The following is a 57671-nucleotide window of genomic DNA, read 5'->3' on the forward strand; positions in this document are numbered from 1 at the left end:
GTCCCCCCGAAGCACGGCAAGATCCGGGTCCACCTGACCATGATCAAGTGCATGCACCGGGACGACGCCTGGCCGGGCGGGGCCCTCAACGAGCATGTCGGGGCGAAGGCTCTGGTCCTGCCCTACGACCGGAACATCCTCGAGATCGAGGAGGAGCTCGAGCGGCTCGGGATCGAGGACGCCGTCACGATCCCGAACGACCCCGAGGACGAGACCGGGTCGCGGGTCTTCGACCTCGAGGACGCCCGGCTCGCGCTCACGATCGAGTACCTGGTCGACGACGACCCGAGCTACAAGCTGCTGGTCGTGGACACGCTGACCTACGCGTCGAACCTCAGCCTCAACAAGCCCGACGAAAAGAAGCGGATGCTCGCCCCCCTCATGGACGTCGCGACCAGGAAGGGGCACTCCGCCCTGGTCCTCATCCACCAGAACGCCCAGGGCGGGGCCCTCGGCCGCATCCGCGAGCGGGCCCGGATCCTCTGGTCGCTCGAGCGGCTCAACGAGGGCGACAGCGACCGCCTCCGGCTGAAGGTCGACGAGACGAACCTCTCCCGCAGGCCGTCCCTGCTGGTCACCCACGCCGAGGCCGGCGTCGAGTTCGCCCCGACCTTCGACGACGGCTCCAAGCCCGCCGAGGCCGAGGACGCGTTCGCCCGGTGGCTCGTCGGGTACCTCCGGGGTCGCGACGAGGCGGTCGACTACTACAAGGTCCTGAAGGACGCCGGCCCCGAGCGCGTCGGCGAAGCCGACGCGCTCGGGGCCGGCCGACGAACCGGAAGATCCTCGACCGCGCCGTCAAGCGGATCAACCGGGGGCCTCCAGCCTCGCGGACCTGGGCCGGATCCGGATCGTCGAGGACCCCCGCAAGCTGCCCGGCCGGACGAAGCCGCTGACCCACTACACGGTCCGCAGCCTCGACGCCGACGAGGCCGTCGCCGAGTTCGCCAGGGCCGCCCTGCTCCCGGGCCCCTCGACGACCTGGGAGGCCGTGGCCGAGGCGTACGACCGCTGGGCGGCCGCGGAGGGCCGGCCCGCGGTCGCATGGACCGAAGTCCGCGCCGGGGTGGTCGCCGCCCGTCCCGAGGCCGCGGGCCGCTTTTGCCGGCTGTCCCTGGTCGAGTCCGGCCCGACCCCCGCCCCGGCGCCGCAGCCCCCCGGCGACCAGGACGCCGAGGGCCGTATTGCCGCCGCCCGCGCCCTGATCGCGGCCCGCCCGGCCGCCGCGCGTTCAGCGGCAGAACAGGCCGCCGCGCCGGAGCCCGCAGCCGCGAGTTCAGCCGCCGAACAGTCCCTCCCCTCCGTCGACGCCGTGACCGCCGACCTGGTCGAGGCGGCCCGCCGCGACCACCCCGACCTGGGCATCTCGATCGAGGCCGCCTCGACGCCGGCCGCCGCCGCCGTCCGGGTCGTTGGGCCCGGCGGCGACGTCGGGATCGCCGTCCCCTCGTGCGTCTCGCCCTCGCAGTAGGCCAGGACGATCGATGCCGCCTGCCGTCGAGCCGCCCAGGCCTCCCAGGAGGCCCCCCAGGTCGCCCCCGAGCCCACCCTCGACCCCGAGGCCGAGATCGTCGCCGCCGCCGCGGCCGAGGCCGCCGCCGAGGCCGCCGAGGCCGCCCGCGCCGACGCCGCCGCGATCTTCGAGCTGATCCGCGCGGCCGCCGCCTCCGCCACAGACCTCGAGCTCGAGGCCGCGCCGGGCTGCATCCCCTCCAGCGTGTCGGTCCGGGCCCGCAAGCCCGACTCCGACGCCTGGGCCGAGGTGAGCCTGGTCGTCGGCGCGTCCGCCGCGTCGACGCGCAAGGCCCTCGCCGCGCTCGTCGCTCGGGCCCGCAAGGCCTGACCACCTCCCTCCCCCTCGCCCCGCCCCCCCCGGGCGGGGCCTCCCTCCCCCCCTCGCCGAGGACCCGACCCATGCCCGCCGACCCCGCCCCCGCGATCGACCTCGACCGGGTGATCGCCGCCGCCGTAGCCGCCGACCTGCTGCCCTCCTGGACTCGCCCCCGCCTGGTGATCCCCACCGCCGCGGACCGCGCCGTCGGGGCCCCCGACTTGTACGTCCTGACCAGCGACCCCAAGCTCTCCCAGCCGGTCCGGACGTGGGTCTGGGGCGGCGCCACGTCCGCCCAGATCCTCTCCTACGTCGACTGCGAACACGGCATCGAGCTGCGATACGCCGCCGCCATCGCCGGGATGGGTGTCGCGCGCAACTGCCCCTCCCGCTCGCTCCGCCCGACCCCCGGGCGGGGCCTCCCCCTCCAGAACATCGAGGAGCCCGCCATGAACGTCACCTCCCCCGAACTCGCCCCCCGCCACCTCCTTAACGCCCTGCCGCGACGCGGCGAGCTGGGCGTGCTGGGCCTCCCGTCCGACCGCCCGCTCGCCCGCCGTCTCCGAACGGCCGTCCAGGCCGCCTGGCGTCGATTCGCCCCCGACTCGCCGCGCGGCATCCTGGAGTACTGGGACGACGACTTCTACGTCGACTGGCGCAATCCCGACGGGTCGCCGTACGACCTCGAGGGGCCGCTCCCGTACATCTCCCTGGTTGACCCCGTCGACCTGAGGCACAACATCACGGGGGTCCATTGCTGGGGCGTGTGCAGCTGCGAGGGCCACGTTCTGCGGTTCGCGAGGGACGCGGCCGAGATGCCCGACCGGATCTTCGAGCAGATCGTCGCCCACGAGTTGCTCCACGTCGCGCAGTACGCCGAGGGGGTCGGCGCGAGGACGCCCGAGGAGCTGGCTGGCGCCGAGTGCGACGTCCACCTGCGGATGCTCGACCACGACTACGACATCGAGGAGTACGCCGAATGGTGCGAGGACAACTGGTCGCTGGCCGCCCGGTTCGACCGCTCGGCCCCCTAAGCCTGACTTCCCGCTTCGCACCCGACGACAGCCCCCCCGAACGAGCGAGGAAGCTCGCCATGAACACCACCGACGCCATCGCCCCCGCCCGCCGCGCCGTCGTCCGCATCTCCCCCTCGGCGCCCCCGCCGGCATGCCCGGCGACTCCGAGACCTGGCGGGGCGTCCCCGCCGAGCCCGCGCTGCAGGCCTCCGACCTGGGCCGGATCCGCCGGGCCCGAGACGGCCGGGTCTACCGGGCCTGCCGGTCGTCGTCCGGCTACCTGCAGGTCGGCTCGCTCGGCCGCGGCCGCACGGCCCACGAGCTGGTGGCCGCGGCCTGGCGCGGCTCCCGCCCGGTCGGGAGGCCCGCCGACGGGTCCGCCCGGTTCGAGGTCGACCACGTGGACGGTGACAAGTCGAATAACCGCGCGATCAATCTTTAATATGTCTCCAGCGCGGAGAACCTCCGCCGGACCTCGCGGCTCGGGCTGATCGCCAGGGGCGACCGCCACAAGTCGTCCAATTTGAGCGAGGAGGACGTCCTGGCGATCCGGGCCCGCCTCTCGCCGCGGCGCTAGACCTACGCCACGATCGCCGCCGACTTCGGCGTCCGCCACCCGGCGAACCGGCAGATCGACCTCGGCCTGACCTACGCCTGGGTCCGCTGACGCTGCAAGTAGTGTACATCAGTTTGAAGCATATAAATCAAACCGCCGTCCAATTCACGCCGGGCGGCGGCTTTGCGTCGGGTTGGTATAGGGCCCTTTTCGGGCGCCGTGCGAGGATCTGGAGGTCGAGACCATTGACCCCCAGGAGGATTTGACGTGACGGATGAACTCGTCGCGATCGAGGCCAAGTTGGACCGCTTGGAAGAGCTGCTGGAGGGCCTGCTATCGGCGAAGCGGGTCGAGGAGCGGGAGTTTTTGTCGGTCGAGGAGGTCGCCGCCCTGGTCGGCCCAAGTCCCTTCCAGGTCCGGGCGTGGGCCAGGGACGGCCGGATCAGGGCGGAAAAGGCGGCCGAGGGCAGGGGGCCCCATCAGGCCTGGCGGATCCCGCGCGCGGCCCTGGTCGAGTACAGGAACCGCGGGCTGCGGACGGCCGCCGGGGGCCGCTAGAAAAGGCGGTCGATCGCCGACCGCTTGTCGGCGGGGAGCAAGTGCCTGTACCGGCGGCTCATCTGGTCGGTCGAGTGGCCGAGCACCCCATCGATCAGCCGCTGGTCGGTCTCCGCCGCCGCCAGGTTCGACGCGATCGAGTGCCTGAAGACGTGGAAACCGTGGAGCACCGACCAGGGCCCGCCGACGACCAGCCGCCGGAAGTGCCAGCTGGCCCCGTCGGGCTTGACCGGTGAGCCGTCGTCCCCGCAGAACACCAACCGACCCCGAGGGCCGACGGCGAGCCAGGCGGCCATGACGGCCGCCAGGTCGCGGTGGACGGGCACCGACCGGCGGGTGAAGTTCCGCGACCGGTCGGGCTTCATCTGCCTTATCTGGACCACGCCCGCCCCGAGGTCCCAGTCCTCCGGCTCGCTTCGGAGCATCTCCGACCGCCGCGCCCTGGTGTAGGCCGCGAACGCGAGCAGCGGGTACTGGAACGGCGGCCGGGAGTTCGCCCTCGCCGAGGCCAGGAATTCGAGGGTCTGGTCCCTGTCCAGCCAGAGGCTCTCCCAGAGCTGGGCCTCTGCTTCGGGGGAGAGCCCGCCCCGCGCGATCCGGGCCTCGATCTGCGCCCGTATTTGGAACGGCGGCTTCTCGGTCCCCTTGGGCAGGGTGAGTTCCCCGGGGGACCAGTCCGGGGGCCCCGGAACGAGCCCCCGCTTCGCGGCCCAGGTCAGGACGAGCCGGAGCGTCTTCAGCTCCTTCTTGGTGGTGTCCCTCGCGACCCCCTCGCCGGCCCTCGCGCCGACATACCGCTGCAGCCCGGCGACGTCCAGCCGGTCGAGCTTCCGCGCGTCGCCGAGCAGCCGCCGGAGGTGCCGGCCGTGGATCCGCTCGGTCGCGATCGAGTTCTCGGCCTTGGAGCCGGCAGTCAGCGCCCCGAAGTAGATCTCGAAGAGCGACTTGAGGGTGGTCGGGTTCTCGGGCCCTGGGGCGGCGGCGAGGCTGCGGACGGCCTTCCCGCCGCTCAGGACGAACAGCTTGACGTCACACCCCGGAGGCACGGTGAGGCGACCCGCCTCGATCTGGACGACCGCGTCCTCGGCGACGGCGGCCATCCGCTGGGCGGAACGCTCGTCGGCCGCGCGTTCGACCTTGTTGTACTGCCGGCTGCCCAACCTGAAGAAGATGCGGGCGCGTTTCCGGTCGCGATCGTACGTGTAGGACGCCATCGTCGGGCCGCGCGGAGGTGGCGTGGAGAAGTTCCCACGCCACCTTAAGGCGAAGGCGACATAGTTTCAAAACCGTTGCAGGTTTCACCGCTTCGGATCTGAAACCGCGTCGCAAGTAATGCCGGAGACAGGACTTGAACCTGCACGGGCATGGTTAGCCCACTAGCCCCTCAAGCTAGCGTGTCTGCCAATTCCACCACTCCGGCTTTGGAGTGTTTCACTCGTCTGAGTGAGGTATCATTGTGCTTCGGGGCGGGATCCTTGTCAAGGACCGGCCGCAAGAGAATGCCGCAGATCGACTTGCGACCCCGGACCGGGTCGAGATCGCGGGTCCCGAGGTCTTGCGGGAGGGGGCTCATTCATGCCGACGTTGTGGGACAAGCTCGTGGATCGAAATGCTCGGATGGCCCCCGTGACCTTCACGGTCTATTCGCGGCCCGGGTGCACCTGCTGCGTCAAGGCGGTGGCGGTGTTGAAGTCGTTCCAGGATCGCTACCCGATGGAGATCGAGGTCGTCGACGTGGACGGCTCCGAGGAGCTTAAAGCGCGGTTCGGGATGGAGGTCCCGGTCGTCGCCGTGGACGGCCGGGTCCGGTTCCGAGGCTCCGTCAACCCCGCGATGCTCGAACGTCTGCTCGCCGCCGAGGCGGGCGGGGGGAATCGAGAGGGAAGCTGAGGCCTGGGGTCAGGCCACCGGACGGGCAGGGGAGGGGGCCACGACGACGTTCAGCGCCTCGGCCTTCCAGCCATCCTGGACCCTCGCGAGTTCGTTGATCGAGGCGAAGTCGATGGCGATCCGATCGAAGTCGGCGGGCGTGTGATCGGCCAGCAGTCCCAGGAGGGCGACGCGGATCACGATGCCGTGCGCGACCACCACGAACCGTCCTCCGGGATGTCGCTCGCGGAGGTCGTCGAAGATCGGCAGGACGCGACGACCGATCGCGGCATAGGACTCGCCGCCGGGGTGCGTGAACTCCAGGTCACCGGCGATCCACGCGCGCTTCGACGCCTCGTACACCCCCCAGCCTTCCTCGCGCCCCCGGCCGCTCAGGGAGCCGATGCGCCGCTCGTGCAGTTCGGGGACGACGATGGGGGCCAGGCCGAGGGCCTCGGCGATAGGCGTGGCGGTGGCGATCGCCCGCCGCATCCCGGAGCAGTAGACGGCCTCGGCGCCACTCGTCGCGAGATGATCGGCCAGCAGACGGGCCTGTCGTTCGCCCCAGGGGCTCAGCCCCACGTCGGACTCGGCCCCGTGAAAGACGTCGGGCGTGGAGGTCTCGGCGTGCCGAATGAGGAACATGCCCGTTTCCTGCAATGTCTTGCTCCCAGACGGACCGGAGAGAAACAATGTGAAGGGGCCTCGGCCCCTGCGCCGCGCGTCGGGCTCGATGGAGAGCCGGCCGCGTCGGGCGACGTCTGCAACGACGCCGGTCGGCCCCGCCCGCCGGCCATCAGGCTCTCAATCAAGGTAACGCCATGACCGCCGACGGGAAAACCCTCGACCTCGCCGACCGCCCGAGCAAGTACCGCACGATCCTGTTGTTCGGCATGCCCGGCAGCGGCAAGGGGACGCAGGGGTCGGTCCTGGGTCAGATCCCGGACCTCCTGCACATCTCGATGGGCGACGTCTTCCGCAAGATCCCCCGGCTGGGGAAGATCGGCGCGGAGATCGAGAGCTTCACCTCGGTCGGCAAAATGGTCCCGGACGACCTCACGGTCCGCATCTTCGAGCGGCACGTGAAGATCCTGGAGCTCCAGGAGTTCTTCCTGCCCGATCAGCACACGCTGATCCTGGACGGCCTCCCTCGCAGTTACGCCCAGGCCGAGCGGCTGGACTTCCTGCTCGACGTGGTCCAGATCTTCCACCTGAAGATCACCGACAAGAAGCTCGCGATGAAACGACTGCGGGCCCGGGCGATGCTGGAGAACCGCCTCGACGACATGAACGAGGAGGTCATCAACCGACGGCTCAACACCTACTACGAAGAGACCATCCAGACCCTCAGCTTCTACCCCCCGGAGCTGGTCTACGACGTGGAGGCCGGCCAGGACATGATCGACGTCCTCAAGGACATCGTGAATCGCCTCTCCGAGATCAAGCGGTCGCCTGCGCCGCAGCCGGTCGCGGCGGGATGAGCCCCCGCCGCCGGACCTGATCGCCCCCGACCCGCCCAACGGCCGCCGCGCCCTCCGCCGTCGGCGCCTCGTCCCGTCCCCCGACCCGAAGCCCTCGCAGGAGAGCCGCAGCCCATGGCGCACGCCCCATCCCCGCCGGCCGCCGGAGCGTCGAAGTCCTTCCGCCCCTACGTCCCCGCCGACCAGGAGCCCGCCGAGCTGACGTTCCGCGCGGTGGCTCTCGGGTCGCTCCTGGGGATCGTCTTCGGCGCGTCTTCGCTCTACCTGTTCCTCAAGGTGGGGATGACGGTCTCGGCCTCGATCCCGGTCGCCGTGCTGGCGATCACGATCTTCCGGGGGCTCTCCTACGCCTTCGGGCTGCGCCGGGCGACGATCCTGGAGAACAACGTCGTCCAGACGGCGGGCTCGGCCGGCGAGTCGATCGCCTTCGGCGTCGGTGCGACGATGCCGGCGCTGATGCTTCTCGGCTACGACCTGGAATGGTCGCGGGTGATGCTGGTCTCGATCCTCGGCGGGCTGCTGGGAATCCTCATGATGATCCCCTTGCGGCGGGCGTTCATCGTCAAGCAGCATGGCACGTTGCCCTATCCCGAGGGGACCGCCTGCGCCAAGGTCCTGATCGTCGGCGAGCACGGCGGGTCGAACGCGCGCACGGTCTTCCTGGGGTTCGGGCTGGGGGCGATCTACAAGGTCTTAATGCAAGGCCTGAAGCTCTGGCCGGCGGAGTGGGACCAGGCGCTGACCGGGATCAAGGGCTACAACAAGGCCGTGGTGGCGCTCGAGCCCGACCCGACGCTGCTGGGAGTCGGTTACATCATCGGCCCTCGGATCGCCGCGGTGATGGTGGGCGGCGGCCTGCTGACCTCCCTGATGCTCGTGCCGATGATCGCGTATTTCGGAGAAGGCGTGCCGGGCGTCCTGCCCCCCGGACAGTCGCCGATCGGTTCGATGAGCCCGGGGGCCATCGCCGGCCAGTACGTCCGCTACATCGGGGCGGGGGCCGTGGCCACCGGCGGCATCCTGAGCATGCTGAACGCCCTGCCGCTGATCTTCTCGTCGATTGCCGGCAGCCTGCGGGCGTTGAAGTCCGCCGAGGGCTCCACCGAGGCCGGGTCCGGGTCGCTCCCCCGGACCGATCGCGACATCCCCATGCCCCTGGTCCTCCTGGGGACGCTCGGCCTCGTCGGCCTGATCGCCTCCTCGAACCTGATCCCGGCCGATACGGCGGGGCGTATCGCCGGGGCCTTCCTCATCGTGCTTTTCGGTTTCCTGTTCGTCACGGTCAGCTCGCGGATCACGGGCGTCATCGGCTCGTCGTCGAACCCTATCTCCGGCATGACCATCGCCACGCTGCTGCTGACCTGCCTCATCTTCGTGATGCTCGGCTGGGTCGGTGGCGAGTACCGGCTCATCGCCCTCTCGATCGCGGCCATCGTTTGCATCGCCTCTTCGAACGGAGGCACGATCTCGCAGGACCTCAAGACGGGGTATCTCGTCGGGGCGACCCCCTGGCGCCAGCAGGTGGCGATCCTCGTCGGCGCGCTGCTCTCGGCGGTCGTCATGGGCGGGACCTTGCTCTGGCTCAACGACGCCTACACGACCGTCTCGAACCGCCCCGCGGACCTGCCCTCCGCGGTCTTCGACGTCTCGAAGCTCGCAGAGACCGAGACCCGCGACGGCCGCGAGTTCAAGGTCCTGCGGCTGACCGCCCCCATCGAAGGCGCTCTGCCGGGCACCTACCTGGTCGACGAAGCCGGCAAGGCCCAATGGATCAAGGACGCCGGCATCGGCGGCCGGCTGGACCACACGACGAGCGGGGCGCCCATCAAGAAGTTCAACCCGCCCCAGCCGAGGCTCTTCGCGACGATCATCGACGGCATCATGTCCGGAGACCTCCCGTGGGGCCTCGTGATCCTGGGTGCCGTGCTAGCGATCGTGGTGCAACTCGCGGGGGTCTCGGCGCTGGCCTTCGCGGTGGGCGTGTACCTGCCGCTGTCGACCACGCTGCCGATCTTCATCGGGGGCCTGGTCCGACTGCTGGTCGACCGCGCCCGCAAGTTCTCGGCCGAGGATTCCGAGACCAGCCCCGGCACGATGATGGCCACCGGCCTGATCGCCGGCGGCTCGCTGGCCGGCATCCTGATCGCGCTCCTCGTCGTCTTCGAGAACCTGGGCAAGGCCGTCGACTTCTCAACCACGGCCCCTGACGGCGAGCCCCAGTATCTCCTCCCCGCCCTGGGAGCATTCTCCGTCCTCACCACCGTCCTGCTCATCGTCGCGATGACCGGCAAGCGGCAGGTTATGCAGGAAGACGACGCCAAGGACATCTCCGAGGGCGAGTTGACCTGAGCCCCTGTCGACGCCGGGCTCGATTGGTCTCCAGCCTCGGAGACCGATGCAAGCCCGCGTGTTCGCCCCACGTATACCCACCGCAGGGGACGGAGCGGGGCGGGATCAGTCGGATTCGGTCGCGACGACGGGATCGGATCAGCGACCGAGCTTAACGCCGAAAGCCACGGGGGGGACGGGACTTGGCGGTTCCCGTCGGTTTGAGTCGGGGGGAAGCGGGAAGTGGGCAGAGGCGGGATCGAACCGCCGACACACGGATTTTCAGTCCGTTGCTCTACCAGCTGAGCTATCTGCCCGCACGCGTTGGCGAGAGAAGTACAATAGGCCTTCGACCGGGGTATTGTCAACACCAGGCGGTCGGAAGGGTGTGCCTTCGGAAGTTGGCAGCGGCTATGCGGCCCAGAGGTCGTGCCACTCGGGCTGATCGGCGAGGGCGACGAGCTCGACCAGCGGGCCGACGTGCTCGACGCGCCAGCGGGCCCCGGTCCGCTTCATCCGGCGGTTCACCAGCTGCTTGATGGCCCCCTCGACCATCCCGCTGCCGATCCAGCGGCCTCGGGCGAGCCGGTCGGCGTGGCCCAGGCGGGTCGGGTGGGACGCCAGGTAGGCCGACAGGGCCCGCAGCGATACGCCGTCGCAGCCCGCCGGGAGCTCGGCGAACAGGCCGGCGATCCAGCGGTCGACGCCCGGCTTGCCTTCGGCCAGCAGCGCGGCGACGCCGGCCTCGCGGCGGGGCCCGGCCGCGACGGGGGCGGGCCAGGCCGCCTTGACCGCGTCGCCTATGTGCTCCACGGCGTGGAAGACGTCGAGCACGCCTTCGGCCTGGGGGAGGACCTCGGCGGCGAGGTTCCAGATCCATTCGGCGCCGTCGCCCAGGACGGTCGCGTCGGCCGCCGTCGTCGCCCTCAGGCGGTCGGCCTCGCGGCGGACCCGGCCTGCGAAGTCGCCGGCCCCCTCGACCGCGGCGACCGCCGAGCGGATCGACGGCGGCGGCAGGCGTCGATCGGCCCACTCGTCGACCGGCGTCGGGTCGCCGGGCTCGCGGCGGGCGAAGACCGCGACCTTGACGTCGCGCCAGCCGCCGGTCGTCGGGACCTTGCCGGCGTCGACCTCCAGCTCGACCGCGCCGGAGGCGACGGCGAATCGGCCGGCGTCGCGCCGCCCGGGGCGTTCGGCGGCGGCGCGACGGGCCGCGGCGTGGGTCTCCCGGCGGATCACGTCGTCGGGGGGGGCCCAGCCGAGCATCTCGCCCATCAGCCGCTGCGCCCGCGCGAACGAGTCGTGGACGCCGGCCAGGACGGCCAGCCGCTCGCCGCCGGGGCTCAGCAGGCCGTCCGCGCCCAAGGCCTCGTCGGCCGGGAACGAGCCGGCCCCGTCGGCGACGACGTAGGCGCGCTCCAGGCGGATCGGCCCGGCGGCCGTCAGGAGCCGACGCGATCGCCGCCCCTTCGGCCTCGCCCCGGCCGGCCGTTTTTGGGGGCGTCGACCTCGGCCACGCGACGCCGCGGGGCGTCCTCCAGGGCCGAGACGGTCAGCTTCCGCCCCTTCTCGACCGCCTCCGCCTCGCAGGCGGCCAGGACCGTCCCGTGCGGGGCCTCCAGGGCCGTCCGCCGCAGGTCGGCGACCATCGCAAGCGCCTGCTCGATCAGCAGCCGTTCGGAATCGTCCTCGTACTCGATCGTGAGCGAAGGCATGGCGGCCCCTCCTTGATGCGACGGCGTCGCGGCGACCCCGAACGCCCCCCCATCGTGAGCCATCCATGCCAATTTCTAAAGGCACACCCGGTCGGAAAGCTCCGTGTGAGACGATAAAGGCAAAGCGCGTCGCGATCGCGGCCGCTGCCTCAGGGCGCGATACGAAGCCGGCCCGGCGACGCCGCGGCAGGAAGTGCACTTCGCCGTCGAGGCGGACGACCGGCGGAGGGGCGAGCGGCCGCGCGAGAATCAGGAGGGGTGCGGCCAAGTCGGCCGGCTACGGCCAAGGTCAGGCCTCCCGCGAGCGCGAGGGCCAGCGAGGAGGGCTCGGGAACGACGACACCCGCGAGGTGGACCCCAGTGAGCTGGAAAGTCACCTTGCCCGTCGTCGGATCGCGCGACCGGAAGACTAGGGAGTAGACGTCGGTGTGAGGCGTATCGCCCAGGATCGTGGGGTGGGTGATGGATTTGGAGTCCAGGATCCTCGGTCCCGGGTTCTCCAGATTGGTCAGGCCGGGGGCGAAGGTCTCGTGATACTCCGCCTGGCCGGGGCTCAGCAGGATGTCGATGAGTCGGCCTGAGAGGCGTGCTGGGCCCGGATCTGGAAGCGGAAAAAGCTGTTGGGGGGCTGGCGGATGGCCGTGATCTGCACCCTCCATAAGGCTCCCGGCTCATCGTACTGGCTGCGGCCATGAGGGAAGAGGTCGGCAAAGAACACCTCCCCGAACGGCGGCTCCTCTCCGTTCCACTCCCAGAACCAGGTGAAGGTCTCGTTGCTCTCGGCATACCCAGTCGGCGACTGCGGCGGATTGGGCGTGGAACCGAACATGAAATCGCCGCGAGCCGGCGTGGGGGCGGTCAACAGCACGCTGGCGCAAATCAGGAGAGAAAATGCGGCGGCCCTGCGATGCGTCGTCATCGTCGCCCCCCTAGTAATGAAAACGATTCACCGAGTGAGATCTGGATCCTACGATTCCGCCGCGAGCGGAAAAGGTCGCGATCCGACCGAATTCCTTTCCTTTCTTCCGCGAGTCCCTGAATCGGTTCAACCGCCACGGACCATCAGAGGCATAAGAAGCCCGCCTCCCCTGCGGAAAGTCCGACGGCCTTCGGGCCAATTTCTCCGCCGATCTCGCGAACGGCCTCGGGGGATCCGGCTCGTGACGATTCCTTGCCGCGGCAAGCTAAGGCCCGGCGCCACACCGAGGGTCTGTCGTTCGGCCAAGGTTCGTGGCGTGGGCTCAGGGTGTCGGTGAAGGGGCCGATTCGGATTCGATAAGAATCCCGATCTCAAGGATGCGAACGCTCCCGGCCTTCTCCGGCGGCGGGTCGAATCTGGACGAGATTGTCGAAAAAGGTCGCGCCGCCGCCCATGTCGCTGAGGGCCGACGAGGTGGTCGCGTTGGCGTTGGAGCGACCGGGGGAGTGCTTGTTCCAGTAGATCCCCGGGGCGACGGCGACGCCGGGGCGGACCCCGCCGGTGAGGGCGACGCGGGCGCGAAAGGCGCCCCGAGAGTTGAAGACCTCGACCCAATCGCCCTCGGCGACGCCTCGCGCCTCGGCGTCCTCGACGGCCATCTCGAGGGTCGGCTCTCCGGCGCCGGCGCGATGATGGGGCGAGCCGGCGAAGGTCGAGTTGAGGAATTGCGCCCGAGGTGGGCTCAGGAGCTGGATCGGGAACCGGCCGGCCAGGTCGGGCCGCGAGTGCGGATCTTCGAGCGGCGGGATGTACGACGGCAGCGGGTCGAGGCCGTCGCGGGCCATGCGCTCGGAGTACAGCTCGCACTTGCCGGAAGGCGTGGGGAAGACGCCGTCGGCGAACGGGGCGTACGCATCGGGGAGATTCAGCCGGACCGAGCCCTCCGCCTTCAAGCGTTCGAGCGTCAGGCCCCGGAGCGCCGGGCCGCCGTCGAGGGCCTCGCGCATCAGGGTCTCGTCGTCCGGGAACAGATCGGGCTCGAAGCCCAGCCGCGCGGCCAGGGCGCGGAAGACGTCGTTGTTCGACCGGCACTCGCCGCGGGGCTCGATGGAGCGAGGGTTGTGCATCACTTCATGGTGCCCGTACGAGCCGTGGAGGTCGACGTGTTCGAGCTGCGACGTGGCCGGCAGGACGACGTCGGCGTAGTCGACGGTGTCGGTGGCGAACAGTTCGTGGACGACGGTGAACAGGTCCTCGCGTTCGAGCCCCCGGAGCACCCTGGCCTGGTTGGGCGCGACGGCGGCGGGGTTGCTGTTGTAGACGTAGAGCGCCCGCACCGGGGGGCCGGGAAGCTCGCCGGCGAGGGCCTCGCCGAGCTGGTTCATGTTGACGGTGCGCGTGCCGGCGGGGGAGAGGTCGGGCCGCGTCAGGCGAGCGTCGTCGAAGCCGTAGGCCCCGCTGGTCGAGAGCATGGCGCCGCCGCCGGGATGTCGCCACGAGCCGATCACGGCCGGGAGGCACGCGATTGTTCGCACGGCCATGCCGCCGCCGTGATGGCGCTGCATGCCGTAGTTCAGGCGGATGAGCGACGGCTGCTCCTTCGCGAGACGGTGCGCGAACGTCTCGATCGTCCCCACGTCCACGCCGGTGATCGCGGCGGTGCGGTCGGGCGGGTAGTCGTGGAGCACACGATCGCGGAGTCGGTCGGCACCGACGGTCCCTCGGGCCAGGTAATCCTCGTCTGCGAGGCCGTCCCGCCAGAGGACGTGCATCAGGCCGAGGGCCAGGGCGGCGTCGGTGCCGGGGCGGGGCTGAATGTGCCAGTCGGAGCGTGCGGCGGTCGGGCTGCGGTAGGGGTCGACGGTGACGATCGTCGCCCCGTTCTTCTTGCGAGCCTCGATCATGAGGCTCCAAAGGTGCGAGTTCGTGTTGACGGTGTTCGACCCCCAGTTGACCACGAACTTGCAGCCCGACACGGCCAGCGGATCGGCGCCCAGGCGTCCCCGGCCCAGGGTGTACTCGTAGCCGATCGTCCCGGCCGAGGCGCAGATCGTCCGGTCGAGTTTCGAGGCGCCCAGGCGGTGGAAGAACCGCCGGTCCAGGCTGCTCGCCTGAAGCTTGCCCATCGTCCCGTAGTAGCTGTAGGGGAGGATCGCCTGCGGGCCGTCGGTCGATTCGGCCACGGAGCGGAACCGCTCGGCGATCGTCGACAGGGCCTCGTCCCACGAGATGCGCTCGAACCGCCCCTCGCCCTTGCGACCGACCCGCCGCATGGGATGCATCAGCCGATCATCGCTATAGACGCGGTCGAGGTAGCGGGCCATCTTCTGGCAGAGGAACCCGCGCGTGAAGGGGTGGTGGGGGTCCCCCTTGAGCGCGACGGCGACCCCGTCTCGAACCGTCACCAGCATGCTGCAGGTGTCCGGGCAGTCCAGCGGGCAGACGTTCTTCCGGACGATGGGGTCGGATGCCACGCGCGAGCTCCTTCGGGATCACGGCTGTCGCTCCCGCGATTCTACCGGAGGATAGCAGCCACGCTCGCCATCCCCACGGCGGTTTCCGGCATTTCTTCCGACCGGGACCGGGAAGATCGGGACCTGTCCAGGCCGTCTTTCCGATCGAACCGAGAGCCGGGGGTTGATGGGGCGACGGGTCGGCAGGGGAGGGGCGCTGTCGAACCTGGAGACTCGGCCGGAGGCGGCGCGGACGATGAAGCGTGTCAGGTCCGAAGCCCCCGTGGGGTGGCCGGCGAAACTCCAGGATCGAGAGCTATACCCGTCGGCAGGTGGCGGGTCCTCGGCTAAGCTGGCTGTCATGACTCCGCCTCTCGACACTTTCGGGGCGACCGCCATGCAGCGACTCAACGTGTCCTGGCTCATCAGCTTCGCGATCCTGATCGGGTTCGGCCCGCCCTCCCTGGTCGCGGGTGAAGACGAGAAGTCCCCCACCTCGAAAGCGGACCGACCGCCCCGCAAGGTCGTCGTCGGGACGGCGATCCTCGGCTCTCACGGCGACTATCCCGGCCTGGCGGCTCGCCTGGACTCGCTGGGCGTCATGATCGACGAGATGGCCCGACGCGCGTCGAAGCTGCGTCCGGGCCGCGGACTCGACCTGGCGATACTCCCCGAGACGGCGGTGACCGCGACGGGAGGGCTGGCCCGCGATCGGGCCGTCGAGCTCGACGGACCCATCAAAAAGGCCTTCGGCGACCTGGCGCGCAAGCACGGGACGTATATCATCGCGACGATGGATCTGGCCGAAACCGGTCCCGAGGGAACGACCTTTTCCAACGCGGCCGTCCTGTTCGATCGCGAGGGGGAGGTCGCCGGCATCTATCGCAAACGCCACCCCGTCGCCTACGTCGGCAGCGACGTGCTGGAAGGCGGGATCACGCCGGGGCGGGACTGCCCCGTGTTCGACTGCGACTTCGGCAAGCTCGGCATCCAAATCTGCTGGGACGTTCAATACGCCGACGGCTGGGATCTCCTGGCCGAAGGCGGCGCCGAGATCGTCGCCTGGCCGACGGCCTCCCCGGCCACGGCGACGCCCGCCGCTCGCGCCGCCCGGGGTCGCTTCTACGTCGTTTCCAGCACCTGGCGAAACAACGCCGCGATCTACGAGCCGACCGGGCTCGTCGCAGCCCGTATCGAACAGCCGGAGACCATCCTCGTCCATGAGCTGGACCTGAGCTACGCCATCCTCGGCTGGTCGGGCTTCCTCCGGGACGGAGAGGCCCTCCAAGAGAAGTACGGCGAGCGGGTCGGCTTCCATTACGACCCCCGAGAGGACCTGGGGCTGTTCTGGTCCAACGATCCGGGAACGACCATCGGCGGCATGGTCCGCTCGATCGGCGGCGAGGAACTCGACGTCCAGGTTGCCCGGAATCGTCGGCTGCAGGACGCGTCTCGCAACGTCAGCCCCTAATTCCTAGCCGAGCGGGGGCCCGAGCTCTCGACCTGGAAGGTGGAGACCCTCTCCGCGATCTCCGTGATGCGGAGAGGGGGCGACCGCGGATCGACCGCTTCGTGCATCGTCGCGGCGGACGTCAGGGCGAGTCCGAATCGGCGTCGAAATCGATCACATCTCGGGCCCGGAGGGTCTGCGCCGCGAGTCGCTTTGAAGGGCGATCCGGGCCGTCAGGCTCGCCGATCGCTGGGACTGCTGAAGCGTCCGAACTGGCCGATCGCCGACGGTCCCATTGCAGAGGCGCGGTTGCTGAGGCCGGCGGAGGAAACGGGCCTCAACCCCGCCCACGCCCAGGGCCGTCGACCTGGCCAAAGCTGCCGGGACAGTAACGCGGCTGAGCGGGATGACGGTCGTGCAATCTCGGAGAAATGCCGTCGTTGATCGAGGGTTCGGGAACAGAGTCAACCTGGGAAGCCGCGCCAACCGGGCCTTCGCCGAACCGACGACCACGCAAGTTCCGAGGCTTCGACAGTCGGGGGACTTCGCCGTCATCACGCCGAAGATCCTGACGATCCCGGGGGCGGATAGCCCTCGAATGTCTCGGGCCTGGTGCTTTCGTGGACCGCCGCGAGACCGATCCTCAGGTTCGCCGCTCCCCGGGAATCCGGATCAACCCTGCTCGCCGCCGAGTCGCTGGGTTGGAGAGAAAAGTCTCGCAAAGCGCGCCGAACGAAGCCAATCCTGAGAGCGTTTTTTCGAGTCCAAAACATTGACCTATAGACACTTGCATCAAATGGCTTCGTTTCGAGGGCGGCGCGAACGAAGCCAATCCGGGTCACTCGTCCTCGCCGAGGACGCGCTTCTTGCGGAGCATGTGGTGGTAGTGCTGGGCGAAGCGGTGGGCCTCATCGCGGACGTACTGGAGGAGACGGAGGGCGAACGCGCGGCGACGGAGGACAATCGGGTCGGAGCGGCCGGGGACGTAGATCTCCTCCTCGCGCTTGGCCAGGGAGATGAGGGTCGGCGGCTGCACGCCCTTGGCCTCGAAGGCGTCCAGCGCCGCGCCGAGCTGGCCCTTGCCGCCGTCGATCAGGAAGATGTCCGGGAAGGGCTCGTCGCGCTCGCGGAGGCCGTCGATCCGGCGGCCGACGACCTCGCGGATCGAGGCGAAGTCGTCGATGCCCGCGACGCTCTTGATGCGATAGCGGCGGTACCCGGGCTTGAAGGGGAGGCCGTCGACGAAGGTCACGAGCGATCCCACCGTCTCGGTCCCGCCGAGGTGGGCGATGTCGACGCCGTCGATCGTCCGCGGCGTGGACTCCAGGTGGAGGACTCGCTGGAGCCCCTTGAGTCCCTTGCGGGGATCGATGTAGAAGGCCTCGGGCTGGGCGTGCTTGGCGAGGTCGCCCCGCAGGTTGATGTTCTCCAGCGCCTTGATCTCGTCGCGGATCCGGGCGGCCTTCTCGAACTGGAGGGCCCTACCGGCCTCGCGCATCTCCTCGTTCATCTCCTTGAGCAGGACGTCCTTCTTGCCGTCGAGGAACAGCTTCAGCCGGTGGATGTCGCGCCGGTAGGTCTCGCGGTCGATCCGCTGGTTGCAGGGGGCGGTGCACTGGTCGATCGAGGCCAGCAGGCAAGGGCGGAACCATCGCCAGCGGGGGTCGTCCGCGTCGATGTCGAGGGAGCAGGTGCGGAATTTGAAGATCCGCTGGAGCACTTGGATGGCGCCGCGGAGGCTCTTGGCCCGGGGGAAAGGGCCGTAGAGCTTCACGCCGGAGTCCAGCGGCTCGCGGGTGAAGTTGACGCGGGGGAAGTCCTCGCCGGTGGTGATTTGGAGGTACGGGAAGCTCTTGTCGTCCTTCAGGTCCCGGTTGTGCCGGGGTTGGATGTCCTTGATGAGGCGCGCCTCCATCAGGAGGGCGTCGACCTCGCTGTCGGCCGGGAGATGGTCGACGTCGGCGACCTCGCCGATCCAGCCGACGATCCGCTTGTCATGCTCGGCCGCCTTGAGGAAATACGACCCGGCGCGGGCCCGGAGGTTCTTGGCCTTGCCGATGTAGATGACCCGGCCGAGGGCGTCCTTCATCAGGTAGACGCCCGGCGTGTTGGGGAACTTCCGGACCTTCTCGGCGGGAGAGAGGGCGTCCTCGGCGGTGGGGTCGGGCATGCGCGCTCCGCGATGGCGCGGGCCGCCCGTCTCGGGCGGCCCTGGCGCGTGGGTCTGATCCTAGGCGACTTCCTCCAGGTATTTTTCGATGTCACTGGTCATTTGGTCAAGCACCGCCTTGGTCTGGGCCTTGGAGGCGGGAAGGGAATCGGGGCCGTCCACGGCGGTCCGTGCGAACAGGTAGAACTTGATCTTGGGCTCGGTGCCCGAGGGGCGGGCGGCGAACCGGACCCCCTCGCGCTCGGTGTGGAAGATCAGGAGGTCTCCGGAGGGCTGGGGCAGGGGGAGGACCTTGCCCGACCCGCTGAGGTCGCGGACCTCGTGGGACCTGTAGTCGTAGACCTCGGTCACGGGGAGGCCGGCGACGTATTTCGGCGGGCTTTCGCGGAACGCCTTCATGATCGAGCGGATCTTGTCGAGCCCCTCGCGGCCGGTGTAGGTCTTGTTGATGAGCCGCTCGCCATAGTGGCCGACGTCGATGTAGAGGTCGTCCAGGTATTCGAGGACGGACTGCTTGCGGTCCTTGCAGGTCGCGACCAGCTCGGCGAAGAGCATCGAGGCGACGGACGCATCCTTGTCGCGGGCGTATGTCCCCTTGAGGTAGCCGTGCGACTCCTCGAAGCCGAAGAGGAAGCCGGCGTGACCGGCGGCGTCGATGCGCTCGCCGATCCACTTGAAGCCGACGAGGAGGTCGTCCTCGGTCCGCAGGCCTTCGCGACGGGCCAGGGCCTTGGTCATCTGGGTGGAGACCAGGGTGGTGACGAGGTAGTGGTCGGAGCGGAGCCTCTTGAGATCGGCGTACTGCTTCATGACGAAGGCGGCGAGCAGGACGCCGATCTGGTTGCCGTCGAGGGTCGTCCACTCGCCCGAACGGTCGGCCGTGAGCGGCAGGCCGACGCCGATCCGGTCGGCGTCCGGGTCGCTGGCGAGGACCAGGTCGGCCTTGCAAGCGCGGGCCTCGGCGATGGCCGCCTGGAGGGCCGAGGGATTCTCGGGGTTGGCGACGTGGTTCGGCACGTTCGGGAAGTCGCCGTCCTGGGTGCGTTGGGAGGCAAGGATGTTGACGTCCAGGAAGCCGTCGGCCTTCAGGGCGGCGGCGACCGAGGTCTCGCCGACGCCGTGGAGCGGGGTGTAGACGATCGAGAGGCCCCGGGCGTGGCTGACGGACTCGGCCACGACGGACTGGATGTAGGCGACGTCGACCTCGGGACCGGCGTGGACGATCGAGCCGTCGGCCAGGGCCGTTTCGAGGGGCTTCTCGGGGATGTCGCGCTCGGAGGCCTCGGCGACGCAGGCGATGATGCCGGAGTCGTCCGGCGGGATGACCTGGCCGCCGGTCGCGGCGTAGCACTTGAATCCATTGTCGGCCGGGGGATTGTGCGAGGCCGTGATCATGATCCCGGCGTCGCATCCCAGGTGGCGGACCGCGAAGGAGAGCAGGGGGGTGGACCGGGCCTCGGGGAACAGGTGGACCTTCACCCCCGCCGCCGCCATGACCCGGGCGCACAACTCGGCGAACTCGGGCGAGTTGTGGCGGGTGTCGCGGGCGATCACGCACGAGCAGGCCGCGTCGGGGCCCTTCTTCCGGCGGATGTAGTCCGCCAGGCCGCGCGCGCTCTCGGCCATCGTCCGGGCGTTCAGGACGTTGGTGCCGACCGGGTACATGACGCCGCGGCGGCCTCCGGTGCCGAACTCCAGGACGGCGAAGAAGGCGTCATCCAGCGGCTTCCAGCTCCCGGCTTCGATGTCGCTCAGCAGCTTCTCGCGGTAGGCGACGAACGGGGCCTCGTCGAGCCATCGCTTGATCCCTGCGGCGGCCGTCGCCGACAGCGCGCCTCCCCGTTCGGCCTCTTGGATCTTCGTCAGCGCGGCTTCCACGGTGATCATCGCGAGGGGGCTCCAGCGGGGGGCGAGGGCCGGCTCCGGCCGGCGGATCGTGCGAACTCCTCCAAGGCTAATCGCAAAGGCCGGGACCGACAAGCAAACGGCGGGACCGCGCGACTCACCGCAGGCGACCTTGCGGATGATGTAACTCGAATCTTTAGCGAAACTTTCGACGAACCCCAGCGTCCGCCAGGGCTTGTAAAAAGGGCCGGTTTGTAATTTCCTCTTGACACGGCAACGCGAGATCGGGGAATCGCCGGCGGTCCGTGTCGTGTCCCTTGCTGCGGCGGCGGTCGGATCGGCTCAACTCAACATTAGCTGACCAAATGGTTTACGGCAGAAGCAAGGGAACTGCGCAACCTTTTTCCCGGTCGTGGCACGCCCGTTGCTCAATGGGTAGCTCGCTGAGATGAAGATGACGACCATCGTATCAGGCAGTTTCATTAAAGTCGTCATAGTCATCCGGCACGATGTATAGGGCGGACACGGAAGATCGCCGACACCGGCCGGGCCATCGGGACCGGACGCTTGCCGATAGACAGGGAGGTCAGTATGGCTCGACCGACGTCACGACGATCGCTGCGTTTCGAGAACCTCGAGGATCGCCAGCTCCTCTCGTCGGCCGCCCCCAGCAACGACCAGCAGCTCGCCCTGCAGCTGATCAACATGGCCCGCACGACCCCACAGGCCGCGTCCGAGTGGCTGACGAAGAACAACAGCGTCGAGGTCAAGAACACGCTCAAGCACTTCAGCGTCGACGTCGACGCCGTCAAGTCCACGATCGCGTCCAACCGCTCGCTGCCCCCGGTCGCCTGGAACGGCGACCTGGCCGAGGCCGCCCAGAATCACAGCCAGGACATGGTCGACAACCAGTACCAGTCGCACACCGGATCGGACGGCTCCTCGGCCGACGACCGGATCAAGGCGGCCGGCTACATGCGGGCGGAGTCCTCGGCCGAGAACGCCTTCGCCTACGCCAGCAGCGTCGAGAACTCGATGCAGGCCTTCCTCTACGACTGGGGCGTCGCCGACGCCGGCCACCGTCGCAACCTGCTCCAGCCGGGCGTGGCACCCGCCGACGCCTTCACCGAGGTCGGCGTGGGAGTGGTCAAGACCGGCGGCATGCGGACCTCCGGCGGCAAGATCGGCCCGGTCGTGGTGACCCAGAACTTCGCCAGCCGCACCGACGCCCCCGCCCAGCTCGTCGGCGTCGTCTACAGCGACGACGACGGCAACGACTTCTACACCCCCGGGGAAGGGAAGGGGGGGGTCGAGATCGACGCCACCAACATCGACACCGGAAAGACCGACTCCACCAAGACCTGGGAGTCCGGCGGCTACCAGATCCCGCTCGCCAAGGGTCGCTACAAGGTGACCGCCAGCGAGAACGACGTGGTCATCAAGCAGGTCGACGTGTCGGTCTCCGACGTGAACGTCGCCCAGAACTTCCTCACCAGCGAGAAGTGGGACGGCCGCTCGCTCCGCTCCGCGACCCCTCAGGCCCCGAGCGACTCCAAGCCGGCACCCCTCGCCGCCGCCCCGGTGGTGAAGGCGTCGACCCCGGCGACGGCGCCGGCCCCGGTCTCGATCACGACCTCGGCCTCCACGCCGAAGCCGACCCCGGTCGTCGTCCCCGTCACGACCTCGACCTCGACGAACGACAAGGTCGCCTTCTTCGCCCCGGCCGACTGGAAGGGCCCGACGATCGACCCGTCCTCCAATAACCCGCTCGCCGACTGGACGACCTGGAAGGCCAACGCCAAGTAGCCCCCGATCACGCTCCGCCGTGAATTCCCGGCCCGCCTCGGCGAGCCGGTCGAAACCCGCCCCTCCGACGATCTGGGGATCGTCGGAGGGGCGGGTCCGTTTCGAAGACCGCCCCACCTGATTGCATGCACCCCCGGAGAAGGGGGGGGGTCAGGCTTCGCCCATCACCGTCACCACGACGGACCGTCGATGGGGATGCGTCCGGTGCTCCCAGACGAAGACGCCCTGCCAGGTCCCGAATGCCGGCGAGCCGTCGGCGATCGGGATCGTGATCGCTGTCTGGGTCAGGATCGACCGGACGTGCGCCGGCATGTCGTCGGGGCCTTCCATCGTGTGCCGAAAGAGCGGATCGCCGTCCGGGGCCAGCCGGGCCGCGAACCGTTCCAGATCCTGGCGGACGCTCGGGTCGGCGTTCTCGCAGACGATCAGCGAGGCGCTCGTATGGCGGATGAAGACGTTGCAGAGCCCCGTCCGGACGCCCGACGCGGCCACGATCCGCTCGACCTCGGCGGTGATCTCGATGGTCCCTCGGCCTTTGGTCTGGAGCGTCAAAGTCTGCTGGTGGATCACGAAACTCTCCGTGCAGCGATCGGGGCGATTCCTCGTCCTGGAGAGGCCGAGACGCTCGCGAAAACGAGCCGGCCTCCCGAAACAAACATAAGGTCCATTATCGGACGCAGGCCCGGAGATCGAAAGGTCGACCCTGACGACGCCGTCCCCTCTCCCGATCGACCGGCTTGAGGGGCCGCGATGAGAGGACCCGAACAACCCGACCGGCCGATTGCTCCGGGGCGCGGGTCGGGATACGATCCGGCGCTCCCTCCGCGATCCTCTACGACGCGCAACTGCGAGGCGACCCCACCATGAAACTCCCCACGGCGACCCTCATCTGGCTGGCCCTCGCGGTCCCCCTCGCGGCGGCCGAGCCTCCCGCGATCCAGGCGACGCTTCAGGTCGAAACGCCGCATCCGTGGCGGCCGCCGTTCCACCTCGATCGCGTCGGCCGGCCCATCACGGTCGTCGTCGAGACAGACCAGCCCCAGCCTCCCGGTCGGCTCGAACTGGCCGAGGTCCACGACGGTCGCGAGACCGGCCGCCGCGTCGTCGTCCTCCCGACTCAGGCACCGTTCCGAGCCCGCCTGGAGCTAAACGCCGGGACGACTGCCGCAATCCTCCTAGCCGACCGGACCGTCGAGGTCGCCCGCATGGCCGTCGCACGCCCCGAGATCGAGGCCGAGGTCGTCGCGCGCCCCGAGACGGTCGTCAATCCCGTAGACCTGGGGACCATCCTCCCGCCGGCCGACTGGCTCCTGCTCGGCCCCGGCCAACCGGCCGTCGTCGAGGTCGCCGCAATCCTTCGGGGTCGTGACGAGCCCGAGGCCCGCATCGAAGCCTGGTTCACCTCCGGCACCGATCGGTCCACTTCACCCCTCGCCCTGATCGGCGGGCGTCGGGTTACGGGGCGCGTGAACCTTCCCAATCCCACGACCTCGTCCGACCGCGAAACCCTGCACGTCGCCCTGCGGACCAGTGACGGCACCCAACTCTGGAGTCGCGAGATCCCCGTCATGCTCGTCCGCGAAGTGCCCGCCCGGCCGAAGTTCGGGGCCTACGAGACGAAGCTGCGGTACGACGCCCCGATCTCGGTGCGCGACCCTGTGACCGGGGCTTTCACCTCGCTCGACTATGCGAAGGGCTGGGACCCCGCCCTCAAGGACGTCGTCGTCGCCTTCCCGAACGGCGCCCGGTTCGTCTTCTGGCGGGGGTCGAGCTACATCCCCTTCTGGGCCGGGCGCTTCAACTCCGGGGCCTGCTATGAGTGGGCCGAGGTGATGACCCGCCAGCCGGAGGCGGTCGACTGCGTGGAACCGCTCATGGACAAGGAGCTGCGCTACGGTCGGGTGGAGATCCTGGAATCGACCCCGGCCCGGGTCCGCGTGCGCTGGACGTATCAGTCGACCGACCTGAACTACAAGGTCTGGGGGGATCAGGCCGTCGAGGAATACACCTTTTACCCCGACGGCTTCGGCACCCGCGTGGTCGACCTCAAGACGGATGCGGCGACCGAGTACGAACTCTGCGAGTTGATCCTGCTGACGCCCCAGGGCGCCTACCCCTTCGACGTGCTGCCGGAGAACCTGGTCGACGCGATCGCGCTGGATGGTGACAGGCGCTCCTACCGTTTCCCGATCCGCGGCGAGGCCGATCAGCCCACTGGGGGCGAGCCACCGGCGATCTATCGGCTGCGATTGAACCGCAACGAGGAGCAGGCGGCGATCTGCTTCAACCCCGGCGATCGGGCCTTCCCGCCGGTCGTCTTCGGGCCGTTCGAGGACCAGGGGCAGACGGTCACCCCCTGCTACTGGGGAAGTCACTGGCCGCTGGCGCGAGGAAACGCCACGGGGTCGAAGATCGACGACCGGATCGCGATCAGCCCCTGCCACAACAGCGTGATGAGCTGGGCCGCGGCTCGTCCCGAGCCGATCGCTGAGGGTCGGGGCATGGCGATCGACGCGGCCGGCAAGGCCCGGCCGATGGTGCATCGACGTTGGGCCTGGCTGGTCGGCATGACCGACGCGGACGACGCGCGGCTCGTCCAGTGGGCTCGCAGCTACGCCCGACCGCCCTCGCTGACTGCCAAGGGGGCCCAGGTCGCGTTCCAGGGCTGGTCGGCCGAGCGTCGCAGCATCGCGCTCACGGCCGACGGCCCGACGATTGAGATCGCCGTCCGGCCCGAGACCCCCTGGGTGAATCCGGTCTTCGAGCTGGCCGCCGCGCCGGAGGGCGTCCCGACCGTCTCGCTCGACGGCGTCCCGCTGGCCTCGGAGGCGTTCGCCTGGGACGGTCGTACGCTCTGGATCGACGCCACCCTCGCCGCGCCGGCGACGATCCGAGCGGAGTTCGCCGCCCCGAAGCGGTGAAAAGGACTGAATCGCATCCTAGGTTATCAGGAGGCCGCGCCGGGCCGATGAGGCCCGGCCGGCTCCGGCGGAGGACGGCTGGCCCCATTCCGGAGGATGTACCGTGGCGTGGTTGAGCGCAGTGCGTGGGCTCGTTCTGGCGACGACGCCCCTGATCGGGGTCCTGACGGCCGGCCCGGAAGCCGCGGCCCAGCCCGCGTCCGGGCCGCCGATCGGGGAGGCGGAGATCCGGGCGTTCGACGACTCCTACGTCCGCCTGTTCGACGGCGGGGACGCCAAGGGGCTGGCCTCCCTGTTCACCGAGGACGCCGAGGTCTTCGAGGCCGACGGCGCCCGCTATCGGGGGCGCGACCTGATCGAGCGAAGCTTCGCGGAGTCGATGGCCGCCCAGAAGGGGGCCAGGCTTTCCCTGGAGATCGAGTCGATCCGGCTCCTGACCCCGGACGTCGCCAAGGAGGAGGGCCGCTCCGTGACGACCCTCGCGTCGGGCGCCGTGGACACGCGCTACTACACCGCCCTCCTGGTGAAGCGAGAGGGCGGGTGGCTGCTCGCCAGCGTGCGGGAGGAGGCCGACGAGCGGGTCCGGCCGCACGACCGGCTGAAGGAGCTGGAGTGGATGCTCGGCGAGTGGGTTGACTCGGGGACGGAGTCCGAGACCCGGGTCGACTGCCGGTGGTCGCCCGACGGCAACTTCCTGATCCGCGAATTCACCGCCAGACGCCTCGGCAAGCCCGTGCTGAACGTGACCCAGCGCGTGGGCTGGGATCCCGTCGCCGGGGAGTTCCGATCCTGGGAATTCGACTCCGAGGGGGGCTTCGGCGAGGGTCGATGGAGCCGCGACGGCGACCGCTGGGTCGTCAAGCAGACCGGGACGCGGCCCGAGGGGGTGAACGCCTCGTCGACCCGCGTCCTGGAGCGGATTCGCTCCGATCAGGTGCGTTGGAGCCTCCTCGATCGGGTGATCGCCGGCGCGGCGATCCCGGGCGAGGAGACGTCGCTGCTCACCCGCATCCCGCCGGCCCCGAACACCCCCAAAACCCGGAAGTGAGGTCGCGATGAACCGCAAGAGAACGAGCATCGCTTTCGTGATCCTGCTGGCGACCGTCGGGAGCGCGGTCGCCTATGGCCGAGGCTTCGGCGGGGGCGGCGGATTCCGGGGCGGCGGGGGCGGAGGCTTCCGCGGGGGCGGCGGGTACGGGGGCGGAGGCTTCCGCGGCGGGTACGGCGGTGGGGGCGGATATCGGGGAGGCTATGGCGGCTTCGAGGGCTACCGCGGGGGCTATGGTGGATCCTCGTTCGGGAGGACTCCGTCGTTCAGCTCGTCGGGGACGTTCGACCGCGCCGGGGGCGAGTTCCGGGGCTACAACCCCTACTCAGGCGTTCGCTCCGAGGGCGGCTTTGCGGCCGGTTCGTACACGGGATCTCGGGGCGGCAGCGTCGACTACGCCGGCGCTGGGAGGGCCGCCTCGGGCCCGTTCGGCGGCGAGGCGGCGCGGGGCGAGGGCGCCGTCCGGGTGACGACGCCGGGGGGCCGGACCTTCACCGACGCCGGCCGAGCCGGCGCGGCCGTCGGGCCGGGCGGGAACGCCGTGGCGGGTCGATCGAACTTCGCGGCGGCTTCCGGCCCGCGCGGCACCGCCGTCGAGGGCTCGCGCAGCTTCGCCGCGGCCGGCGCCGGCGGGTATCGCGGCTACGGCGCGGCGGGTTATCGCGGCTACGGCGCATCGGCCTTTCGACCGTACGGCTACAACGCGTACGGGGCCTATCACAACGGCTGGGTCCACGGCTACTGGTGCGGCCACAACGACGCCGCCTGGGGATGGGGGGGTGCCTGGGGGTTCGCCACGGGCGTCGGACTGGGCTGGGGCCTCGCGAATTGGGGCTTCGGCTCGTCCCTCTACGACATGGGCTACAGTGCCTACGTCAATCCGTACTACGCCGCGAACCTCGTCGATCCCGGGGCCGTCGCCTACGACTACGCCCAGCCGATCGACACGGCCCTCCCGCCGGTCGCGGACGACGTCGCGAGCCAGGGCGTTTCGAGCTTCGACGCCGCGCGGGCGTCGTTCCTGGCGGGGAACTACGACCAGGCCCTGCAGCAGGCCGACGCCGCCCTGAAGCAGACGCCCAACGACACCGCCCTGCACGAGTTCCGGGCGCTCTGCCTGTTCGCCCTCGGCCGCTACGACGAGGCGGCCGGCGTGCTCTACGCCGTGCTCTCCGTCGGGCCCGGATGGGACTGGGCCACGATGATCGGCCTGTACCCGGACGCCGCGACCTACACCGCCCAGCTCCGGGCGCTGGAGGCCGCCGAACAGGCCGACCCGCAGTCGGCCTCCGATCGGTTCGTGCTGGCGTACCACTACCTGACGCAGGGCCACAACGAGGCGGCCGTCACGGTGCTGAAGCGGCTGGTGGCGTTGAAGCCGGACGACGCGCTCTCGGCGAAGCTGCTGGCGAAGCTGGCCCCCCCCGCCGCGCCGGCCGTGAATTCCCCCGCCCCCGTCGCGACGCCCTCGCAACCCCCGGCGGGTGCCGAGCTGGCGGGGAGTTGGACGGCCCAGCCTCGCGCCGGAGACTCCATCAACCTGACGGTCCAGCCGGACGGCAAGTTCACCTGGACCGCAACCCAGGCGGGCCGGTCCAGGACGTTCGGCGGCTCGTCGACCTACGGCGGCGGCCTCCTGACGCTGGCCCAGGATCAGGGCCCGGCGCTGGTCGGCCGGGTGGACTGGACCGACGCCGACCACATGACGTTCCGGATCGCCGGCGGCGGCCCCGAGGACCCCGGGCTCGCCTTCTCCCGGTGAGCCGAGGTCCCCGCGCCGGCGGTCGTCATTCGTCCGGCGACAGATAACCGTGGTGGACCCCCAGCCAGTAGCCCAGGGTCCAGGCGACGCCGTCGTCCTCGCGACGGCCGTCGCTCCCCCAGTCGGCCCGCCAGGGGTTGGCGTTCCAGCGAGCCTGGGTGCGCTCGGCCGGCGAGAGCACGCGGTCCAGCTCGACGTTGATCCGCCGCAGGCCGGGCTCGTGCTTGAGCCGGACGTCGTGGCGATGGGCGTTCTTCGTCGTCCACGCGATCAGGTCCCAGGGCCAGTCCTGGAGCGTCTCGCGCGCGTCCTCCACGTCGCAGCGGCGGCCGGTGGTCGCGCCGTAGACGAAGTTGTAGAGCGGGCTCCGCTCGGCCCGGATCGACTGCTCGCCCTCGATCGGCTCCCACGTCCGGGCGATGCTCTGCGTCAGGATCCGACGCTTGGCCGGGTCCTTCTCCAGCATCAAGAGCGGGTAGTACGACAGGTAGAGCAATTCGTCGTCCGAGTGGTTGATGTCGGCCCAGCGGCCCCCGTCGTAGCGACGCATGAGCAGGCTGTTGAGCAGGTAATGGTGGTCCTTGATCAGCTTGTCGGCCGCCTCGGCGTACTTGGCGTCGCCGGTGATGTGCTCGGCGACCTTCAGGAACATCAGGATCTCGATCGAGTTGAGCGCCCGCAGGTCGTAGTAGAGCGGATGTTTGTTGATGAGGGCGGGCGTCCAGACGCCCCATCGCGTCTTGCGGCCGGTGTGGTCGACCAGCGTGTAGTCGTTCTTGAGGATCCAGTCGGTCACGCGGCGGACGACCCCGGCGATCTCGGCCTTCTCGGCGTCGTCGGCGACCAGGTCGTGGTACAGGTACCAGGCGAAGTAGTGGCCGTCCAGCTCGTCGCTGCTGGTGTCCCCCTTGCACCAGAGGCCGGGGGTGGTGGGCGAGCGATACCAGACCTTGGCCGTCTCGCCGATCGCGTGGACCTTGGCCTCGGTGCTGTAGCCCTGCACGCCGGCGGCGATCTCCTCGTCGGTCACCACCGCGCGGGCGGGGAACCCGGGGATGCCGGAGAGCCGCTCCAGGTCCAGGAGCGCGTTCATCGACTTCCGGCCCGCCTCGCGGGCGGCGGGGTCCTTGGTCGCACCGTAGCGGAGGGCCTGGGCGGCGACGTACATCGCGGTCCAGAGGCCGTCGTTGTCGCTGACGTCGAAGATCACCTCGCCGTCCACGTCGCCCGGCGTCTTGAGGTCGATCCCGGCGATGTAACCCCGGCGGTCGTGGCGGGCCCGAAGGATGCGCTCGTAGTGCGCGGCCTTGTCGGCGAGGGTCGTGGGGACGTCCTCGATGCACGCGACGCCGGTCTTGGTCTCCAGCCAGGCCCGTCCCTCGTCGTCGGTCCAGACGGCCTCGACGGCGTTGTCGGGGAGCCAGCGTCGGCCCCAGAAGTAGCGGAAGACGCCGTCGCGGAGCCGCCAGGCCCCCTCGGGGGTGCCGGCCCAGACGTCGCCGTTGGCGGCGAGGTGGAGGCAGTCCACGTCCTCGTAAGGCACGCCGTCGTGCCGGCCGAGCTTCTGCCACCACTGCTCGCCGTCGGACAGGAAGATTCCCCGGTCGGTGCCGATCCAGATCTGGCCCAGCGGGTCGGCGACCAGCGTCTTGAGCTTGGTGTTCCAGTGGACCTCGCCCTGGCCGGGCTCGGGATGGTGCGGGCCCACGTCGAGGCGCTCGTAGCCCTCCGCCGTCGAGCGGAACGGCCCGTCGTCGGTCAGGACCCAGACGCGGCCGTTCGCGGCCTTCGCGGAGGCCAGGACGGTCACCCCCTCGGGGAGCTTCGATCGGTCGACCTCGTCGAAGGACGGGACGGGGCGCGCGACCCCCTCGGGCAAGGCCTCGCCCTTGGCGTACTTCCGTGCGACGAGTTGGGGATAGGTCGCCGCATCGGCGAGGCCTGGCGCAAGGGCCAGCAAGAGCCCGGCGAGCGCCGGGGCGAAGGTGTTCCTGAGCATCAAAGCCTGGGCTCCCGTGGAGTGGAAGGATCGCGGGAAGGAAGGCAGAGAGGGGGCCGACGTCGCCGCCAGGCTCGTATGCTAAGGCCCTGGAAGGATGGATGCAACGGCCTGATCGACTTGAAGCCCGCCGTCGCCTTCGTCATGCTTGGCGATTATCCCCGAGGGCCCGAAGGACGCGACCCGATCATGAGACAGCCTCGACGCCCCGCCGATCCGAGGACGCTCCTCCCCTGGGCCTGGATGCTCCTGACGCTGCTCGGCGCGTCCGGGAAGTCCGACCGCCGCGTCGAGGTGGCCGTCGACTCCCAGGGGGGCGTGGCCGTCTCGCGCGTCGTGCACGCGCTGGCGGAGGCGACCGGCCAGGACGTGAGGCCCCCCGCCGCCGACCTGACCCTCCCCGTGCGGGGCCTGGCCGGGGCCCTGGGCCGGAACCTGCTGCGGGAATGCCTGGGCGACTCCGTGGAGATCGACTTCACCCGCGACGCCGTCGTCCTGCTCCTGCCCGAATCGCTCGGTCGCGACGGCTCGCGCGCGGCCTGGAGGGAGCGGCTGGAGTCGCTCGCCATCCGTACCGAGGAGGCCGCCGGCCGTCGCGCCCGCCACGCCATGCGGGCCCGCGCCTCGTATCGCCCCAACGACCCCTCGCGGCCGACGGTCTGCCTGGTCCACGGGCTCAACTCGTCGTCGGGCGGGTTCGTGCACATGATCCCGCTGCTGGAGGAGGCCGGATACGGGATCGTGACCTTCGACTACCCGGACAATCAGAAGCTCGACGATTCGTGCGAGGAGTTCCGGGCCGACTGGAAGGCGTTTCGCGAGGCGGCCGGCGAGCGTCGGGCCTGGTCCGTCCTGACCCACTCGATGGGGGCCCTGGTGGCCCGGGCCTATATTGAAGGGCCGGGTCGGGGGGCGGGGGACGTGGACTCGTTCATCATGATCGCGCCGGTGAACCAGGGGGCCCACATCGCCCGGCTCCAGCCGGTGCTCCAGATGATCTCGCGGATGTCGGCGGTCAAGGGCAAGCGGACGACGCAGGCGCTAGCCGAGCTTTCGGAGGGCCCCGGCCTCTCGGCCGACGACATGCTCCCCGGCAGCGCGTTCCTGAAACGAATCAACGCCGAGCCCTCCAACGAAGCGGTCCCGTACCACATCATCGCAGGCAACCTGGGCGTCTTGACGGCCGAAGCTCGCAAGCGGTTCGAGGACCAGGTTACGCTCCTGAGCCGCAACGCGGGCCCGTTCGCCGTGCTGACGCAGGCCGCCGTGGGCGAGGTCGCGCCGATCCTCGACGAGCTGACCGACGGCACGGGCGACGGCGCCGTCACGGTGGCCTCGACCCGCCTGCCGGGCGTCCCCGAGCCGGTCGTCCTGGCGGCGAACCACGCCGAGCTGATCCGCGCCCCCCTGCTCTTCGCCGACCCCGGACCGGTCGTCAGCATGCCCTGGATCCTCCGCTGGCTGAAGGAAGACCACGGCGGAGCGCCCGCCCCGGCTCCGAGGGGCGACTGACGCGGTTCCGGTCGACCGTCTTGGGTTCGCGGGCGGCTTCGTTTAATCTGGTCGGGCCCAGGGAGAGGCCGCGTCGCGCACGGCCGTCCGCATCACCTCCGCGCCGAGGAACCGCCCATGTCGCTGACCGTGGACCCCGCCCCGCTCGCCCCGGTACCCCCGCCGAAGGCCGAGTCCCACCCCCCCGGCCTGTACGCCCTCTTCACCACCGAGATGTGGGAGCGGTTCAGCTACTACGGCATGCGGGCGCTTCTGGTCCTGTACCTGACCAAAGCCCTCGGCTACAACCGCGCCGACGCCCTGAGCGTCTACGCGATCTACACGGGGCTCGTCTATCTGACGCCGCTGATCGGCGGCCGGTTGGCGGACCTCTACCTGGGCCAGCGCAAGGCGGTCTTCATCGGCGGCATCCTGATGGCGCTCGGCCAGTTCACCCTGATGCGGCCCGAGACGCTCCACCTGGGCCTCGGCCTGATGATCGTAGGCAACGGCTTCTTCAAGCCGAACATCTCGGTCATGGTGGGCTCGCTCTACCCCCAGGGCGACGCCCGCCGCGACGGTGCCTACACGCTCTTCTACATGGGCATCAACCTGGGCGCCTTCCTGTCCCCCCTGGTCGCCGGCACGCTCGGCGAGCGTTGGGGCTGGGGATACGGGTTCGCCAGCGCGGGGATCGGAATGATCCTGGGCCTGCTGACGTTCATCGTCACCCAGCGGATGCTCCAGGGGGCGGGCCTGCCGCCGGGACGGGAAGTCGTCGCCGACGCCACGCTCCAGCCGCGCGACTGGGCCGGGATCGTGCTGATCTCGGCCGCCCTCGCGGCGCTCGTCTACGGCCTGATCGCCGCGTGGCCTTCGCTCCAGCCGCTCTGGTCGCCGGCGTGGCTGGCCACGTCGGGCGAGGGGGACCTGCTCAAGTCGACCCTCGGCTTCCTGTACAAGGGGGGCCTGATCGTCGGCGGGCTCGTCCTGTTCCTCTGGCTGACCGAGCCGAGGGCGAAGGCCGAGGAGGCCGAGCTTCGCGAGCCGTTCACCTTCGAGGACTGGCAGCGAGTCGGCGTGATCGTGATCATCAGCCTCTTCTCGATCCTCTTCTGGATGGGCTTCGAGCAGTCCGGCGGCACGCTCAACCTGTTCGCCGACGAGAAGACGGATCGCCACATCTTCGGCTATGACGTCCCGGCCTCGCTCTTCCAGTCGATCAACCCGGTCTTCATCATCGCGCTCGCGCCGCTGTTCGCCATGCTCTGGACGAACCTCGCCGAACGGAAGTTCCCGCTGCCTTCGGTGGCGAAGCAGGGGCTCGGGCTGGTTCTGCTGAGCCTGGGTTTCGCGGTGATGTACTTCGCCGAGCAGAACTCCAAGCTCGGGCTAATCTCGCCGCTCTGGCTGGTGTCGGTCTACCTGATCTTCACGGTCGCCGAGCTGTTCATCTCGCCGATCGGGCTGTCGCTGGTGAACAAGCTGTCGCACCCGCGGATCGCCTCGCTGATGATGGCCTTCTGGTTCCTCTGCACGGCCGCGGCGAACTTCCTCGCCGGCATCATGGAGAACCTGATCGAGCCGTATCACATCAACCTCTGGGTCTTCCTCGGTGCCATGGCGCTGATCCCCGGCCTGCTGATGCTGGCCCTCACGCCGGTCCTGGTGAAGATGTCGCACGGGCGGGTCTGATCGACGTTCGAGCAACGGGAGGAATCGCATCGTGACACGCTGGATGACGGGAGCGCTCGTGGCCCTATCGCTCGCCACACCGACCTCGGGGGCCGACAAGCGGCCCATCAACATCGACGACCTGCTGGCCGTGAAGTCGGTCGGCGATCCCCAGATTTCGCCCGACGGCGCGTCGGTAGTCTACGTCGTCTCGGAGCTGGACAAGGACGTTGGCAAGACCAACAGCAGCCTCTGGCTCGTGCCGACGGACGGCGGCGAGCCGAAGAAGCTGACCTCCGCCCCCGGGGCGAACAACCATCCGCGCTGGAGCCCGGACGGGAAGACCATCGCGTTCGTGTCGTCGCGCGGCGGCTCGTCGCAGGTCTGGCTCCTGCCGATCGACGGCGGCGAGGCCCGGCAGCTCACGAAGCTCCCCATCGACGTCGACGGCCCGATCTGGTCGCCGAAGGGGGACAGGATCGCCTTCGCGGCCCAGGTCTACCCGGGCAAGTCGCCCGAGGAGACGGCCGCGAAGGACAAGGAGAAGGAGGAGTCCAAGAGCAAGGTCCGGACCTATGACCACCTGATGGTCCGACACTGGAACGCCTGGGACGAGGGGAAGAAGAGCCACCTGTTCGTCGCCGACGCCAAGACCGGCGAGGCCGTCGACCTCACGCCCAAGCTGGAGGCGAACACCCCCCCCGCCCCGTTCGGCGGCTCGAACGACTACGCCTGGTCGCCCGACGGCGAGACCCTCGCCTTCACGGCCGAGCCGCTGAAGGATCACGCCTGGTCGACGAACACCGACGTCTGGCTCGTCCCGGCCAAGGGCGGAGAGGCGAAGAACCTCACCGAGTCGAACCCCGCGGCCGACGCCTCGCCGGCGTTCTCGCCGGACGGCAAGCACCTGGCGTTCATCGCGCAGGGCAGGCCTGGCTTCGAGTCGGACCTATGGGTCCTCCGCGTCCGCAATCTCGAATCCGGCGAGACGCTCGACGCCAGTTCCTACCTTGATCGGCCGATCCAGGGGTTCGGATGGAAGTCTGCGACCGAGCTGATCGCCTCGATCGACGACAACGGGACCGTCCCGATCGTCGTGCTGCCGATCTCGGCCAAGCCCGCGAAGCTCGATCGGTTGGCCGAAGGGGGCGTGAACGCCTCCGCGTCGGTCGGGCGGCCCGAGGGCGCGTCTTTCGCCTACATCCATCACGAGGCCGACAAGCCCGGCGAAGTCTACTTCAAGAAGGGTGACGCCCAGCCCAGGCAACTCACCTCGCACAACGCCCCCCTGCTCTCCCAGCTCGACCTGGCTCCGATGGAGTCGTTCACCTTCAAGGGCGCCGAGGGGGACGACGTCCAGGGCTGGCTGATGAAGCCGCCGGGGTTCGACCCGAACAAGAAGTACCCGGTGCTCTTCCTGATCCACGGCGGGCCCCAGGGGGCGTGGCACGACGAGTGGCACGGCCGCTGGAACTACCCGCTGTTCGCCGCGCCGGGGTACGCGCTGGTGGCGATCAACCCGCGCGGGTCGACGGGCTTCGGCCAGAAGTTCACCGACCAGATCAGCCTCGACTGGACGGGCAAGGTCTACGAGGACCTCATGAAGGGCCTCGACCACGCCCTGGGCAAGTACGCATTCCTCGATAAAGACAAGGTCGCGGCGGCCGGCGGCTCCTACGGCGGGTTCATGGTCAACTGGATCTGCGGCCACACCGACCGCTTCAAGGCCCTGATCAGCCACGCGGGGGTCTTCGATCTGGTGAGCATGTACGGCTCGACCGAGGAGCTGTGGTTCCCCGACTGGGAGTACGGCGGGCCCCCCTGGGAGAAGCTCCAGCACTACCTGGACCGCTCCCCCAGCCTCTTCGCCGGCAATTTCAAGACGCCCACCCTGGTCATCCACGGCGCGCTCGACTTCCGCGTCCCCGACGTCCAGGGGCTGGGCATGTTCACCAGCCTCCAGCGAGTCGGCGTCCCCAGCCGCTACGTCTGGTTCCCCGACGAGGGCCACTGGATCGCCAAGCCCACCAACCGCATCGTCTGGTGGCGTGAGGTCCACGACTGGCTCGCCAAGTACCTGAAGTGACGGCGCGGGGGGAGGTTCCCGTCGGGCCTCCCCACCCCTCCGCCCCGTTGAGGAGTCCCGGGTGATCGAGCTGCGCGACGTGACCCAGCACTACGGCGTGCGGCCGGTGATCCGCTCCGTCAGCCTGCGCATCGAACGCGGGGAGCTGGCGGTGATTCTCGGGCCCAACGGCATGGGGAAGTCCACGCTCCTCGGCGTCATGGCCGGCGTGCTGTCGCCCCAGCGCGGCAGCGTCCACGTCGACGGGATGCTCCGCAAGGGGGACCCGGACGAGGAGATGGCGATCCGCCGCCGCTGCGTCTACCTCCCCGACGACCTCTGGATGCCCACAAAGCTGACCGGCCGCGAATACCTGCTGGCCGTCGGCCGGCTCTATCAGGTCGACCCCGAGCGCGTGATCGAGCACGCGGACCAGCTCCTGGACCTCTTCGACCTCAAGGAGAAGGGGAACAGCCCGATCTCGGGCTACTCGGCGGGCCAGAATAAGAAGATCGGCCTCTGCTCGGCCCTGATCACCGAGGCCCCGATCCTGCTGCTGGACGAGCCCTTCTCCGGCGGCCTCGACCCGGCTGGCCTGCTGACGCTCAGGAAGGTCTTCCAGCACCACGCCCGTCGCAAGAACCTGACCATCGTGATGACGAGCCCCGTCCCCGAGCTGGTCGAGGAGATCGCGACCCGCATCATCATCCTCCAGGACGGCCAAATCCTCGCCCAGGGCTCGCTCGACGACCTCCAGCGCCTGACCCAGTGCCGCGGCTCGCTGGGCGACGTCCTCGAACGCCTGATCTTCCCCGAGACGACCCGGAAGCTCGCCGAGTACTTCGAGGACTTCCCGCGATGAGGGCCCCGCTCCGCCTCGTCGCACCCTGGCCGATCCTGATCCCGACAGGCGTTTTGTTTATCGCGTTCGCCGGGCTCTTCCACCTCGGGCAAGCATGGGACGACCCGCGGGCCAGGACCTTCGCCGGCTTCATCCTGATCGCCGCGGCATTGCTGGGTCTCTATCGAGCCTGGGCCTTCCACCCCGAGTATCGGTCCGGTTACGCCAGATGGCTGGCTACGACGCCCTGGGACGTCTCCCGCCCGCTGCCGTTCGGCCCCATCGACCTCGACTGGCCCGACGCCCTGCCGCTGGGGGGGCTGATCCTGGCCTACGCGTTCGTCCCCGGCCACGAGTCGGCGAGGGTGCTCGGGGTCTTCCTGGCCGCCCATTGCCTGGCCCTGATCCCCGCCGTCTGGCGGGCCGCGAAACACGTCCCGGCCTACGCGACATTGTTCGGGCTGGGGTTGATGGTGCGGCTGTGGCCCCACGCCTGGGCCTTCGCGGGGACCGGGGTGGTGGTATACCTCATCGTCTACGACGGCCTTCGGATCGCTCTACGCGACTTCCCGCGTGGTTCGAAGGCCGAGAACCTCGCCGCCGGCCGCGGGGCCTTCGACCCCGCGAAGGCCCGCTGCGGCTGGCCCTACGACCGACTTCTCAAGGATCCCGAGAAGGTCCCCGAGGGAGTTCGCGAGCCAGCCGACGATCCCGGCGTCCGACCGGCCGCATGGGTCCTTCCCTCCCGGAGCAGTCCGTCGCAGTCGCTCCTCGACGACCTCATGGCGTCCCTCCTCCTCGGCTGGTGGCTCTCCTGTCTCGGGTCGAACATGGATCGCCTCGAGTTCGGGAGCCTTCTGGTCACCTTGACGGTCTCCACGCCGCTCATCGCCGTCCTGATCCGCCTCGCCGTCTACGGGCTGGGGTATGCCTCGCCCATGAGCGTCTGGGGACGCATCCGAACCGGGCTCTGGGTCATCCCCGGCTACGACGTCATGTTCGTGGGCTTGGCGCTGATCATCGTCGCGCCGGTCGTGGTTGTGGCGGCGGGCCGGGCCTGGGGCGTCCCCTGGAGCATCACGGGCTCGATCGCGCCGGCCGCAACCCTATTCGTGGCGCTGGCGACGCCGCCGGGCCTGCGGCGGTGGCGGCTGGTGGGTCGCCACCGGATGACCCGGAGGGGCGAGGAGACGACGGGCGACTTCTCCTGAAGACAGGCCCAAACCCGGCCGCGAGGATTCGCGGCTTGCCGACGCGGCCCCCGATCTGGCAAGATTTCGGTGCCCCGCGACCCTTGATGAAGGACCCGAAGACGATGCCCGGAACGACTCCCGCCGGATTGCGCCCGATCACCGACGTGGCCCGCGACCTCGACATCGCGCCCGACCACCTGGAGCCCTACGGGCGCGACAAGGCGAAGGTCCACCTGGACGTCCTGAAGTCCTCGGGCCGCAAGCCGGGCAAGCTGATCCTGGTCTCGGCGATCACGCCGACGCCCGCCGGGGAGGGGAAGACGACGACGTCGATCGGCCTGGCGCAGGGGATGCACCGGATCGGCAAGCGGGCCGCGCTGGCGCTCCGGCAGCCGTCGATGGGGCCGGTCTTCGGCCGCAAGGGGGGGGCGACCGGCGGCGGTCTCAGCAAGGTCGAGCCGTCGAACAAGATCAACCTCCAGTTCACCGGCGACTTCCACGCCATCACCGCCGCGCACAACCTGCTGGCGGCCGCCCTCGACAACCGGCTCTACTTCCGCGACCTCGACCTCGACCCCACCCGCATCCTCTGGAAGCGGGCGCTCGACATGAACGACCGCTCGCTGCGGCGGATCGTCATCGGCCTAGGGGGCCATTCCCAGGGCGTCCCGCGCGAGAGCGGGTTCGACATCACCGCGGCCAGCGAGATCATGGCGATCCTCAGCCTCTCGGAGTCGCTCGCCGACCTCCGCGACCGGATGGATCGCATCCTCGTCGGCTATGCGAGCGACGGCTCCGCCGTGCTGGCGAAGCAGCTCGGCGTGACGGGCTCGATGACGGCGATCCTCAAGGAGGCCATCCTCCCGAACCTCGTGCAGACCACGGAGTCCACCCCCGCGTTCATCCACGGCGGGCCGTTCGCGAACATCGCCCATGGCTGCAACTCGGTCCTCGCCACCCGAATGGCCCTGGCGACCGCGGATTACGCCGTGACCGAGGCCGGCTTCGCCTTCGACCTCGGCGGCGAGAAGTTCCTGGACCTCAAGTGCCGGTCGGCCGGGCTGAACCCTGCGGTCATCGTGCTGGTCGCGACGATCCGGGCCCTCAAGATGCACGGCGGCGTCCCCCTCACCGACATCACCCAGCCCGACGCGGCGGCCGTCGAGCGCGGGCTGGTCAATCTCGCGGCGCACCTGGACGCGGCCGAGCATTTCGGCAAGCCGGTCGTCGTGGCGATCAATCAGTTCGGGACCGACACCGAGGAGGAGATGGGGGTCGTCCAGGCCTTCTGCCAGGGGCGGAACATCCCCTGCTCCGCCGCCAACGTCTTCGGCGCCGGCGGCGCGGGGGCGGTCGACCTGGCCGAGAAGGTCGTCGCCGCGGCGGCCTATCCCGAGACGCCGTACAAGCCCCTCTATCCGCTGGACTGGCCGGCCGAGAAGAAGATTGAGCAGATCGCCAAGGTCGTCTACGGCGCGGGGGGCGTGAACATCCAGCAGACGGCCGAGACCAAGCTCCGCAAGGCCGAGAAGCTCGGCTACGGCCGGCTGCCGATCTGCATGGCCAAGACCCAGGACTCGCTCTCGGACGATCCCAAGCTCCGGGGCCGCCCCCAGGGCTTCACGCTTCACGTCCGGGACATCGAGATCGCCGCCGGCGCGGGGTTCCTCGTGGCGTTGACCGGCGAGATCCGACGCATGCCGGGCCTGCCGCTCCGCCCCGCCGCCGAGCGGATCGACGTCGACGCCGACGGCGAGATCATCAACCTGACCTGACCCCCGCCCGGACCGCCTCAGCGGGTGGTGCGGCCGATGGGCTGGCGGCGGGCGTACCCCTTGCCGCCCTCCAGGTTCTCGGCGATCGCGCGGTCGATCCGGGCGAGCGTCGCCTCGGTGGCCCCCTGCTCGCGTCGCAGGACGTTGCCCTCGCGGTCCAGCAGGATCAGGGTCGGGAAGAACTGGAGCTGGAACGCCTCGAAGATCGGGCATTCCTCCTGGAAGCCCCGGACCAGCACCGGGTAGTTGATCTTGAGGGCCTCGGCGACCTCCTTGAGCTTGGCGTTCCGCTCCGGCCCGTCGGTCTTCTCGTAGGCGAGGCTGACGACCTGGAGCTTCTTGCCCCCGAGCCGAGCCTGAAGCTCCTTCAGGTGTTCGATCGAGGTGCGGCACTCGACGCACCAGGTCCCCCAGAAATCGAGCAAAATCAGGTCGGCGTCGAAGTCGCGGATCGAGACCAGCTTGCCGTCCATGTCGTACAGGGCGAAGTCGACCATCCGGTTCTCGACCGGGTCGAACTCGCAGTAGGGCCCCGTCCGCTCCTCGGGCGCCGGCGCGGCCGGCTTCGCGGCGGCCGGCGAGCGGGCCGCGAGCAGAGCGGGCCCGGCGGATCGACTCACGGCCGGGGCCAGCTTCGGCTTCGCCGCGGCGAGGGCGGGCGTCGCCTCCGTCGCGACGGTCGCCTTGGCCTTCGCCAGCGATTCGTCGATCGGGATGGCGTCGTTCTGCGAGACCACGTCGGACCAGGTCGGGCGCGAGCGTTCCAGGGTGGTCGGGGCAGGCCGTCGCGACGGCCGCTCTTCGGCGGCGGGCTCCGACGCCGGCTCGGGCTCGGCGAAGGGGTCGGCCTCGTCGAGGATCACCGGGCCGTAACGGCTCCGGGTCCGGCCCCCTTCAATCAGGCCGTCGGGGAGGCTCCGGGGGGCCGACCCTCCGCCCATCTCCTCGTCGTCCCGGGCGCTGACCTGGCTGATCTCGCGCGCCGGGGGGAGCGGATTCTCGCCGTCGTCGAGGTCGTCGGGCGGGTAGGCCGGCTCTTCGTCCTGCACGGGGTCGCTCGGGCGCGGCCGGGTAGTCCCCTCGGACGACCAGCCCCGCACCGGCTCCTCGAAATCCTCCTCGGGAGCGGTGTCGAGCCGGGGGCGGACCGACCTGGACCGGCTGGCGCGAGGGGCCGCGATCTTGGGATCGAGATCCGAATCGTCCGCTTCCCGTTCGTCCGCCCGCGAGATCGGCTTGACGTCGGCCCGCTTGGGCGCCGCCGCGATCGCCCGCGAGTCGTCGCCCATCCCGGCGTCGCGGCGGTGGAGGCTGATGCGGACGTCGGTGTCGGGGGCGTCAGCGTCGGCCCGGCCGGTCATCATCCCCTGCTCGCCCTGGTACTCGGCGATCACCGTGTACGAGGAGCCCGGGCGCACGCCTCGCAGCGTGAAAGCGCCGGAGTTGTCGGTCGTGGCGTGCACCGCCTTTCCCCCCGCCGCGCCGTCGAGGGCCAACCGGACCACGGCGTTGCGCACCGGGTTGCCTTCCTCGTCGTACACGCGGCCGGAGAGACGGCCGGTGGAGGATCGCGGCGAGGGGGGCGCGTTGGACGCGACCCGATCCTCGCCCGGCAGCCCGGCGACGACGGAGACCGACCTGTCCCCCACGGTGGCCGTGGTCTTGACGTCGGAGGGGGTGACGGCGCGGAAGCCGCCGGTCTGCGAACATCCAGCGAGACCCGATCCCAGCAGGAGCAGGCCTAGCATTCCTGGGGGGATGCGCATGATAGGGAGCCCTCCTCCTGGGCGGATCGGCATGGCGGCTCGGGCGGGCTAGGGCTCGCCCGTCGCGATCGTGCTGACCGGTCGGGAAGCCGTCCCGCCTCGCCGCCGTCGCTCAATAGGTGCATCTCTCGGCGCGTTCACCCTCGGCGCTTGGCCGAAAGGTCTTTTCCTCGTTTCGGCCCCCCGCAGCCCAGGACTTTAGAGGATTCCGGGATTTTGTCGAGGACAAGCCGGGACGGGCTCGCCTCGGTTCCGGTCAGTTCCAGCGGGCGACGGCGGACCTCGCACCCGAGAGCAGAGCCCCGACCTCCTCGGCGTCTTCCGGCTTGGGGCGGGCCTTGAGGTAGGCGGTCAGGGGGTCGATGGCCTGGCCGGGCTCGTCGAGCCTCAGGCACAACATCCCCAGGTCGCGCAGTTCGGTCGCGTCGTCGGAGACGGCCGCCAGCCGGCGCTGGACGAGGAGGGCGGACGGGAAGTCGTCCTCGCCGAGATGGATCGCCTTGAGGTTCCGGAGCAGCCGGGCCGCCACCGCCGCATCCGAGCAGGGCGCGAGCTGGGCGTCGGACAAGGGCGTCAGCAGGCCGGTCAGCTTCGCGATCCGACGTTGGCAACCGGCCCGGTCCAGCAGCTCGCCGCCGTGGAAGGCGTCGAGGAACGCGGGCTCGCCGTCGTCCAGCCTGAGCATGAAGTGGGCCGGCAGGTTGGCCGGGGAGAGTTCCAGGCCAAGCCGTCCCGCGATCGCCCGATACAGGATGGAGAGGGTGATCGGGATGCCGGTCCTGCGATCGAGCACGTCGTCCAGGTAGCTGTTGCGGGCCTCGAAATAGTCCTCGACGTTCCCCTTGTAGCCCTCCTCGACGAACAGCACCCAGTTGATCTGGCCGATCAGCTTCCGCGCCGGCGCGCCTTCGCGGATGCGGACGCGGACCCGATCGGCGAGGGCGTCGATTCGCCCGAGCTGGGCTTCCACGTCCAGGCCGGGCCGGAAGTCTCGGGCGATCTCCAGGGCGACGCGCGCCAGGTCCGCGCCGGCCTCGCCGCGGACGACGCGTTCGAACTCCGGGCTCGTCGGATAAGAAGCTCGCATACCTTCCCTCCCCTTCCCCTCGCTTCGCTCAGGTCGTCACACGCGGCTTGGGGACGACGTCCGCCGCGATCGGCCGGGGCGGCGTCGGCGCGGCTTCCGGCTCGGGCCGAGGTCGTCGCGCGGCCCGAGTCGTGACCCAGGCCGTCGGCCCCAGGACCATGACGAAGCCCACAAGGCTCGGCAAGGTCAATTGCCGACCGTGCAGGGCGACGTCGAACACCAGGCCGAACACGACCTGCGTCAGGCTCAGCACGGCGATCTTGGCCGGCGGCCCGGAAGCGTACGCCTTGGTCAGCAAGACCTGGCCGAGTGTCCCGGAAAGCCCCACGCCCAGCAGCAGGGCCATCGCCCCTGGCTCTCGCGGGATGTCGGCCGAGGTCAGCGGGTGGGCGAACATCAGCCACAGGCCCAGCGAGAGGCTGGCGAGCCCCGAGAAATGGGCGACGACCGCGCGGGCGTCGACGGCCTTCAGCCGGTGCAGCCCCAGCATGGCGACGGCCGTGGTGACCGAGGCCACCAGCGCGATCGCCACCGCGCCGACGTCGCCCTTCTCCGCCCCGTGCGGCTGCTGGATCATGACGACGCCGAGCACCCCGCAGACCACGCACGCCAGGTCCGTCAGTCGCCCCCCCCGCCCGCGATGCAGAAACGAGGTCAGGACGATCCAGAGCGGGTAGGTGTTGGTCAGGGTCAGGACGTCGGCCGTCGGCAGCCGGGTGAGCGCGTAGAAGGTGCACGCCACGCTGATCGTCCCGGCGATGCTGCGCCACCAGAGCGTGGGGGGCTTCCAGAGGACGAGCCTCGCCCCGCCGGCGATCGCCAGCATCAAGGAGAACACGAAGGTGCTGAAGATCCGGATGAACGCGATCAGCAACCAGTCGCAGCGCGAGCCGACGGCGTGAGTCATCGACCCCATCGTCGCGAAGCACAACGCCGCCGAGATCATCCACGCCGCCGGGAGCAGGCTGTTCGTACGCTGACTCATCGAAATCCAAAGGGAGGCCGGGCGCTCCGAGTTCTTTAAACGACTTCCATTTTAGCAGGGCTCCCTCGCCTTGTGACGGCCAATGATCAGCGCGACGAGGCACGCGAGATCGAGACCGCGAACCGCCACGCGGCGGCACCCGGACGGCCGATCGCCACCAGTCGATTCGGGCCCTTGACGAGTGGGACGGCCACATAGTCTCTCGCGTCCTGGGGGTCGGGGCCCGAGAGCTCGACGGGCGATCCGTTCAGGAAGACCTCGATCGGGCCGTCGGCCTCGACGACCACGATCGCGCGGCGAGTCTCGTCCGAGGCGAACTCGGCGAAGGCCGCCGCCGAGGCGCCGGCGGCGGTCGGGGAAGCCGCGGCATCCCCCCTCAGCGGGGCCAGGTCGACCACGCCGTCCTCGGCCTCGGTCGCACGGGTCCATCGGACGGCGGCCCCGCCCGCCCCGGGGTAGGATCGCGAGACGTCGACGGCCCCTTCGCGCGTCATCAGCACGGGGGGCTGGGGTCCCAGCGGGCCAAGGACGCTCCAGCCGCGGACCGGTTCGAGCCGGGCGAGCACCCGTTCGAGCGCCAGCTTCACGCCGTCCGAGCGTCCCTCGTCGGCCAGGAGCCGCCGAAGCTCGGGCTCGACCCGGTCGCGGATCGCCAGCAAGGCGCGGACGGCCCCGAGTCGCAGCGACGGGTCCGGGTCGTCGGCCGCCGCGACGTAGACCGACAGGGCCCGCGGGTCGGGGATCGCGCACAACGCGTTCAGGACGGCCGCGCGGTCGCCGTCCTGGACCAGATGGGCCTTCTCCAGCAGCCTCGGGACGGCTTCCCGGAGCTGGAGCGGGCCGGCGGCCAGGAACGCGGCGCGTCGGACGTCGGCGTCCTCGTCGTCGAGCCTCGCCAGGACCACGTCCTTCACGTCGGGCGGCAGCGGACGCGAGGGATTCAGGCTCATCACCGCCGCCGCCCGCACCAGCGGCGAGGCGTGGTGGAGGAAGCCCGTCAGGTCGTTCGGCGGCAGGAAGCCGTCGCGAGCCAGCGCGGGGAGGGCCTTCGCCACGAGCGTCTCGGGGGCGTCCTCCTCGTAGAGCACCGTCAGCCGGGCGCGGACCACGTCGCGTCCCTTGAGCTTGTTCAGCGAATCGAGGGCCGCAGAGCGCACCGCCTCGGGCCGCTTCGGATCGACCACGATCGGCAGGAGCAGCCGGGTGGACGTCGCGTCGTTGAGGGCCCCCAGCGCCTCCACGAGCGCGGCCTGGGCGTCGACGTCGGTCTCCGTCGGCAAAGCCGCGCGGAGCATCGGGGCGGCCGGAGCCCCGACCGACTGGAGCCCGAACACCGCTTGATAGCGGACCGAGGCGTCGGCGTCCTTGAGCCCGATCTCAAGCCCTCGCAGGACGGCGGCCATCCCCTCGGGATCCCAGGCTTCGGTCTTGCCGGACGAGCCGGCTCCCTCGGGGTAGCGGCGGTACTGGGCGGCCAGGCACGAGAGAATGCGGCCGCGCACGACGGGCTCGGGCGTCTTCCCCAGGGCCGCGACGAGAGACTCGACCAGCGGGACCGACCAGGATTCATCGGCGAGCAGCAGGGCGGCCTCGCGGCGCGAGGGGTCGAGGAGGGCCGCCGCGAGGGCCTCGCGGTCGTCGTACTTCAGATCGATGAGCGCCCGGCGGATCGACCAGGCGGCGAAGCGGTCGGCGTCGCCGAGGCTCGCCAGCAGGGCCGGGGCGGCCGACCGGTCGCCGATCCTCCCCAGCGCGATCGCGGCCTCGCGACGGACGGCGGGGTCGCGGTTGGCGAGGAGCTTCGTCAGGGCCGCCCCTGCCCGTCCGTCCTTCCGGATCCCCGCGCTCCGGGCCGCCTGGAGCCGGACCTGCGGATTCCCGTCGCCAAGCTGCTCGCGAATCGCCGCGCGCGCCGAGTCGCCGCCGATCGCATCCAAAGCCCATAAGGCGTGCAGCCGTCCGATCGCCGGCTCTTCGACGCCCAGCCTCGCGATCAGCGGGGGGACCGCGGCTTGCCCGCTCGCGATCAGCCGATCCTGCGATCCCAGGCGGACCGAGCGGCTCGGGTGATCCAGGGCCCCGACGGCCGACGTGACCAGGTCTCCCGTCGGCCGAGCCGAGGCCGGCCTGAGGCCGTAGCCGACATAAGCCAGTCGGTACACCCGCGCCGCCCTCCCGCCGGCCTCGTCGACGATCCAGAAGCCGTCGCCAGCCGACGCGATCGCGCGGGGATGGAAGTCGGCGAGCGTCCCGCGCGTCAGGAGGTTCGTCCTTCGGGCCAGCGCGAAGCCGCCGCCGGCCTTGCGAAGCTCGTTGCGGAAGACGGCCTGGGCGTCGGGCTCGCAGGTGACCAGATTGCCCCGATATTCGTCGGGCAAGCGGTCTTCCTCATAAACCACCCCCTGCCCCGCCGACCGACCTTCCAGCTTCGCGATCGCCGGCAGGGCGCGAAACTCGGCCGCGACGAAATGGCGCGGGTAGCCGTAACGCCCCCCCGCGACGTGCTGCATCAGGCGCAGGCCCCAGCGCGGGTCGTCGGAGGTGCTGAGGGTGAAGAGGTCGTCGGTCGCGGAAATCGCCAGGCCGGCGGGCCGCGCGTCGCCCATGGAGAGGATCTGCAGGTCCTTGCCGTCGGGACGTATTCGGAGGACTCCTCCCCCCTGCCCCGAGGCCCCGGCGAGCCGCAAGTCCTCGACGGCGAGGTAGAGGAATCCGTCCATCCCTCGGCGGATCGCGCCGGACTCCCGGCCCGACGTCGGTGCGCCCAGGCCGCCGACGAGGTCCCGGCGGGCCTCGGCGCGGCCGTCGCCGTCGGCGTCGCGGATCGCGGAGAGCAGCGGCGGGTGGAAGACCAGGAGCGAGTCGCCGACCCGCTCCATTCCGGCGACGGGGTTGAGCCCGTCCGCGAACGGGACGGTCCCGGAGTCGGTGAGGGCGAGGAGGGAGCCGGCCTCCGTCGCCTCGCCGATCGACCGCCCCCCCACGAGCACGCGTCCGTCCGGACCGACCGCCAGGCACGAAGGCGCGAAGCCTTCGGGCGTCCGCCCGGCAAGCTCGACGGCCCAGCCCTCCGCGGCGGCGGGCATCGGTGGCGGCTCGTCGGCGAAGGCCGAGGCCGAGACGAGGGCCGAAATCAAGACCGCGAACCCGACCGGCTTGCTCATCGCGACCGCCCTTCCTGGATGGGGCCGCCCGGGACGAGGGTCGATCGCTCTGGCGAGAGTCGGCCTCGTCGATCAGAATAGGCGGACCGGATCGCGGCGGATGTTACCGCGTTTCCGCAATCGCCTCAACGCAAAGAAGCAAGCCCGGGCGGGTGGCGCGAGGTCGTCGCGAACCGCCTCGGAGCCCGGTCCGACGAGGAGCCCCCCCGTGTCTTCGAGCCCCGCCATCGCCGCGACGTCTCGCGACGGCGCCGTCGCGCCCGCCCGCCGCTTCCAGAACCCGAGCTACCCGGAGCGCACCCACTTCCCCGAACGGCCCGCGCTTGAGGCCAAGCTCAAGTCCTGCGACGAGAAGCTGGGGGCGGTCCGACGCAAGCTGGCCTTGCTGTCGAACCACGCCAGGCGGGCCGAGTATGAGAAGGTCTTCCACCAGCTCCAGGGCGCCCGCGACCAGCTTGCCGACTCGTCCTACCGCATGCCGCGCGAGGCGGGCGGCCTCTATCACGAGGATCGCGAGCGGCTGGAGGCGGCCGAGCGCTCCTTCGCATGGCTCCTCCGCCGCTGGGAGACGATCGTCTCCTGATCGCAAGCGGCGTCCCCCCCGCCCGGCGCGACCGGCGCGGGGGGGACTTTCGTCCATCTCTCAATCGATAAAGAGGCCGTTGAGGACGGCGTTGTGGCCGGAGAGCCGCGTGAAGCGGAACTGCACCCGGCCGCTCACCGTCCACGACAGGTACGCCCCGCCGTTGAACGACGACACCTCCTGCACGTCCAGCACCTCACCCGTCGCCGGGTCGATCAGCTCGATCCGCTGCGAACGCTGGCTGGTGTCCCAGTCCAGCATGTACAGCGACACCTTGTGCGACCGGCCGTCGGTCAGGGCGAGGTCGACCGTGAACGAGTCGTAGGCGTACCAGGCCGAGGCCTGACGCCTCGTCCCGTCGGCCGTCCTCAGCGCCCGCACGTCGCCGGTGGACGACGCCCAGGTGTACTGCAACGCCCGTTTGATCCCCACCTGGGCGTACGATGGCAGCCCCGACGGGTTGTTCAACATCTGCTGGCCGCCGCCCCCGTAGACGCCGATCCAGCTCCCCTTGGTCGCGTTGTCGCGCTCGCCCTGGGGCGTCGACGGGGGTGCACTCGGGGCCTCGGCTGTCTCCGCCGGGTCGATGAAGAGGCCGTTGAGGACGGCGTTGTGGCCGGAGAGCCGCGTGAAGCGGAACTGCACCCGGCCGCTCACCGTCCACGACAGGTACGCCCCGCCGTTGAACGACGACACCTCCTGCACGTCCAGCACCTCACCCGTCGCCGGGTCGATCAGCTCGATCCGCTGCGAACGCTGGCTGGTGTCCCAGTCCAGCATGTACAGCGACACCTTGTGCGCCCGGCCGTCGGTCAGGGCGAGGTCGACCGTGAACCGGCCGGAGGCGTACCAGGCCGAGGCCTGACGCCTCGTCCCGTCGGCCGTCCTCAGCGCCCGCACGTCGCCGGTGGACGACGCCCAGGTGTACTGCGACGCCCCGCTGATCCCCACCTGGGCGTACGACGGCAGCCCCGACGGGTTGTTCAACATCAAGTGCCCATCAGCGCCGTAGGCGCCGATCCAGCTCCCCTTGGTCGCGTCGTCGCGGTCCCCCCCGGTCGGCGGCGGGGGATCGGTCCCGGGCTCCTCCGACGGGGGCGGGATCTCCGTCGCGGCGGCGGGATCGATGAAGACCCCGGAGATCACCGCATTGTTGCCGGCGATCCTCGTGACCCGGAATCGGACGTTCCCGGAGACCGTCCACGACAGATAGAGGCCGCCGTTGAACGCCGAGATCCGGCGCGAGTCGAGCACCTCGCCGCTGTCGCGATCGATGACGTCGATCCGCTGGATCCGCGAGGTGGTGTCCCAGTCCAGGGCGTAGAGGGAGACGACGTGCGACTTGCCGTCGGTGAGGCTCACGTCGATGTCGAGGGAGCTGGACGAGCTCCAGACGGAGGCCTGTCGCTTCGTCCCGTCGGCCGTCCGCAGGGCCCGCACGTCGGTCGTGTTGGTGGTCCAGTTGTGCGGGATCGCGCCGGCGACCGTCACGCGGGCGAACGCGGGGAGGTTCGCGGGGTTGTTGAGCATCAGGTAGCCTTCGGAGCCGTAAGGGCCCCTCCAGTTCCCCTTCGTCACACTGTCGCGCCCCTCATAGATGGGGTTGAACTCGTCGAAGAAGACCCCGCCGATCACAGCGTTGTAGCCGGCGATCTTCGTGACGCGGAACCGCACCTTGCCGGAGACGTCCCAGGTGAGGTAGACGCCGTTGCCGAACGAGGAGATCTGCCGCGTGTCGAGGACCTCGTTCGTGGCCGCGTCGAGGACCTCGATCTTCTGGACCCGGCCGTTGTTGTCCCAGTCCATGGCGTACAGCGACACCTGCCGGGTCGTCCCGGCGGCGACCTCGACGTCGATTGTGAACTGGCTGCCGTACCAGGCCGAGGCGACGCGGTACGATTTGCTGTCCGGGCGGGTCTTCTGGAGCGCCCGCTTGTCCGCGGTGACGGCGCGGTTCCAGACATACCTGAGCGCGCCGACGACCTGAACCTCGCCGCCCTCGGGATAGGTCCCGTAATCGTCCACGATGACGGCGCCGGAGGACCCGTAGGCGCCCTTCCACGACCCCGACGTGAGGGGGTCGGATCCGAAGAAGCTCGCCCCCGCCTGGCGGGCCGGCGCGCCCACCGTCAGGGCCGCGGTCCGCACGGCCGAGTCCCCGGACGCGTCGACGGCCCGCACCGAGACCTGATACTCGCCCGCCCCGGTCGGGACGAAGACGAAGGACTCGGCGGTCGTGGAGGAGATCGTCGATCCCCCCTTGGTCACCGTCCAGGTCAGCGTGGGGGCCGCCCGGCCCTCGGAGCGGGCGTCGACCAGGCGGGCCTGGGCCCAGTCGGCGGGGATGGTGACGCTCGCGCCGGCAGGGGTCGTGACGATCAGGGAGAGCGAGGACACCCCCGTCACGTCGACGTCGATCGGCAGGCCCACGCCGGCCTTCATCACGGGCGAGGTGTAGAGGACGCGGCCGTCGCCGACGACCTGGAAAGTCGCCTGGCCGCGATTGAGGCCGGCCCGGTCGTCCACGCCGATGATCGCCGCGAAGCTCGTGTAGCGGCGGTCGAGGGGCACGACGACCGTCGAGCGGCTGGAGACGCCCAGGCCCGTGGCGTGGGAGACCCCGCCCAGCTGCATCACGCCGGTCCCGTAGCCGCCGTTGAAGACGCCGTTCCTCGTGAGCGAGCCGCCGTTGATCGTCGTCGAAGCGAACGTCGCGTCGCCGACGTTCGCCTGGCCGTAGACCTGGAACGGCACGGCGGCCGTCGCCGCGGAAGTCGCCGGCCGGAGGGCGACGGCGATCTCCGCCGCCTGGGACGCCGTCAGGCTGCCGAGGTCGAGCCTGGCCAGCAGCGCCGAGAGGTCCGCCGCGTCGACGTTGCGGTCGTGGTTGAAGTCGCCTTGCTGCCACCACAGCTCCGTCCGGTCGAAGTTCGCCTGGACGATCCGGAAGTCGTCGAAGTCGACGACGCCGTCGAGGTCGGCGTCGCCCGGCTGCAGCAGCAGGCTCATCACGGCGTCCCACCGCTGGGAGCCCGGCGCGTTGACCTGGTTCTTCAGGCCCCAGAACTCGCCGTTGAGCGTATAGAAGGTCATCTGCCGGCCGCCGGCACGCTCCCAGAGGGCGTAGTAGTTCCGGTACAGATCGTACATCCGCGGGTCGTTGAGCGCCTCGTGCTTGGCGTCGTAGTTGCTCGAATACGACAGGTGCTGGCCCCCCTCGTAGGCGTCGAGGGGCAGGCCGTAGGCGGCCGCCACCCGCACGCTGTTGAAGATCGTCGCCTCCACCACGGGCAGCCGCTGCTCCATCGCGGCGAGCACCGCGCTCGAGCTCACGTTGGGCTGATTGACCGAGGAGGTGGGGTACGTATAAGGGGCGATCGCCGTCGAGGCGAGGAACTGGGCGGGGGCCCCGTAGACGCGGTCGATCGCCTTCAGGCCGGCATCGAGGAAGGAGGGGGAGATCGCCCAACCGCTGAACACGGGCAGCACGCGCCCGGCGTCGGCGCCGAAGACCTCCCGGAAGATCTGGCCGATCCGCACCGTCTGCAGGCCGCTCTCCTGGGCGACCTTGTTCATGTCGGTGCCCGGCAGGACGCGAGGGTCGGCGTTGGCCTTGGCCAGAACCTGCGAATAGGCCTTGAAGATCGTGTTCCAGGTCTCGTTGCTGTACTCGACGTAGATCTTCAGGTGGGGCGCGAGCCGGTCGCGGACGAGAGCGGCGAGGTTCGCGACGTAGTCGTCGTCGGCCAGCGCCGGGATCGTCAGCCACATGTCGTTCCCGGACTCGTTGGAAAGCTCCACGGCCTCCTCGTAGGAGACCTCGGAAGAGCCATGGCCCTTGAAGAAATCCTCCGGGCCTGTGCGTTGGGACCACTGCGAATCCAGGCTGTTGTTCGTCCCGGTCCAGTCCAGGAAGCGGATGTAGTCGAAGGGTTCCAGCGACTGGAGGAAGTCGGAGGTGTAGAGTTGGCTGCCGTCGGCGGGGGAACCCGGGGCCCAGATCCGCAGGTCGGACCAGGGATCGCTCGGGTCGGCCGAGAGCACCGTCATGATCAGAGTCCGGGTCGCGGCGGGGTCCTTGTCGGCCCCCACGATGATGGTCCCCCGGGTGACCCCGTCCGATCCCGTGACCATCGGCGCGGCGAGCTGGCCGACCCCCCAGAAGTCGAGCTTGGCCGTCCCCTTGAAGCTCACCTGATAGGCCCCGTCGGGATAGTGGTCGAGCTCGACCTGGGCCGAGGCCGGGGCGAGCGCGTAGCCGTCCGCCGTCGTCGGGACGGTCGGGTTCGCCTGCCGGTACTTGGCCCGGTCGGCGAGCCCCCACCCCGACATGGTCTTCTGCACGTCGTTCCAGTAGGCCTCCTTCGCGTAGGCCTTGTTGACCGACAGGTTCACCCCGGCGCCGCTCAGCATCGCGCGGCGCTCCATCTGCTCGAGGCCCGGCCGGAAGCCGGCCCTTCTCCTGGGTCTGCTCATCTCGTCTCCGTCGCTTCTCTAGAAGTTGTAAATCTTCGCGGAGCCGCCCATCGCGGGGCGGTCGGCGGGCCCGGACGGGCCCGGAACGGTCAGAACGACGACCGTTCGCGTCAGGAGCGCATGGGGGGGCGGCGCGGCGATCGCGTGCCCGCTTCATGCATGAGAACACTAAGTAATGTGAATAGATTTTCCGAACAGGTTGGCGTAGACGAGTCTAGCAGCGGACCGGGGATTGACAACAACGCGGGGAATTTTGTCGATCCGTGCGTACATTGATCGATACAACCCCCGTCCGCGCCGCCCGCGCGGGACCCGTCGAGTCCGCGCGAATTGATCCGATAAAGCGTCCGGATCGCGGCCGAAACATGCGGCCGCGGGGCGGACGGCCCCGAGATCGATGGATGAAACCTTATATGTTACATCATGAATCAAAACGGTCCGATGCGGTTCCTCGCGACGCTCGGCCCTTCCCCCCGGCCGCCGGTCGGCGGGATAATGGGCGGGGCCGCCTGGCCACTTCGCCCGAGCCGCCGGGCGGGCCGTAGATTTCGGCGGATTTCCGGGAACCGATCCGGCGTCGGGGGCGTCCAAGCTTGCGATGACGCGGAATCTGGACGACTTCAGCCTGGTGGAAGCGTGTCGCGCCGGCCGCAGCGAGGCCTACGGCGTCCTGGTCGGCCGCTGCCAGGGCCGGATCTACCCGATGCTGGTCCGGCTCCTCGGCTCCGCCGAAGACGCCCAGGACGTCCTCCAGGACGCCTTCCTCAGGGGTTTCGAGAAACTCGGCCAGTATCAGGGGGAAAGTTCGTTCTCGACCTGGATGTACCGGATCGCCCTGAACCTCGCGATGAGCCGCCTCAGGAAACGTAAGATGCGGCGGGTCCTTCGCCTACTCGACACTCGAAGGGGCCGACCGGCCGTCGACCCGCCCGACGAGTCGCCGGCGAGCGTCCCCTCCCACGCCGCCGAGCAGGCCGAGCGCGAGGCGCTGGTCGAGGCCGCCCTCGAATCCCTCGAGCCCGAACACCGGGCGGTCGTGATCCTGAAGGACTTCGAGGGGCGTCGCTACGACGAGATCGGCGACCTCCTCGGCATCCCCGTGGGGACCGTCCGGAGCCGTCTGCATCGGGCCCGTCAGCAGCTGCGGCGACGCCTCCGGCCCCTGGTCGACGACGAGTCGCCCGCCCATTCGATCCATCCCGACGTCGAGCAAGCGTTGTCTTGAGCCGGGCGCCCCGCGGCGGGCGCCCCCGGAACCGAGTCCCGGCGACCCCCGGAATCACCATGAGCGATGAACTGGAATTCTTGCAGTCGGCCTATCTCGACGACGAGCTCGACCCGGACCTGAGGCGGTCGGCCGAGGCGGCCGCGGCGTCGGATCCCCAGAAGGCCGAGGAACTTCGGTCGCTCGCCAGGGTCCGCGAGCTGATCGCCGGCCTATCCCGGCCCGCCGGCCCGGACTTCGCGACCGAGGTCCTGCGCCGGCTCGCCGCCTCGGGCTCGCGGCCCGCCGCATGGGCCTTCGGCCCGTCGCTCCGGTGGGGGGCCGCCGCCGCCGTCCTCCTGGCCGCCTCCCTGGGGATTCGGGCCGCGATCCGCCACCGCGACGAGCCCGTCGCGCCTCCGCCGGTCGCCCTCGCGCCGGCCTCGGCCGTCGCGACCGAGGTCGTCGAGGCGGCCCCGCGGCCCCCCGTCGCCGCCGAGCCGGTCGGCCCCCCGGAGGCCCTCGCCCGGGCGACGCCCGATCCCGACCCGACGGGCCCGCCTCGGCTCGATCCGGCCTCCGAACCGGATCGGTCGCAGCTCGCCGCCGGGGAGCTGCTGGCGCGGCCCGGCCCCCATCGGCTCTTCGTGGTCTCCTCCGTCGAGGGCCCGCCCGATCTGGACGAGATCGCGGAGGTCTTGAAGCTGACGTCGCATCGCGACTTCTACCGGCTCGAGCTGCCCGGCGACGATCGAGCTGAAGCCGACGCGGCCGGCCCGGTCGTCTTCGCGGCCGAGCTCGACCCCGCCGAGGTGGGGACGCTTCGACGGCGGCTGGAGGCCGCGCATCCGGGCCAGGTCGGCGAGGAGGAAGCGGGATCCGCGCTGAGGACCGAGCTGGCCGAGCTGGGCCGGGCCGTCAGGCTTCCGGCCGAGCCGGCCGCCGAGGTGCAGTTCCCCCAGTCCAAGATGGCGATCCGGATCCCCTCGGTCCCGACCGCGCCGCCCACCGACCGGCCCGCCGACGTCGGCCCGCCCCCGATCGAGCCGGCCGGGGATGTCCCGTCCGTGGTGCTGATTCGCATCATCGGCCCCCCCTCGGAGTGAGCCCTCCCGGCGTCCCGGTCAAGTCGCACCAACGACGCAAACACTGGCTTCCCAGCCAGATGCGACTTGATTCCGGTCGGCCTCGCTCGGGTGCCTCCGCGGGCCCCCGAAGGCGTCAGGTGGGCGTATCCATCTTCCCCGCCGGGTCGCGATGGGTCATACTGAATCGCGGCCCCTGGGTGCGGGCGTCGAGGCCCCGGCATCGGCCGCGTTGGGAGAATCATGGGTCGTGTCGAAACCACTTGAGGGGTCGGGGCGGAAGGCTCCTCGCGTCGTCGTCTCGCTGGCGACCTACAACGAGGCCGAGAACATCGCTCCCCTCGTCGAGGGCATACGCGGCTATGCGCCCGACGCGGCCGTCCTCGTGATCGACGACAACTCGCCCGACGGCACCGGCCGGATCGCCGACGAACTCGCCGGCAGGTTGAAGGACGTGTCCGTCATCCATCGCAGCGGTAAGCTCGGCCTTGGCACGGCCACGCTGGAGGCGATCACCTACGCGATCGAGAATGATTTCGACTATCTTCTGAACATGGACGCCGATTTCAGCCATCCGCCGCGATTCATCCCGGCGATCCTCGCCGGCATGGCCGACCATGACGTCATGATCGGTTCGCGGTACGTGGCCGGCGGCGGGGTCGAGGGCGGTTTCAACCTCAAGCGGAAGTTCATGAGCACGGGGATCAACCTCTACGCCCGGACGTTCCTGGGACTTCGGACCCGTGACAACAGCGGTGCGTTTCGCTGCTACCGTGTCTCGAAACTCGCCGAGATCGACATGGCGAAGGTGAAGTCGCGGGGCTACTCGTTCCAGGAGGAGATCCTCTTCTGGTGCAAGCAGGTGGGCTGCCGCTTCGGCGAGACGCCGATCCTGTTCGAGAACCGCCGGGCGGGCATGTCGAAGATCAACTCGCGCGAGGCGGTCGCCGCGATCTGGATCATCTTCCGACTGGGGCTGGGCCGGCTCCTGGGCCGGGTCTGAGCCGGCCGGCGACCCTCGGGCCGGGAGGAGGCGAATCGCGCGATGATCGAGGTCCATCGTCTTTCGAGGAATTACGGCGCGGTCCGGGCGCTGGACCGGATCTCGTTCGAGCTGGGACGGGGCGAGGTCGCCGGCCTGCTCGGCCCCAACGGGGCGGGCAAGACGACCACGATGCGGATCCTGACGACCTACCTCGCCCCCAGCGGCGGTCGAGCCGTCCTCTGCGGTCGGGACGTGCTCGACGAGCCCCTGGAGGTCCGCCGCAACGTCGGCTACCTCCCCGAGAACGTCCCCCTCTACGGCGAGATGCGCGTGCGCGAACTGCTGCATTTCCGGGCCAAGCTGAAGGACGTCCCCCGCTCCCGACGGCGACGCGCCGTGGCCGAGGCGATCGCCCGGTGCGGGCTGGGGGAGGTCGAGGACCGGCCGATCGGCAAGCTCTCGCGGGGGTTCCGCCAGCGGGTGGGCCTGGCCGACGCGATCGTCCACGAGCCGCCGATCCTGATCCTCGACGAGCCGACGGCCGGCATGGACCCGATCCAGGTCCGCGAGGTCCGGGCCCTGATCCGCGAGCTGGGGGAGCGCCACACCGTGCTGCTCTCCACGCACATCATGTCAGAGGTGGAGGCGGTCTGCGGGCGGGTGATCATCATCGCCCAGGGTCGGATCGCGCTCGATGGCCGGCTGGAGGACCTTCGCGACGACCACGGGCTGATGGTCGAGGTCCGAGGCCCGGCCGACGCGATCCGAAAGACCTTGGCCGCGGTCCCCGGGGTCTCCAAGGTGCGGCCGGCCGGCGAGCGCGAGGGCCTGGCGACGTTCGAGGTCGCGACGAAGGACGGCGAGGACCCCCGCGAGGCGATCTCGATGCGGCTCGCCGCCAACGGCTGGCCGCTGCGCGCGCTGGAGGCCCGCCGCCGCTCGCTGGAGGAGCGGTTCATCGAGGCCGTCTCGCGATCCAGCCTCGACGCCCTGGAACGGGAGGCCGGCTGAACCGATGCGCCACGTCCCCACCCTCCTCGCCCGCGAGCTGGGCGCCTACTTCCTGGGCCCCACGGCGTACCTGGTCCTGATCGGCTTCCAGGTCGTCGCGTTCCTCAACTTCTGGGAACTGGTCGAGTCGCTCGCCCGCCCCCAGGTCGAGTTCTCCAGCCTGCGTGACCCCATGAGCGCGTACATCTCCGGCAGCACGCCGTTCTGGTTCGCCATCCTCGTCGCCGTCCCGGTTCTGACCATGCGGCTGCTGGCGGAGGAGAACCGATCGGGGACGATCGAGACCCTGGTGACCCTGCCGATCACCGAGGGGGAGGTCGTCGTCTCGAAGTGGCTGGCCGGCGTGGTCATGTATCTGATGCTGCTGGTGCCGTTCGCCGTCTACCTGCCGTTCCTGTACCACCAGGGGCGGTACGAGTTCGACGTAGGCCCGCTCTTGAGCCTGGGCGTGGGGCTCACGACCATGGGGATGATGTTCGTGGCGATCGGCCTGCTCTTCAGCTCGCTGACCCGCAACCAGGTGGTAGCCGCCGTCTGGACGTTCGTGACGCTGTTCGTGCTGGTGGTGATGACCCTCCTGCTGACGGATTTCCTGTCCTCGCGACGCCTGGCCGGCTGGGCGGACGCGGCGCGTCACGTCGCCGTCCTGCACCAGATCCACGGCTTCGCGCTGGGGCGGTTCGACGTCAGGACCGTCGCGCTCCACCTCTCCGCCTGCGTCTTCTTGCTGTATGCGACGACGACGCTCCTCGCCGCGAGGCGGGGGCGTTGATCGGGCTCGATCGAACCGTCTCGACGGGGGCCGCCGCGTGTCGATGCCTTCCAACCTCATGACGTTCCTCGGCCGCGCCGAGGTGTGGATCGGCCTCGCCGCGGTGGGGGCCTTCCTCGTCCTGTTCTGGACCCTGCGGGGGGCCCCGCCGGGCCTTTCCGCAGGGAAGGACGACGAGGAAGGGGCGCCGGCCTCGGCCTATCGGGACCGAGTGATCGCCGGGGTGGCGACCGGGCTCTTGCTGATCCTGCTGGGAGCGGCGCTGGCGATGACCCGGGGGGTGCTCTGGTCGCTCCCGGTATTCGCGCTGGGACTCGGGCTGGTCGCCACGCTGATCGTGGTCAACGAGCGCTATCGACACGTCAGCCCCGCCCTGCGGAGGACCGTCGCCATCTCGCGGGCGGTGCTCAACACGGGGCTGGTGGCCGGCCTGTTGATCGTGGCGAACGTGATGGCCTTCCGCTACGGCGGCCGGGAGATCGACCTGACTCGGGAGCGCGCCTACTCGCTCTCAAGCCTCAGCCGCAACCAGGCCGAGTCGCTCGATCGGCCCGTGACTTTCCACCTGGTCCACGGCCGCAGCGCCCTGGCTCGTCGACAATTTGACCGGGTCTGGCAGCTCCTGGAGCTGTACCGCGCCGTGCGGCCCGACCTGGTCCGGGTCGAGCGTCTCGACCGTTACGCCGAGCTGTCGCGGGCCGACGACCTCGCCCGACGGGCGCCCGAGCTGGCCGTCATGCAAGGGGGCGGCGTCCTGATCGAGTACGGCGAGGGAGACGCGGCGCGGTTCGCCGCGATCAGCAACCCGGAGATGTTCGACCAGACTCCCGCCGACGCCCGGGGCGCCGGGGCGGGGCGTTACGAGTCGGCCTTCAAGGGTGAGGACGCCGTGACCTCCGCCCTGATCCGGCTGCGCGAGGGGAAGACGGCCAAGGTCGCGTTCACAGTCGGCCACGGCGAGTCCGGCTCGGACAGGATGCGGGGCGACGGGCCCGGAGTCTCCGCCTGGAAGGCCAGGCTGGCCGCCGTCGGCTGCGAGGTCGTGGAACTCAACCTCCTGGAACAGGCCGTCCCCGAGGAGATCGAGCTGGTGATCCTCGCCGGGCCGAGGGAGCCCTTCAAGCCCCAGGAGCTGGCCCGCCTCCGCGCCTACGCCGACCGGGGCAAGCCCGTGCTCGCCTGCCTCGGGGCGGCCGGCGCCGCCGGGCTCGACGATTTTCTCAAATCGTTCAACCTGGAGCTGGGTCGTCGCACGCTGGTCGATCCCCGGCTCAACCTCAACGGCCAGGTCCGCTTCGTCTTCTGCCTCGTCGAGCCGGGCCTGCGACATCCGGTGGTGGACGGCCTGGGCACCGAACGCGCGGTCCTGATGGTGGACGGCGCGCCGATCCACTTCGTGGGGACCAAGGGCGCCGCCGACGAGGACCCCGCCTCGGTCAACCCCCGCATGCTCCCCTCGCCGATCCTCCGCAGCGGGCCAGGCTCGTGGGCCGAGAGCCAGGCGGACGACCCTCAGCCGAAGTTCAACCGCGAGGCCGACGAGCCGGGGCCGGTCGTCGTGGCCGCCGCGGTCGTCCAGCGGCCGGAGCCGACCCCCGGCGCGGGGGCGATCCCGCCCACCCCTCGGCTGGTCCTGATCTCCAGCCGGGCCGCCGGCGACGACGCCGTGCAGGCGCTGGAGCCGACGAACCTCGACCTGCTGATGAACGCCGCGAGCTGGCTGCGGGGCCGCGAGGATTCGGTGGGCGTCCCGCCGAAGATCCACGCCGCCCTCACCCTGACCGCCG

General features: G+C 70.1%; 42 protein-coding genes and 2 tRNA genes (1 of these 44 running past the window's edge). 26 read left to right on the top strand and 18 right to left on the bottom strand.

What is annotated here, in order from left to right; genetic code table 11:
- Positions 1-582 (bottom strand): hypothetical protein (locus tag G6O68_RS14420; RefSeq protein ID WP_165248930.1); only part of this gene is annotated, 582 nt, incomplete at its 3' end.
- 409 nt (positions 583-991) lie between these two features.
- Between G6O68_RS14420 and G6O68_RS14425 the strand changes: the two genes are divergently transcribed.
- From G6O68_RS14425 to G6O68_RS14440, 5 genes are all read left to right on the top strand, one after another.
- On the top strand, positions 992-1471 hold the full coding sequence (locus tag G6O68_RS14425; protein WP_165248932.1) for a hypothetical protein: 480 nt from the start codon (positions 992-994) through the stop codon (positions 1469-1471).
- A 246-nt stretch (positions 1472-1717) separates the two neighbouring features.
- Complete coding sequence (locus G6O68_RS33270; RefSeq protein WP_261345597.1) at positions 1718-1843, top strand: hypothetical protein; 126 nt, start codon at positions 1718-1720, stop codon at positions 1841-1843.
- Between the two features lie 71 nt (positions 1844-1914).
- On the top strand, positions 1915-2865 hold the full coding sequence (locus G6O68_RS14430; RefSeq protein WP_165248934.1) for a hypothetical protein: 951 nt from the start codon (positions 1915-1917) through the stop codon (positions 2863-2865).
- A 133-nt stretch (positions 2866-2998) separates the two neighbouring features.
- Positions 2999-3289, top strand: a complete 291-nt coding sequence (locus G6O68_RS14435) for an HNH endonuclease (RefSeq protein ID WP_165248936.1) — start codon at positions 2999-3001, stop codon at positions 3287-3289.
- A gap of 381 nt (positions 3290-3670) precedes the next feature.
- Positions 3671-3961, top strand: coding sequence for a helix-turn-helix domain-containing protein (locus G6O68_RS14440; RefSeq protein WP_165248937.1), 291 nt, complete (start codon positions 3671-3673; stop codon positions 3959-3961).
- Here the strand turns inward: G6O68_RS14440 and G6O68_RS14445 are convergent.
- A complete protein-coding gene (locus G6O68_RS14445; protein ID WP_165248939.1) occupies positions 3958-5175 on the bottom strand; it encodes a tyrosine-type recombinase/integrase in 1218 nt (405 codons plus the stop codon). The genes G6O68_RS14440 and G6O68_RS14445 overlap by 4 nt on opposite strands.
- A 119-nt stretch (positions 5176-5294) precedes the next feature.
- Positions 5295-5381 (bottom strand) — tRNA-Leu (locus G6O68_RS14450).
- A gap of 155 nt (positions 5382-5536) precedes the next feature.
- On the opposite strand from G6O68_RS14450, the gene G6O68_RS14455 reads away from it, so the two are divergent.
- Entirely contained in the window at positions 5537-5851 is a 315-nt protein-coding gene (locus G6O68_RS14455; RefSeq protein WP_165248941.1) for a glutaredoxin family protein, read from the top strand.
- A gap of 9 nt (positions 5852-5860) precedes the next feature.
- Here G6O68_RS14455 and G6O68_RS14460 read toward each other — a convergent pair whose 3' ends face one another.
- Positions 5861-6475 (bottom strand): histidine phosphatase family protein, encoded by a 615-nt coding sequence (locus tag G6O68_RS14460; RefSeq protein ID WP_165248943.1) that lies wholly within the window; start codon positions 6473-6475, stop codon positions 5861-5863.
- Between the two features lie 176 nt (positions 6476-6651).
- Between G6O68_RS14460 and G6O68_RS14465 the strand changes: the two genes are divergently transcribed.
- Positions 6652-7311, top strand: coding sequence for an adenylate kinase family protein (locus G6O68_RS14465; RefSeq protein ID WP_165248945.1), 660 nt, complete (start codon positions 6652-6654; stop codon positions 7309-7311).
- Between the two features lie 114 nt (positions 7312-7425).
- Positions 7426-9660: an OPT family oligopeptide transporter gene (locus G6O68_RS14470; protein WP_165248947.1), complete on the top strand. Its 2235-nt coding sequence runs from the start codon at positions 7426-7428 to the stop codon at positions 9658-9660.
- A gap of 223 nt (positions 9661-9883) precedes the next feature.
- Here the strand turns inward: G6O68_RS14470 and G6O68_RS14475 are convergent.
- From G6O68_RS14475 to G6O68_RS14495, 5 genes are all read right to left on the bottom strand, one after another.
- A tRNA-Phe gene (locus G6O68_RS14475) sits at positions 9884-9956 on the bottom strand.
- Between the two features lie 94 nt (positions 9957-10050).
- The gene (locus G6O68_RS14480; protein WP_165248949.1) at positions 10051-11004 is read right to left on the bottom strand and encodes a transposase; all 954 of its coding nucleotides are present in this window, start codon (positions 11002-11004) and stop codon (positions 10051-10053) included.
- A gap of 77 nt (positions 11005-11081) precedes the next feature.
- Positions 11082-11354, bottom strand: a complete 273-nt coding sequence (locus tag G6O68_RS14485) for a hypothetical protein (protein WP_165248951.1) — start codon at positions 11352-11354, stop codon at positions 11082-11084.
- Positions 11355-11907: 553 nt separating this feature from the next.
- Positions 11908-12273, bottom strand: coding sequence for a hypothetical protein (locus G6O68_RS14490; protein ID WP_165248953.1), 366 nt, complete (start codon positions 12271-12273; stop codon positions 11908-11910).
- Positions 12274-12644: 371 nt separating this feature from the next.
- The gene (locus G6O68_RS14495) at positions 12645-14747 is read right to left on the bottom strand and encodes a molybdopterin-containing oxidoreductase family protein (protein WP_165248955.1); all 2103 of its coding nucleotides are present in this window, start codon (positions 14745-14747) and stop codon (positions 12645-12647) included.
- 376 nt (positions 14748-15123) lie between these two features.
- Between G6O68_RS14495 and G6O68_RS14500 the strand changes: the two genes are divergently transcribed.
- Positions 15124-16197: a carbon-nitrogen hydrolase family protein gene (locus G6O68_RS14500; RefSeq protein WP_165248957.1), complete on the top strand. Its 1074-nt coding sequence runs from the start codon at positions 15124-15126 to the stop codon at positions 16195-16197.
- An 817-nt stretch (positions 16198-17014) separates the two neighbouring features.
- Here G6O68_RS14500 and G6O68_RS14505 read toward each other — a convergent pair.
- Positions 17015-18346: a UvrB/UvrC motif-containing protein gene (locus G6O68_RS14505; RefSeq protein ID WP_165248959.1), complete on the bottom strand. Its 1332-nt coding sequence runs from the start codon at positions 18344-18346 to the stop codon at positions 17015-17017.
- A 60-nt stretch (positions 18347-18406) separates the two neighbouring features.
- Positions 18407-20233 carry a phospho-sugar mutase gene (locus tag G6O68_RS14510; protein ID WP_165248961.1) on the bottom strand — a complete coding sequence of 609 codons (1827 nt, stop codon included), beginning with the start codon at positions 20231-20233 and terminating at the stop codon, positions 18407-18409.
- 549 nt (positions 20234-20782) lie between these two features.
- Between G6O68_RS14510 and G6O68_RS14515 the strand changes: the two genes are divergently transcribed.
- A complete protein-coding gene (locus tag G6O68_RS14515; RefSeq protein ID WP_165248963.1) occupies positions 20783-21997 on the top strand; it encodes a CAP domain-containing protein in 1215 nt (404 codons plus the stop codon).
- Between the two features lie 150 nt (positions 21998-22147).
- Here G6O68_RS14515 and G6O68_RS14520 read toward each other — a convergent pair whose 3' ends face one another.
- Positions 22148-22567 (bottom strand): secondary thiamine-phosphate synthase enzyme YjbQ, encoded by a 420-nt coding sequence (locus G6O68_RS14520; RefSeq protein WP_165248965.1) that lies wholly within the window; start codon positions 22565-22567, stop codon positions 22148-22150.
- A 293-nt stretch (positions 22568-22860) separates the two neighbouring features.
- Here G6O68_RS14520 and G6O68_RS14525 point away from each other — a divergent pair, with 293 nt between their 5' ends.
- From G6O68_RS14525 to G6O68_RS14535, 3 genes are all read left to right on the top strand, one after another.
- Positions 22861-24918 (top strand): hypothetical protein, encoded by a 2058-nt coding sequence (locus tag G6O68_RS14525; protein WP_165248967.1) that lies wholly within the window; start codon positions 22861-22863, stop codon positions 24916-24918.
- A 103-nt stretch (positions 24919-25021) separates the two neighbouring features.
- The gene (locus tag G6O68_RS14530; protein WP_165248969.1) at positions 25022-25966 is read left to right on the top strand and encodes a YybH family protein; all 945 of its coding nucleotides are present in this window, start codon (positions 25022-25024) and stop codon (positions 25964-25966) included.
- Between the two features lie 7 nt (positions 25967-25973).
- Positions 25974-27728 (top strand): tetratricopeptide repeat protein, encoded by a 1755-nt coding sequence (locus tag G6O68_RS14535; protein ID WP_165248971.1) that lies wholly within the window; start codon positions 25974-25976, stop codon positions 27726-27728.
- Between the two features lie 25 nt (positions 27729-27753).
- On the opposite strand, the gene G6O68_RS14540 is transcribed toward G6O68_RS14535, so the two are convergent.
- Positions 27754-29727, bottom strand: a complete 1974-nt coding sequence (locus G6O68_RS14540; RefSeq protein ID WP_165248989.1) for a hypothetical protein — start codon at positions 29725-29727, stop codon at positions 27754-27756.
- A 189-nt stretch (positions 29728-29916) separates the two neighbouring features.
- Here G6O68_RS14540 and G6O68_RS14545 point away from each other — a divergent pair, with 189 nt between their 5' ends.
- The 6 genes from G6O68_RS14545 to G6O68_RS14570 all read left to right on the top strand — a co-directional run bounded on the left by G6O68_RS14545 (position 29917) and on the right by G6O68_RS14570 (position 38766).
- Entirely contained in the window at positions 29917-31239 is a 1323-nt protein-coding gene (locus G6O68_RS14545; protein ID WP_165248991.1) for an esterase/lipase family protein, read from the top strand.
- A 117-nt stretch (positions 31240-31356) separates the two neighbouring features.
- Positions 31357-32913 (top strand): peptide MFS transporter, encoded by a 1557-nt coding sequence (locus G6O68_RS14550; RefSeq protein WP_165248993.1) that lies wholly within the window; start codon positions 31357-31359, stop codon positions 32911-32913.
- A gap of 31 nt (positions 32914-32944) precedes the next feature.
- Positions 32945-34978 (top strand): S9 family peptidase, encoded by a 2034-nt coding sequence (locus G6O68_RS14555; protein ID WP_240911190.1) that lies wholly within the window; start codon positions 32945-32947, stop codon positions 34976-34978.
- Between the two features lie 61 nt (positions 34979-35039).
- Positions 35040-35819 carry an ABC transporter ATP-binding protein gene (locus tag G6O68_RS14560; protein WP_165248995.1) on the top strand — a complete coding sequence of 260 codons (780 nt, stop codon included), beginning with the start codon at positions 35040-35042 and terminating at the stop codon, positions 35817-35819.
- Positions 35816-37009: a hypothetical protein gene (locus G6O68_RS14565; protein ID WP_165248997.1), complete on the top strand. Its 1194-nt coding sequence runs from the start codon at positions 35816-35818 to the stop codon at positions 37007-37009. Before G6O68_RS14560 ends, G6O68_RS14565 begins: the two co-directional genes overlap by 4 nt.
- A 104-nt stretch (positions 37010-37113) precedes the next feature.
- Positions 37114-38766, top strand: coding sequence for a formate--tetrahydrofolate ligase (locus G6O68_RS14570; protein ID WP_165248999.1), 1653 nt, complete (start codon positions 37114-37116; stop codon positions 38764-38766).
- A gap of 17 nt (positions 38767-38783) precedes the next feature.
- Here G6O68_RS14570 and G6O68_RS14575 read toward each other — a convergent pair whose 3' ends face one another.
- The 4 genes from G6O68_RS14575 to G6O68_RS14590 form a co-directional block, all read right to left on the bottom strand.
- Positions 38784-40532, bottom strand: a complete 1749-nt coding sequence (locus G6O68_RS14575) for a carboxypeptidase regulatory-like domain-containing protein (protein WP_165249001.1) — start codon at positions 40530-40532, stop codon at positions 38784-38786.
- A 256-nt stretch (positions 40533-40788) separates the two neighbouring features.
- Positions 40789-41619 (bottom strand): SirB1 family protein, encoded by an 831-nt coding sequence (locus G6O68_RS14580; RefSeq protein WP_165249003.1) that lies wholly within the window; start codon positions 41617-41619, stop codon positions 40789-40791.
- A gap of 28 nt (positions 41620-41647) precedes the next feature.
- Entirely contained in the window at positions 41648-42604 is a 957-nt protein-coding gene (locus G6O68_RS14585) for a DMT family transporter (RefSeq protein ID WP_165249005.1), read from the bottom strand.
- Positions 42605-42690: 86 nt separating this feature from the next.
- On the bottom strand, positions 42691-45768 hold the full coding sequence (locus G6O68_RS14590) for a HEAT repeat domain-containing protein (RefSeq protein WP_165249007.1): 3078 nt from the start codon (positions 45766-45768) through the stop codon (positions 42691-42693).
- Positions 45769-45976: 208 nt separating this feature from the next.
- On the opposite strand from G6O68_RS14590, the gene G6O68_RS14595 reads away from it, so the two are divergent.
- Positions 45977-46351, top strand: a complete 375-nt coding sequence (locus tag G6O68_RS14595) for a hypothetical protein (protein ID WP_165249009.1) — start codon at positions 45977-45979, stop codon at positions 46349-46351.
- Between the two features lie 60 nt (positions 46352-46411).
- Here G6O68_RS14595 and G6O68_RS14600 read toward each other — a convergent pair whose 3' ends face one another.
- Positions 46412-50827: an NPCBM/NEW2 domain-containing protein gene (locus G6O68_RS14600; RefSeq protein ID WP_165249011.1), complete on the bottom strand. Its 4416-nt coding sequence runs from the start codon at positions 50825-50827 to the stop codon at positions 46412-46414.
- Positions 50828-51425: 598 nt separating this feature from the next.
- Between G6O68_RS14600 and G6O68_RS14605 the strand changes: the two genes are divergently transcribed.
- The 6 genes from G6O68_RS14605 to G6O68_RS14630 form a co-directional block, all read left to right on the top strand.
- On the top strand, positions 51426-52052 hold the full coding sequence (locus G6O68_RS14605; RefSeq protein ID WP_165249013.1) for an RNA polymerase sigma factor: 627 nt from the start codon (positions 51426-51428) through the stop codon (positions 52050-52052).
- Positions 52053-52111: 59 nt separating this feature from the next.
- Complete coding sequence (locus tag G6O68_RS14610; RefSeq protein ID WP_165249015.1) at positions 52112-53137, top strand: hypothetical protein; 1026 nt, start codon at positions 52112-52114, stop codon at positions 53135-53137.
- A gap of 229 nt (positions 53138-53366) precedes the next feature.
- Positions 53367-54119: a polyprenol monophosphomannose synthase gene (locus G6O68_RS14615; protein WP_240911192.1), complete on the top strand. Its 753-nt coding sequence runs from the start codon at positions 53367-53369 to the stop codon at positions 54117-54119.
- A 42-nt stretch (positions 54120-54161) separates the two neighbouring features.
- Complete coding sequence (locus tag G6O68_RS14620; RefSeq protein ID WP_165249019.1) at positions 54162-55112, top strand: ATP-binding cassette domain-containing protein; 951 nt, start codon at positions 54162-54164, stop codon at positions 55110-55112.
- A gap of 4 nt (positions 55113-55116) precedes the next feature.
- Positions 55117-55884, top strand: a complete 768-nt coding sequence (locus G6O68_RS14625; protein ID WP_165249021.1) for an ABC transporter permease — start codon at positions 55117-55119, stop codon at positions 55882-55884.
- A 43-nt stretch (positions 55885-55927) separates the two neighbouring features.
- On the top strand, positions 55928-57671 hold the 5' portion of the coding sequence (locus tag G6O68_RS14630) for a Gldg family protein (RefSeq protein WP_165249245.1). It continues 101 nt past the right edge of the window; only the first 1744 of its 1845 coding nucleotides appear in the window; the start codon lies at positions 55928-55930; its stop codon lies off the right edge, out of view.

It is taken from the genome of Paludisphaera soli, from assembly GCF_011064595.1.
Lineage (GTDB): Bacteria > Planctomycetota > Planctomycetia > Isosphaerales > Isosphaeraceae > Paludisphaera > Paludisphaera soli.

Coding starts and splice junctions, on each gene's coding strand:
- G6O68_RS14430 (WP_165248934.1), top strand. CDS start 1,915: ATGCCCGCCGACCCCGCCCCCGCGATCGACCTCGACCGGGTGATCGCC.
- G6O68_RS14435 (WP_165248936.1), top strand. CDS start 2,999: ATGCCCGGCGACTCCGAGACCTGGCGGGGCGTCCCCGCCGAGCCCGCG.
- G6O68_RS14445 (WP_165248939.1), bottom strand. CDS start 5,175: ATGGCGTCCTACACGTACGATCGCGACCGGAAACGCGCCCGCATCTTC.
- G6O68_RS14455 (WP_165248941.1), top strand. CDS start 5,537: ATGCCGACGTTGTGGGACAAGCTCGTGGATCGAAATGCTCGGATGGCC.
- G6O68_RS14460 (WP_165248943.1), bottom strand. CDS start 6,475: ATGTTCCTCATTCGGCACGCCGAGACCTCCACGCCCGACGTCTTTCAC.
- G6O68_RS14465 (WP_165248945.1), top strand. CDS start 6,652: ATGACCGCCGACGGGAAAACCCTCGACCTCGCCGACCGCCCGAGCAAG.
- G6O68_RS14470 (WP_165248947.1), top strand. CDS start 7,426: ATGGCGCACGCCCCATCCCCGCCGGCCGCCGGAGCGTCGAAGTCCTTC.
- G6O68_RS14485 (WP_165248951.1), bottom strand. CDS start 11,354: ATGCCTTCGCTCACGATCGAGTACGAGGACGATTCCGAACGGCTGCTG.
- G6O68_RS14490 (WP_165248953.1), bottom strand. CDS start 12,273: ATGACGACGCATCGCAGGGCCGCCGCATTTTCTCTCCTGATTTGCGCC.
- G6O68_RS14500 (WP_165248957.1), top strand. CDS start 15,124: ATGCAGCGACTCAACGTGTCCTGGCTCATCAGCTTCGCGATCCTGATC.
- G6O68_RS14505 (WP_165248959.1), bottom strand. CDS start 18,346: ATGCCCGACCCCACCGCCGAGGACGCCCTCTCTCCCGCCGAGAAGGTC.
- G6O68_RS14510 (WP_165248961.1), bottom strand. CDS start 20,233: ATGATCACCGTGGAAGCCGCGCTGACGAAGATCCAAGAGGCCGAACGG.
- G6O68_RS14515 (WP_165248963.1), top strand. CDS start 20,783: ATGGCTCGACCGACGTCACGACGATCGCTGCGTTTCGAGAACCTCGAG.
- G6O68_RS14525 (WP_165248967.1), top strand. CDS start 22,861: ATGAAACTCCCCACGGCGACCCTCATCTGGCTGGCCCTCGCGGTCCCC.
- G6O68_RS14535 (WP_165248971.1), top strand. CDS start 25,974: ATGAACCGCAAGAGAACGAGCATCGCTTTCGTGATCCTGCTGGCGACC.
- G6O68_RS14540 (WP_165248989.1), bottom strand. CDS start 29,727: ATGCTCAGGAACACCTTCGCCCCGGCGCTCGCCGGGCTCTTGCTGGCC.
- G6O68_RS14545 (WP_165248991.1), top strand. CDS start 29,917: ATGAGACAGCCTCGACGCCCCGCCGATCCGAGGACGCTCCTCCCCTGG.
- G6O68_RS14550 (WP_165248993.1), top strand. CDS start 31,357: ATGTCGCTGACCGTGGACCCCGCCCCGCTCGCCCCGGTACCCCCGCCG.
- G6O68_RS14565 (WP_165248997.1), top strand. CDS start 35,816: ATGAGGGCCCCGCTCCGCCTCGTCGCACCCTGGCCGATCCTGATCCCG.
- G6O68_RS14570 (WP_165248999.1), top strand. CDS start 37,114: ATGCCCGGAACGACTCCCGCCGGATTGCGCCCGATCACCGACGTGGCC.
- G6O68_RS14575 (WP_165249001.1), bottom strand. CDS start 40,532: ATGCGCATCCCCCCAGGAATGCTAGGCCTGCTCCTGCTGGGATCGGGT.
- G6O68_RS14580 (WP_165249003.1), bottom strand. CDS start 41,619: ATGCGAGCTTCTTATCCGACGAGCCCGGAGTTCGAACGCGTCGTCCGC.
- G6O68_RS14585 (WP_165249005.1), bottom strand. CDS start 42,604: ATGAGTCAGCGTACGAACAGCCTGCTCCCGGCGGCGTGGATGATCTCG.
- G6O68_RS14590 (WP_165249007.1), bottom strand. CDS start 45,768: ATGAGCAAGCCGGTCGGGTTCGCGGTCTTGATTTCGGCCCTCGTCTCG.
- G6O68_RS14600 (WP_165249011.1), bottom strand. CDS start 50,827: ATGAGCAGACCCAGGAGAAGGGCCGGCTTCCGGCCGGGCCTCGAGCAG.
- G6O68_RS14605 (WP_165249013.1), top strand. CDS start 51,426: ATGACGCGGAATCTGGACGACTTCAGCCTGGTGGAAGCGTGTCGCGCC.
- G6O68_RS14610 (WP_165249015.1), top strand. CDS start 52,112: ATGAGCGATGAACTGGAATTCTTGCAGTCGGCCTATCTCGACGACGAG.
- G6O68_RS14620 (WP_165249019.1), top strand. CDS start 54,162: ATGATCGAGGTCCATCGTCTTTCGAGGAATTACGGCGCGGTCCGGGCG.
- G6O68_RS14625 (WP_165249021.1), top strand. CDS start 55,117: ATGCGCCACGTCCCCACCCTCCTCGCCCGCGAGCTGGGCGCCTACTTC.